Origin of the sequence: Arthrobacter sp. MYb227 (assembly GCF_002975435.1) — a bacterium.
In the GTDB taxonomy this organism is placed as follows: Bacteria; Actinomycetota; Actinomycetes; order Actinomycetales; family Micrococcaceae; genus Paeniglutamicibacter.
This window is the reverse complement of record NZ_PCPT01000001.1, coordinates 229,903-287,573: the sequence shown is the minus strand read 5'-3', so window position 1 is coordinate 287,573 and position 57,671 is coordinate 229,903. Positions and strand designations below refer to the sequence as shown.

Annotated in this window: 42 protein-coding genes and 2 tRNA genes (2 of these 44 only partly in view); 27 read left to right on the top strand and 17 right to left on the bottom strand. The window is 59.4% G+C overall.

The features are described from left to right. The 3 genes from CQ018_RS01290 to CQ018_RS01280 all read right to left on the bottom strand — a co-directional run. Window positions 1–443, bottom strand: partial view of a site-specific DNA-methyltransferase gene (locus tag CQ018_RS01290; RefSeq protein ID WP_105548660.1) — the 5' portion only. It extends 451 nt beyond the left edge of the window; only the first 443 of its 894 coding nucleotides appear in the window; it begins with the start codon at window positions 441–443; its stop codon lies off the left edge, out of view. 76 nt (window positions 444–519) lie between these two features. Continuing rightward, window positions 520–2,184, bottom strand: a complete 1,665-nt coding sequence (locus CQ018_RS01285) for a DEAD/DEAH box helicase (protein WP_105548164.1) — start codon at window positions 2,182–2,184, stop codon at window positions 520–522. Between the two features lie 337 nt (window positions 2,185–2,521). After that, a complete protein-coding gene (locus CQ018_RS01280; protein WP_105548163.1) occupies window positions 2,522–4,102 on the bottom strand; it encodes an RNB domain-containing ribonuclease in 1,581 nt (526 codons plus the stop codon). Between CQ018_RS01280 and CQ018_RS01275 the strand changes: the two genes are divergently transcribed. Both CQ018_RS01275 and CQ018_RS01270 read left to right on the top strand, forming a co-directional pair. Then, window positions 4,101–4,841 (top strand): ferritin-like domain-containing protein, encoded by a 741-nt coding sequence (locus CQ018_RS01275; RefSeq protein ID WP_258142359.1) that lies wholly within the window; start codon window positions 4,101–4,103, stop codon window positions 4,839–4,841. The two genes, CQ018_RS01280 and CQ018_RS01275, sit on opposite strands and share 2 nt — an antisense overlap. 158 nt (window positions 4,842–4,999) lie before the next feature. Then, window positions 5,000–5,674: a 4a-hydroxytetrahydrobiopterin dehydratase gene (locus CQ018_RS01270; protein ID WP_105548161.1), complete on the top strand. Its 675-nt coding sequence runs from the start codon at window positions 5,000–5,002 to the stop codon at window positions 5,672–5,674. Window positions 5,675–5,803: 129 nt separating this feature from the next. Here the strand turns inward: CQ018_RS01270 and CQ018_RS01265 are convergent, their stop codons facing one another. Continuing rightward, window positions 5,804–6,025, bottom strand: a complete 222-nt coding sequence (locus CQ018_RS01265) for a DUF3107 domain-containing protein (protein WP_068736550.1) — start codon at window positions 6,023–6,025, stop codon at window positions 5,804–5,806. A gap of 71 nt (window positions 6,026–6,096) precedes the next feature. Further along, complete coding sequence (locus CQ018_RS01260; protein WP_105548659.1) at window positions 6,097–6,678, bottom strand: TetR/AcrR family transcriptional regulator; 582 nt, start codon at window positions 6,676–6,678, stop codon at window positions 6,097–6,099. Between the two features lie 185 nt (window positions 6,679–6,863). Here CQ018_RS01260 and moeB point away from each other — a divergent pair, with 185 nt between their 5' ends. Further along, a complete protein-coding gene (gene moeB / locus CQ018_RS01255) occupies window positions 6,864–8,129 on the top strand; it encodes a molybdopterin-synthase adenylyltransferase MoeB (RefSeq protein WP_105548160.1) in 1,266 nt (421 codons plus the stop codon). Window positions 8,130–8,269: 140 nt separating this feature from the next. Here the strand turns inward: moeB and CQ018_RS01250 are convergent, their stop codons facing one another. After that, window positions 8,270–9,628 carry a glutamyl-tRNA reductase gene (locus CQ018_RS01250; protein WP_105548658.1) on the bottom strand — a complete coding sequence of 453 codons (1,359 nt, stop codon included), beginning with the start codon at window positions 9,626–9,628 and terminating at the stop codon, window positions 8,270–8,272. A gap of 124 nt (window positions 9,629–9,752) precedes the next feature. Between CQ018_RS01250 and hemE the strand changes: the two genes are divergently transcribed. From hemE to CQ018_RS01205, 9 genes are all read left to right on the top strand, one after another. Then, on the top strand, window positions 9,753–10,823 hold the full coding sequence (gene hemE, locus CQ018_RS01245) for a uroporphyrinogen decarboxylase (protein ID WP_105548159.1): 1,071 nt from the start codon (window positions 9,753–9,755) through the stop codon (window positions 10,821–10,823). 145 nt (window positions 10,824–10,968) lie between these two features. Then, the gene (locus CQ018_RS01240) at window positions 10,969–12,741 is read left to right on the top strand and encodes an NAD(P)/FAD-dependent oxidoreductase (protein WP_258142358.1); all 1,773 of its coding nucleotides are present in this window, start codon (window positions 10,969–10,971) and stop codon (window positions 12,739–12,741) included. Window positions 12,742–12,852: 111 nt separating this feature from the next. Continuing rightward, a complete protein-coding gene (hemQ, locus tag CQ018_RS01235; RefSeq protein ID WP_374954170.1) occupies window positions 12,853–13,566 on the top strand; it encodes a hydrogen peroxide-dependent heme synthase in 714 nt (237 codons plus the stop codon). Beyond that, complete coding sequence (locus CQ018_RS01230) at window positions 13,563–14,768, top strand: ferrochelatase (protein ID WP_105548158.1); 1,206 nt, start codon at window positions 13,563–13,565, stop codon at window positions 14,766–14,768. Before hemQ ends, CQ018_RS01230 begins: the two co-directional genes overlap by 4 nt. After that, window positions 14,765–15,748, top strand: coding sequence for a hydroxymethylbilane synthase (hemC, locus tag CQ018_RS01225; protein WP_105548157.1), 984 nt, complete (start codon window positions 14,765–14,767; stop codon window positions 15,746–15,748). The genes CQ018_RS01230 and hemC overlap by 4 nt, the downstream gene beginning before the upstream one ends. Before the next feature lie 4 nt (window positions 15,749–15,752). Continuing rightward, window positions 15,753–16,703: a uroporphyrinogen-III synthase gene (locus CQ018_RS01220; protein WP_105548156.1), complete on the top strand. Its 951-nt coding sequence runs from the start codon at window positions 15,753–15,755 to the stop codon at window positions 16,701–16,703. A 41-nt stretch (window positions 16,704–16,744) separates the two neighbouring features. Next, on the top strand, window positions 16,745–17,728 hold the full coding sequence (gene hemB, locus CQ018_RS01215; RefSeq protein WP_105548155.1) for a porphobilinogen synthase: 984 nt from the start codon (window positions 16,745–16,747) through the stop codon (window positions 17,726–17,728). Next, complete coding sequence (gene hemL, locus CQ018_RS01210; protein WP_105548154.1) at window positions 17,728–19,041, top strand: glutamate-1-semialdehyde 2,1-aminomutase; 1,314 nt, start codon at window positions 17,728–17,730, stop codon at window positions 19,039–19,041. Before hemB ends, hemL begins: the two co-directional genes overlap by 1 nt. A 411-nt stretch (window positions 19,042–19,452) precedes the next feature. Beyond that, entirely contained in the window at window positions 19,453–21,018 is a 1,566-nt protein-coding gene (locus tag CQ018_RS01205; protein WP_105548153.1) for an amino acid permease, read from the top strand. 322 nt (window positions 21,019–21,340) lie between these two features. On the opposite strand, the gene CQ018_RS01200 is transcribed toward CQ018_RS01205, so the two are convergent. From CQ018_RS01200 to CQ018_RS01175, 6 genes are all read right to left on the bottom strand, one after another. Then, complete coding sequence (locus CQ018_RS01200; RefSeq protein ID WP_105548152.1) at window positions 21,341–23,263, bottom strand: HNH endonuclease signature motif containing protein; 1,923 nt, start codon at window positions 23,261–23,263, stop codon at window positions 21,341–21,343. A gap of 252 nt (window positions 23,264–23,515) precedes the next feature. Next, entirely contained in the window at window positions 23,516–24,367 is an 852-nt protein-coding gene (locus tag CQ018_RS01195) for a MetQ/NlpA family ABC transporter substrate-binding protein (protein WP_105548151.1), read from the bottom strand. A 282-nt stretch (window positions 24,368–24,649) separates the two neighbouring features. Next, a complete protein-coding gene (locus CQ018_RS01190) occupies window positions 24,650–25,501 on the bottom strand; it encodes a MetQ/NlpA family ABC transporter substrate-binding protein (RefSeq protein WP_105548150.1) in 852 nt (283 codons plus the stop codon). 158 nt (window positions 25,502–25,659) lie between these two features. Then, complete coding sequence (locus CQ018_RS01185) at window positions 25,660–26,340, bottom strand: methionine ABC transporter permease (RefSeq protein ID WP_105548149.1); 681 nt, start codon at window positions 26,338–26,340, stop codon at window positions 25,660–25,662. A gap of 3 nt (window positions 26,341–26,343) precedes the next feature. Beyond that, window positions 26,344–27,336 (bottom strand): methionine ABC transporter ATP-binding protein, encoded by a 993-nt coding sequence (locus CQ018_RS01180; protein ID WP_105548148.1) that lies wholly within the window; start codon window positions 27,334–27,336, stop codon window positions 26,344–26,346. A 308-nt stretch (window positions 27,337–27,644) separates the two neighbouring features. Then, window positions 27,645–28,325, bottom strand: coding sequence for a 3'-5' exonuclease (locus tag CQ018_RS01175; RefSeq protein ID WP_105548147.1), 681 nt, complete (start codon window positions 28,323–28,325; stop codon window positions 27,645–27,647). Between the two features lie 140 nt (window positions 28,326–28,465). Between CQ018_RS01175 and CQ018_RS01170 the strand changes: the two genes are divergently transcribed. Genes CQ018_RS01170 through CQ018_RS01160 form a run of 3 tightly spaced genes read left to right on the top strand, consistent with a single transcriptional unit; the run spans window position 28,466 to window position 35,930 of the window. Continuing rightward, window positions 28,466–28,978, top strand: a complete 513-nt coding sequence (locus CQ018_RS01170) for an MGMT family protein (protein WP_258142357.1) — start codon at window positions 28,466–28,468, stop codon at window positions 28,976–28,978. Between the two features lie 32 nt (window positions 28,979–29,010). Further along, window positions 29,011–32,343 carry an ATP-dependent DNA helicase gene (locus CQ018_RS01165; protein WP_258142356.1) on the top strand — a complete coding sequence of 1,111 codons (3,333 nt, stop codon included), beginning with the start codon at window positions 29,011–29,013 and terminating at the stop codon, window positions 32,341–32,343. Continuing rightward, window positions 32,340–35,930 (top strand): ATP-dependent DNA helicase, encoded by a 3,591-nt coding sequence (locus CQ018_RS01160; protein ID WP_258142355.1) that lies wholly within the window; start codon window positions 32,340–32,342, stop codon window positions 35,928–35,930. Before CQ018_RS01165 ends, CQ018_RS01160 begins: the two co-directional genes overlap by 4 nt. 123 nt (window positions 35,931–36,053) lie before the next feature. Here CQ018_RS01160 and CQ018_RS01150 read toward each other — a convergent pair whose 3' ends face one another. After that, a complete protein-coding gene (locus CQ018_RS01150) occupies window positions 36,054–37,421 on the bottom strand; it encodes a macrolide 2'-phosphotransferase (protein WP_258142354.1) in 1,368 nt (455 codons plus the stop codon). 271 nt (window positions 37,422–37,692) lie between these two features. Here CQ018_RS01150 and nudC point away from each other — a divergent pair, with 271 nt between their 5' ends. Together nudC and CQ018_RS01140 are read left to right on the top strand one after the other, a co-directional pair. After that, complete coding sequence (gene nudC / locus CQ018_RS01145) at window positions 37,693–38,652, top strand: NAD(+) diphosphatase (RefSeq protein WP_105548144.1); 960 nt, start codon at window positions 37,693–37,695, stop codon at window positions 38,650–38,652. A 2-nt stretch (window positions 38,653–38,654) separates the two neighbouring features. After that, on the top strand, window positions 38,655–40,763 hold the full coding sequence (locus CQ018_RS01140) for an ATP-dependent DNA helicase UvrD2 (RefSeq protein ID WP_105548143.1): 2,109 nt from the start codon (window positions 38,655–38,657) through the stop codon (window positions 40,761–40,763). Between the two features lie 17 nt (window positions 40,764–40,780). On the opposite strand, the gene CQ018_RS01135 is transcribed toward CQ018_RS01140, so the two are convergent. Continuing rightward, window positions 40,781–42,124: a hypothetical protein gene (locus CQ018_RS01135; RefSeq protein ID WP_105548142.1), complete on the bottom strand. Its 1,344-nt coding sequence runs from the start codon at window positions 42,122–42,124 to the stop codon at window positions 40,781–40,783. A 122-nt stretch (window positions 42,125–42,246) separates the two neighbouring features. On the opposite strand from CQ018_RS01135, the gene CQ018_RS01130 reads away from it, so the two are divergent. Beyond that, entirely contained in the window at window positions 42,247–42,897 is a 651-nt protein-coding gene (locus tag CQ018_RS01130) for a M48 family metallopeptidase (protein ID WP_181149679.1), read from the top strand. A gap of 172 nt (window positions 42,898–43,069) precedes the next feature. Here the strand turns inward: CQ018_RS01130 and CQ018_RS01125 are convergent, their stop codons facing one another. Then, window positions 43,070–44,503, bottom strand: coding sequence for a zinc-dependent metalloprotease (locus CQ018_RS01125; RefSeq protein WP_105548140.1), 1,434 nt, complete (start codon window positions 44,501–44,503; stop codon window positions 43,070–43,072). Between the two features lie 234 nt (window positions 44,504–44,737). On the opposite strand from CQ018_RS01125, the gene CQ018_RS01120 reads away from it, so the two are divergent. The 5 genes from CQ018_RS01120 to CQ018_RS01100 all read left to right on the top strand — a co-directional run bounded on the left by CQ018_RS01120 (window position 44,738) and on the right by CQ018_RS01100 (window position 50,269). After that, window positions 44,738–45,892, top strand: coding sequence for a PDZ domain-containing protein (locus tag CQ018_RS01120; protein ID WP_146111786.1), 1,155 nt, complete (start codon window positions 44,738–44,740; stop codon window positions 45,890–45,892). Window positions 45,893–46,187: 295 nt separating this feature from the next. Next, window positions 46,188–49,139, top strand: coding sequence for a UPF0182 family protein (locus CQ018_RS01115; protein ID WP_105548138.1), 2,952 nt, complete (start codon window positions 46,188–46,190; stop codon window positions 49,137–49,139). 87 nt (window positions 49,140–49,226) lie between these two features. Then, window positions 49,227–49,300, top strand: a tRNA-Met gene (locus CQ018_RS01110). Window positions 49,301–49,674: 374 nt separating this feature from the next. Beyond that, window positions 49,675–49,748 (top strand) — tRNA-Met (locus tag CQ018_RS01105). A gap of 89 nt (window positions 49,749–49,837) precedes the next feature. Then, the gene (locus CQ018_RS01100) at window positions 49,838–50,269 is read left to right on the top strand and encodes a DUF3995 domain-containing protein (RefSeq protein ID WP_105548137.1); all 432 of its coding nucleotides are present in this window, start codon (window positions 49,838–49,840) and stop codon (window positions 50,267–50,269) included. A gap of 127 nt (window positions 50,270–50,396) precedes the next feature. Here CQ018_RS01100 and CQ018_RS01095 read toward each other — a convergent pair whose 3' ends face one another. Next, window positions 50,397–51,143, bottom strand: a complete 747-nt coding sequence (locus CQ018_RS01095) for a PspA/IM30 family protein (protein ID WP_105548136.1) — start codon at window positions 51,141–51,143, stop codon at window positions 50,397–50,399. Window positions 51,144–51,260: 117 nt separating this feature from the next. Further along, window positions 51,261–53,282, bottom strand: a complete 2,022-nt coding sequence (locus CQ018_RS01090; protein ID WP_105548135.1) for a TPM domain-containing protein — start codon at window positions 53,280–53,282, stop codon at window positions 51,261–51,263. A gap of 274 nt (window positions 53,283–53,556) precedes the next feature. Here CQ018_RS01090 and CQ018_RS01085 point away from each other — a divergent pair, with 274 nt between their 5' ends. The 4 genes from CQ018_RS01085 to CQ018_RS01070 all read left to right on the top strand — a co-directional run. Next, on the top strand, window positions 53,557–55,152 hold the full coding sequence (locus CQ018_RS01085) for a S1C family serine protease (RefSeq protein WP_105548134.1): 1,596 nt from the start codon (window positions 53,557–53,559) through the stop codon (window positions 55,150–55,152). Window positions 55,153–55,347: 195 nt separating this feature from the next. Next, window positions 55,348–56,169 carry an electron transfer flavoprotein subunit beta/FixA family protein gene (locus CQ018_RS01080; protein WP_181149678.1) on the top strand — a complete coding sequence of 274 codons (822 nt, stop codon included), beginning with the start codon at window positions 55,348–55,350 and terminating at the stop codon, window positions 56,167–56,169. 19 nt (window positions 56,170–56,188) lie between these two features. Further along, window positions 56,189–57,133 carry an electron transfer flavoprotein subunit alpha/FixB family protein gene (locus CQ018_RS01075; RefSeq protein ID WP_105548133.1) on the top strand — a complete coding sequence of 315 codons (945 nt, stop codon included), beginning with the start codon at window positions 56,189–56,191 and terminating at the stop codon, window positions 57,131–57,133. A 3-nt stretch (window positions 57,134–57,136) separates the two neighbouring features. After that, on the top strand, window positions 57,137–57,671 hold the 5' portion of the coding sequence (locus CQ018_RS01070) for a PIG-L deacetylase family protein (protein WP_105548132.1). Its footprint extends 221 nt past the window's final position; only the first 535 of its 756 coding nucleotides appear in the window; its start codon is at window positions 57,137–57,139; its stop codon lies beyond the right edge, outside the window.

Genomic DNA, 57,671 nt, shown 5'->3' with positions numbered 1-57,671 from the left:
GATTTGGCCCGAGCGCCGTAGTCGTACGCCCAAATGATCTCGTTGAGGAAGGACTCGCGGCCGAAGATCGCATCGAGCATCACCTTTGCATAGTGCACCTCACGGTAATCGAGATGCACATATAAGGTTCCGTCTTCTGCAAGCAGACGCCAGGCCTCACGCAATCGGGGTTCCAAGAATGACCAGTAGTCATCGAACGCGTCATCGTAACTATGCAGATCCCCACGCAGCGTTGAATAGCTGCGGCCCTGGAATCCCACCCGGTCGCCTTCACCCTCGGCGGCTCGCACCGCCGTGGTGACCTGTCGTTTTTGGGTCCGTCCCGTATTAAACGGTGGATCCACGTAGATCAGCGTGAAAGATTCATCGGGAAGTGATGGCAAAAATGTTGCGTTCTCCGCATGGACCAGCAGGTTGGGTCCGTCCGGATCCCAGCCGGTCACCGGAGGAACTGTTACGGGTTCACTATCAGCCTGTGCGGTGAGATCGGCGGGCACGGTATTGGTACTTGTCAACGATCTACTCGGTGTCGGTCTTGTTCACAACTTCGCCATTGCGACGACGTGTGCGGGTGCGATTGTTGCGTGCGCGTGCAGGACGCTCGATGCGCTCGGTTGGTGCCGTGGCCTCGGCCTCGGTACCCGCAACCTTGGTCTCGCGGTGACGCTCACCCTCGCGTGCCGGACGATCTGCACGGCCCTGCGAGTGACCGTGACGCGTACCGCGGCCAGCGCGCTCGGAGCTTCGTCCACCGCGCTCAGCACCCGAACGTGGGGCGCGCGAAGAGCTGTTCTTCTTGCCGGTCTCGCCCAGATCCTCGAGCTTTTCACCCGCCAAGCCCTCAAGCTTGCGTGCATGACGTGGCAGGCGGCCCTTGGTGCCAGCGGGAATGTTCAAATCCGCAAACAGGTGTGGGGAGGAAGAATAGGTTTCTACCGGGTCGGTAACATCCAGGCCCAGCGCCTTGTTGATCAAGCCCCAGCGCGGCACATCTTCCCAGTCAACGAAGGTCACCGCGGTGCCCTTGTTGCCGGCGCGGCCGGTACGACCCACACGGTGAAGGTAAGTCTTCTCGTCTTCCGGGCACTGCAGGTTGATCACGTGGGTGACATCGTCAACGTCGATGCCGCGGGCAGCAACATCGGTGGCAACCAGCACGTCGACCTTGTTATTGCGGAAGGCACGCAGTGCCTGCTCACGGGCACCCTGACCCAAATCGCCGTGCATGGCGCCGGCTGCGAAGCCACGATCGATCAGCTCATCGGTCAACTTGGCAGCAGAGCGCTTGGTCTTGGTGAAGATGATCGTCCGTCCGCGGCCCTCGGCCTGCAGGATGCGGGCGACGACCTCGTCCTTATCCAGCTGGTGGGCGCGGTAAACGACCTGACGAATGTCCTTCTTGGTGATTGAATCATCATCATTATCAGCGGCACGGATATGCGTTGGCTTGGTCATGTAGCGACGCGCCATGGCAATCACGGCACCGGGCATGGTAGCGGAGAAGAGCATGGTCTGGCGTACCGCCGGGGTGGCGGCAAGCAGCGTTTCAACATCCGGCAGGAAGCCGAGATCAAGCATTTCATCGGCCTCATCGAGGATCACGATGCGCACGTTTTTCAGGCTCAGGTGCTTCTGCTTGAACAGGTCGATCAGGCGCCCGGGGGTACCCACGACGATTTCCACGCCGTTGTTGAGCTGTTCGATCTGTGGCTCGTAGGCACGGCCACCGTAAATGGTGGCGATGCGGGCATTACGGAATTTTGAGGCCTTCTCCATATCGCCGGCGACCTGGACCGCAAGCTCGCGGGTTGGGGCGATGATCAGGGCCTGCGGGGCACCGGGGACCGGAAGCTTGTCAAAGCCCTCATCGTCGCGGCCGATGACGCGCTGCAATGCCGGAATGCCAAAGCCGAAGGTCTTACCGGTACCGGTCTTGGCCTGGCCGATGATGTCGTGACCGCCCAGAGCAACCGGAAGGGTCATGGCCTGGATCGGGAATGGGTGGGTGATGCCGGCGGCGGTCAGCGATTCGACGATGTCGTCGCGCACGCCAAAGTCGGCAAAGGAAAGCTGCGGAATTTCGTGAGGTGCTTCATTGGTGGACAGCGCATCTTCGATGTCCACGGCTTCTGACGCCGAATCGGCGGTGAGCAGGTGTTCAGTGTTCAAGACTGGGGTTCTCATTCGGTTAGGCACCGGGACTTGGGGTGTGCTCAACGGCCCCAATGTACAGAAAAATGTTTCTGTTCAGGGGGGTCGGAGTCCACCACATGGCGGTGCTTCCAGCGGAGCCGATCGCAGGCTATGCATCGCAGCTAAAATAGGTACTTGCTGCGTGGGCGCGGGAGTCGCTGGGTAATCCCGCAAAAAACTTTTTCACGATTCGCGACCGGGCATCCTTGGTATACCGCTCAAGCATATCCCGCAGCCGGGGCGAAACGGGTATTGAGTGTTGCGCCGCACGCCAAAAATTTCGCTGTTTTCTAGCCCACCAGGGACCACAAGGATCAGACGATACCGGCTATTGGACGATGCGGAAGAGGACCATGCGAGTCAGTAAATCGGCGCTCACTAGTTCAACTTCAACATCTTGACCGGCTCGAGCGGCACCTTCGAATGGAGCACTGACCGCCGGGGAGAGCAATTGTAGGGTTCCTCGGGGGTTCTTGCCATTTGAGGGGCCAGTCTGGGTGCCGGTTGCATCATGGTCAGCCTTGCTGCCTGGCTTAATGGTCCCGGTGAGTGTGACAGCCGCGAAGCGTTCGCCTATACGGTGCGCAAGTGTTGCTGCCTCAACGGTATCGATGGCGGCGCGCTCAACCTTATTCGCCAGTTGATTTGAGGAGCCCATCAGCTTGGGCAACAAGGGTAGAACTTCTTGGATAGCGTCGGGTACGTGGCGTCCGGAGACCAAAAATGAGCAGACGATCAACGAAAACCTATCGATCAGACGACGCAACGGGGCAGTGGTGTGTGCATAGGGGGCACCGATGGCGGCCTGCTCCAACTCTTGAGGATCCTGGCCATTGAGCACGGTATAAGTCGCTCCACGAAAGAGGCTTGTCGCCTGATGCATTAACGCCAAAGACCCGGCCTTGGAGAGATCCAGCGAACGTAAAAACTCTCCGTAGGGTTGCTCGCGTGCCCACTCGGCCCCGAGGGTTTTGGCCTGCAACCTGAAAATTTCCAGATCCTTGGGCAACGGTGCCGGCATGGTGCGCAAGATTCCCACACCACCGGCGAGCATGATGCGCGCCGCTTCCATCCCGGTGAGCAAGGAAATCTGTGCGTTCCAGTCCTCTACCGGAAGCGGGGCCGTGGCAAGTAGCTGGTACTGCCCCTGCACACATTCAACTTCCTGGGCAGGAATGCGCAGGCTGGCCCCACCACGTAAACGTTCTAACTCGATGCGCTTGAGTCCCACTTCACGCAATAAGACAAGCAAATCCGAGGCGGTTCCGGCATCCAGATCCGCCTGGACCCCTATGTAGCTAAGTTTTTGGCGGCTGCGCACGATGGCTCGCTCCAGCGCCGTGTCAATGACTTCGCCTGCTTCATCGAGGGTGAAAGTCCATAGGTAGGCGCTGCGGTCCTGATCTGGAAGCAGCGAGCCGGCGTCCTCGGCAATGGCTTCGGGATGTAGCGAAAGCCGGCGATGTGGCAGATAGAGGGTCTGCCCGCGCAAACGTGTCTCATCGTCAAGCGCACCGCCCAGCGCCACAAAACCCGGCACATCGGCAATTGCGTAATGCACCACATAGCCATTGGTACCACGTTGTAGGTGTACGGCCTGATCAAGATCCGTGGATTCGGCCGGATCAATGGTCACAAATTCGATGTCTGTGCGATCTGCGGGCGGCAATTCAAAGTCGGTGATGGCCCGCTGTGTTTCGGCGAGCACTTCCGCGGGGAATTGCACCCGCAACTCAAATTCACTTTCCAGGGCGCGTAACGCCGCGGCGAGATCGGTCTGGTGCGCTGTGGGCGTTAGCCCGAGGTTGTTGTGGCTCACACGCACAGCATAACCATCAATCGCGGTACAGACCGGGTATGACACCGCAACTATTACGCCACCGATGCCGAGCAGTAGGCTAATGTCCATGAGCACTCAAGGAACAAACTCTGCACCGCGTCATGCTGAGGATGACGAAATGGCGCTGCTAGGCCTGATCGCCTACCAAGAACTTACGGCCTTTGAACATCTTTCCTCCGACGCGCGGCTCTCACCAACTCTCGTTGACCGCGAAACCCTAGCCCGACTAGCGGTGACCGAGTTCGCGCATTATGAGTTGATCCGGGAAATTATTGCTGCCCGCGGGATGGATGCACAAGAAGTTATTGCACCGTTCATCTCCGCCATCGACCAAATGCATCAGCGCACCAAGCCGGGGGACTGGTACGAGTCGTTGACCAAGGCGTACGTGATTGATGGAGTTGCCGCAGATTTTTACATGTACATAGCTTCGGCGCTCACCGATGAGGCCCGCACCCTGGTGCGTGATGTGAAAACCTCCGACGCCAACACCGAATGGTTGCGTGAGAGACTGCAGCTGGCCATCGCCGATCGGCCAGATCGTGCCTCACGTCTGGCCCTGTGGGGTCGCCGTTTGTTAGGGGAAGCGCTGACCCAGGCACGCGAGATCGGTGAACAATACGATTATTGGGGAGCACTGGAACGCGAAAGCGTGAGCCCTGCAGGCCCAGCAATCGACGCGAGCGCCGCGGCTTCAGCGCGCGGCGAACGCTCACACCATGATCGCGGACAAACTATGACCGCGCTCTTTGCCAAGCTGGTGGAGAACCATTCACGGCGCATGAGCAAACTCGGCATGACCGCCTGAGCCCCAAAGTTCCCGTTCGGCTTCAGCCAGCTACTCCGAATGGGAACGAATTCCACGGCTCAGGGCCGCAGCGGCCCTCAGCACGACCCCCCTTTAGCGAGCACAGATGCTGCGCGCCGATCGTTGTATGCTGCACCCCCAGATTTTAAGGAATAACGATGGACTCAAATAACCGCGTCTTAGATAACTACGAGATCTCTCGAGCACTAAAAAATATGCCCTCCTGGCACCAACGTCACGGCTCACTAATCTGCGCCTGGTCATTTGCTACTTCCCGTGAGGCGGTGGATTTTCTGGGTATTATTGCCGAGGCCGCGGAGCTGCATGCGCATCATCCCGATGTTGATTGGCGCTATAACACCATCTTCCTGACGTTGTCATCGCACGATGCCGGCTCGGAGATCACGGCCCGCGATTTGTATTTGGCGGCATTGCTGGAAGTTGCGGCAGCGGATTCCGGGGCACTTGCGGTGCCGCATCGTCACCAAGATCTAAACCTGTGCCTCGAGACACAAGACCCGGAGGCGTTGGCGGGTTTTTGGGTGCAGAGCCTTGGCTACCGGCAGGGGCGGGACGGTGATTTGGTTGATCCGGAACGTCGTAACCCCAGCCTGTGGTTCGCGCAGGTGCCCGACGCTACGGCAGGCCGGATCGGTGTTGAACGGTTGGTGGCACGTTCGGAATTTGCCGCTGCGCACAGCAAACTGGAACAGGTCATTGGTGCCGGGGATGACTCCTATGCGCAGGACGCCGTGGCGTATCTCGATGGTCAGGGCAACCGCGTCCTGCTCAGTGCCGAACCGGAGCTTCCCGGGCAGCCACAAGAATTCTAGATCCGCAGGCTTTCTCACGTTGAGGTGCAGTGTTTAAGCAGCGTGGTTAAAGCATCGGAGCGGTTGAGCCATACCAGCAAAGGTGTGATTCAACCGCCCCGATGAGCGTGCAACGTTAGTCGCTATCGACTAGTGCGCGAAGCCCACGCGGCGGGCTTCTTCAACGCCGATTTCGACGTAGGCGATACCCGCAACAGGAACCAGCATGAGGCGGCCCTTGGAGTCGGTGAGGCGCAATTCGCCGCCGGCGCTCAGCGCGTCGGAAACACGCTTGGCCAGCTCCTCGGCGTTCTCGGCGGACTCGATTACGATCTCGCGGGCAACATTCTGAATTCCAATGCGAACGTCCATGGTGGCCTTCCTGGTTTTTTACGTACTGCGATGCCGTACGACATCGAGAAACTTCTAGTTCTGAATTTACGTCAGGATTCTTTGGGGAAGCGACCGATTCCGCGCCAAGCTAAACGTGAGACCAGTTCGCTGGCCTCCTCGATGGGTACCTCATCGGCCATATCTACCCAATAACGGGCAGAAACCTGCGCCATGCCTGCCAGTGCCCGGCCCATGAGCAGTGCCTGGGCGGAGGGCAGATTCGTGTCATCGGCGATCACCTGGGCAATGCCGCGGGCAAATTTGGCATTGAACGCCTCGATGCGAGCGCTGATGTGTTCGTCGTTGAGCAAATCGGATTCGAAGATGAGCCTGAAGGCCTGCGAATCGCGGGCGATGAACTCGTAGTACGCATGAATTGTTGCGTGTACGCGCAGCTTATTATCGCTCGTTGAGGCAATGGCAGCGGAGAGCAGCGTGCTGAATTCATCCATATGCTCGTCGAGCAGCGCGATGTAGAGCTCGCGTTTGCCGGGGAAATGCTGATAGAGCACCGGTTTTGAAACTTCTGCAACATCGGCGATCTCATCCATTGAGGCGCCGTGGAAGCCGTGGGCGACGAACACCTGATGAGCCGCGGCTAGCAGCTGGCGGCGGCGGGCCTCACGTGGCATGCGTTGGGTGCGAACCACACGGTTGGGGGAAGTGCTCACGTCGACCCACTTTCATTCTCCACTTTGCCGGTCCCGGTGACCTAGGCAAACCACCTTCTGCGAGGTGGCACGTGCCATAAGTCTACTCTCGAGTAACGACGGGCAGAATGTGCCGCGCTCAAAGGTTCCGGCGCTATGGTAATTCTATGGGTTCAGAAAAGTCAGTATTCCTTATACCCGGTGTCGCGGATACCCGCGGTCCAAATACCGCCGCCGAATCAGAAGCCGGTGCCGTGCCAGGCCCGCTGGTGCAACCTGCCGCAGAGCTGAGCCAGGAGGAACTGCTGCGTTATTCGCGGCAGATTATCATTCCGGAGATCGGCATGATCGGCCAACTCCGGCTCAAAAACGCGCGCGTGCTGGTCATTGGTGCCGGCGGGCTGGGCTCCCCGGCACTGCTTTATCTTGCGGCCGCGGGGATTGGCAGCATCGGCATTATTGATGCAGATGTCGTTGACACCTCAAATTTACAGCGCCAGGTCATCCACTCCATGGCCAGCATCGGGCAACTAAAAACCGAATCGGCCGCCGCGCGCATCAAGGAACTGAATCCGCTGGTTGACGTGCATGTGCACTCCTATGCGCTCGACGTGGGCAATGCGCGCGAAATTTTTTCCGCCTACGACGTGATCCTCGACGGCACAGACAACTTTGCCACGCGTTATTTGGTCAACGATGCCGCAGCCCTCTGCGGCAAACCTTATGTGTGGGGATCGATCCTGCGCTTTGATGGGCAGGTCAGCGTCTTCTGGGATGCCCACGGACCGAACTACCGCGATCTGTATCCAACCCCACCACCGGCAGGCAGCGTTCCCTCCTGCTCCGAGGGTGGGGTCTTTGGGGTGTTGTGCGCACAGATCGGCTCCGTCATGGTCGCAGAAACCATCAAGTTGATTACCGGGGTAGGCCAGAGCCTGCTGGGTCGGGTGCTGATCCTTGACTCACTCGATATGCGCTGGCGCGAGGTGAAACTACAAGCCGATCCCCAAGCCGCACAAATTACCGAACTACTGCGAAACTATGAGGCTTTCTGTGCCGGACCGGTTTCCACTAGCGCCAGTGCGGGACTCAGTGATGAACAATTGCCGCAACTTAGCGCGCCGCAGCTGGCCCGGCGGCTTGCCGAGCGTGCCGCCGGGAAACATGAGTTCCTGCTGGTCGATGTGCGCGAGGCAGGCGAACACGAGATTGTTGCGATCCCTGGGGCACTGCTGGCTCCCAAGGGTGCGATTCTTTCGGGCGAAATCACCCTGCCGCGTGACACCGAATTGATTGTGCATTGCAAATCGGGGGTGCGCTCTGCGGCCGTGCTGCGCTTCTTGCAGGATCAGGGCTACAACTCGGTAGAAAATCTGCGCGGCGGCATTCTTGCCTGGATCGCCGAGGTAGATCCGTCGCTACACACTTACTAAGCATGAACACCTCCTAGACTCGCCTAGATTCTTCCATCGGCGGTGTGTATGGGAAGGTGATGCAGCATCGGGCACAGCACAAAGCTGCGGCCCCCTCGGGGGTCCGCAGCTTAGTGTTGGAGAAAATGGGTGTTCGGGTCCTAGCCAGCCCGCGCCACGAGGGTAGCATCGTGCGATACTCCGGAAGTACTAGCATCCCCGGTGGCTCCGGTCACCGGGCAGGCGGTCTTGGCCGCCGGCGCCACCGGAAGCTCAATCTCCAACCCGTAGAGGGTTTCCAGCGCCTGAATGTAATCTCCGGCTCGACCCTCGGCGGCAAGCTCACGTGCCCGCACCGTTGGCACATGCAGCAGCTGACGCATCATCCGGCGCATCGCAAATTCAACTTCTTCGGCCGCGGCGGAACATCCGTGCTGGGCACGGACCTTTTCAACCTCGGTCTCAAGTACCTGCTGGGTGTGCTTGCGCAGCGCAATGATCGCAGCATCGGCGGCGCGCTCGCGCTGTTCAAGTGCGAATGCCTGCGCGGCGTTCTGCACAATCCCACGCGCCTGGGCCAGCGCCTGGGCCTGCTCATCGGGTGCCGCCATGCGCACCGATTCCAAATTGATTAGTTCAACCCCGGGCAATTGGCCCATGGTCGGGTCAAAATCGTTGGTCAGGGCCAGATCGATGGCGATCAGCTGGCGGTTCTCACGATTCAGATTTTCGATGTCTTGGCTCATCAGCCGGTGATCGGAGCCGCTGCAACCAATGAGCACATCGGCGCCGGCCAACGCATCTTCTAGTGAGGATTCATCAACCGCTACTCCGCCGCGGGTGGCGACGAAGGCATCCGCGCGGCCGGAGGCGGAGAAGACGGAAATATTACTTGCCTTGCGGTCGCGCAGCAACGACATGGTGGCCCCGGCGTAGGCACCTGTGCCAAAAATGACGATGTTCTTGTGCTCCCAGGACGGGTCGGCGCTCAGATCGGTTGCCAGATCCAGTGCCACGGAAACCACCGAGAGGCCACGTGAACCAAGTTCGGTGCGCGATCCGACTTCCTTGGCGGTGCGCGAGGCACTCTGGAAGAGCCGAACGAGGGAACCGGTGGCGGTGCCCGAGGCCTGCGCCTCGTTCAATGCACGGCGGACCTGACCGGCAATTTCACGCTCGCCAATGACCGCGGAGTCTAATCCCGCACCCACGGAAAACAGGTGTGAGACAACCTCATGATCGGTCTTCGAGACCAACGCGGTGGAGACCGTCTCCTCGCTCAGCCCGGTGCTGGCGGAGATCTGGGAGATCAGTGAGGCGCGAGCCGCTGGCAAGTCATCGGCGTGCGGAACCTCACAGTAAATTTCATAACGGTTGCAGGTGGCCAGCGTGATGGCTCCGGCAACGGGGCTTGCCGAAGCGAGCACGACGGAAGCGACCTGGGACGCGTCGGCGCTGATCTTTGCCACGGTCTGCAGGTCGATATCTGAATGGGATGCGACAAGAGATAGTAAAACCACAATGTTCCCCATAGTATCCCTTCTACCAAATGTAGAAAACTGCATGTCGCTCGGTATTTGATCCGTTGTTCACCGGTGGCGAGCGGATTACGCATCGGGGCCACAAGTTGGCACAATCATGACTATGACGTTGAGCCAGAACCACCCGATGATGGACGGACGAACCGCCGATTCGCCGTTGATTTCCGCCTACCGTGGCAAGACCCCCAGCCGTAGACCAGTGTGGTTTATGCGCCAGGCCGGCCGCTCGCTACCCGAATACCGCAAGCTGCGCGTCGGCACCGAAATGCTCGAATCGTGCTTGCGCCCGGAGATGGCCTCGGAGATCACCCTGCAGCCGGTGCGCCGCCACGATGTTGATGCGGGGATCTTCTTCTCCGACATCGTCATTCCACTCAAACTTGCCGGCATCGACGTGGAGATCGTTCCCGGTGTTGGCCCGGTACTGGGCACTCCGGTGCGCACCGCCGCTGATGTGCGCGCGCTGCCCAAGATGACCGATGCGGCACTTGATCCGATCCGCGAGGCTGTCGCCATGACCGTCGAGCAGCTGGGCAAGAAGCCACTGATCGGCTTTGCCGGCGCCCCATTCACGGTTGCCGCCTACATGGTTGAGGGGCGTCCATCCCGCGACCACCTGGGCCCGCGCACCATGATGCACGCCGAGCCCGGTGTCTGGGAAGAGCTTGCCAACTGGGCTGCCGATGCCTCCGGCGCGTTCCTGCGCGCCCAGATCGAGGCCGGTGCCTCCGCTGGGCAACTCTTTGACTCCTGGGCCGGCTCGCTCTCGCTGGCCGACTACACCAACCATGTCGCACCATCCTCGGCACGCGCACTTGATCACGTCCGTGACCTTCAGGTGCCGTTGATTCACTTTGGTACCGGCACCGGTGAATTGCTCGGTGAAATGCGCAAGGTCGGCGTCGATGTCATGGGTGTTGACTACCGCATCCCACTCGATGAGGCCAACCGTCGCCTCGGTGGGGACATCCCGCTGCAGGGCAATATTGATCCAGCCTTGCTCGAGGCACCCTGGGAGGTGCTCGAAGCCCACGTGCGTGCCGTGCTTGCCGCGGGAGACAGCGCACCGGGCCACGTGGCAAACCTGGGTCATGGGGTACCGCCGGAGACTAACCCGGAAACCCTGACGCGTGTGGTTGAACTCATCCATTCGATAGCCCCGAAAGCGCGTTAAACTAGAAGTACACCCCACGGCCGCCACTTCAGGTGATCTTTCCAAACGTGTGCTTGACCCTCGTTTTTGTGACAGAGGGCTCGCGCACCGAATGTGAAGGATGCTTGGGCGGTGGCCGTGGTGCCCCCATCTCCAGGAAGAGATCATGCAGTCAAACGCACCAGAGCACCCCGAATCCACGCCAGCATCCGCGGCCGCGGAACCGGGCGGCGCTCCCAAGGCCAAGCGTGCACCTGTGGCCTCCAACGCCGCTGCCCACGCCATGCGCTTGCTGCAACGTGCCCGAACCGGAGAAACACGAGCCACCGACGCCAAAAGGGCCGAGGCTCGGAAAGCTGCCGGACCGCGTGCTGCGGTCATCGGCGGCGGAATCTCAGGTCTTATTGCGGCTCGTGAGCTAGCGATCAGCGGCCACGTCGTGACCTTATATGAGGCTTCCGACGAATGTGGTGGGTGCGTGCGTGCCCACGAGGTCGCCGGGCTGGTGCTCGATGCCGGCGCCGAATCCTATGCCACCCGCTCCAGCGCGGTTGCCGATCTACTGACCGAGCTGGGGCTCGGAGACACCATTGTCACCCCGGAGCCCGGGGGCGCCTGGCTGTATCTGAAGCGCGGCACCCAATCGGTGGCCCAACCGCTTCCCGCCACCGGCATCTTGGGGATCCCCGGGGATCCGTGGGCGGAGGAGGTCCGCGGTGCAGTGGGCCGTACCGGAGCCCTACGTGCCGCCGCGGACCTCATCACCCCGGTGTCAAAAAAACTTCTTGAGGGCCAACTGTCCTTGGGCGCCCTGGTGCGTTCTCGGATGGGCGCTGCGGTGCTGGAAAACCTTGTTACTCCGGTGGTTTCCGGGGTGCACTCGGCGGACCCGGACACCTTGGATGTCGATGCGGTTGCTCCGGGCCTGCGCGGCGCGGTGCTCAAACACGGCTCGCTGGCCAGGGCCGTCTCGGCAATGCGTGCCGCGGCCCCGGCAGGTTCCGCCGTGGCCTCCATCGAAGGCGGAATGAATCGGCTCACCGCGGCGCTGCTTGACGATTTGCGTGCCGCGGGTGTGCAGCTGGTCTTAGGCGCCACCGTGGAATCGGTAACGCACCACGGCGCCCCGGCGGAGGAAGCCCAAGCCTTTGAACTTCGCGTTGAATACACGGTGAACGAGGCTGCCCTCGGCACTACTAAACCCTTATCCAAACGTGCAGCTGCCAAAGCCGCCGAGGCCAGGGCCGCCGAAAATAGCGACCCCGAGGCACACACCGCGCAGCACACCGAGGGTCCAATCGTTGCCGGGACCACCGAGCACTCGTCCCCGAGTGGCGAGTACTTTGCCCGCGTGGTCATTGCCACCGGCGGAGAAATTGCCACAGACCTGCTGGCAGGCATCGACCCAGAATTTGCGTCCTACCGTCCGCCAGCCGGTGCCGCGATCTCCCTAGTCACGCTGGTGATTGACAAGCCAGAACTTGACGATGCGCCACGTGGCACCGGCCTGCTGGTGGCCCCCACGGTTGACGATGTGGGAGCCAAGGCACTGACCCACGGAACGGCAAAATGGCAGTGGCTGGGTAATGAATCCGGGCCCGGATCCCATGTATTGCGTCTTTCCTACGGTCGGCTCAACGATGTTGTAGGGTCGCTGGCCTATGCCGATGATGCATCGCTGAAGGCCGCGGCGCTCACCGATGCCTCAACACTGCTAGGCATCGAAATCACCGCCGGCGACGTGCTGGGGTTCGATGTCATCCGCTACGCCGGGGCATTACCGTTTGCCAGCACCGGACACGCGGCACGAGTTGCAACAATCCGCGAACGTGCCGCAGCGACCCCCGGATTAGAAGTTGTTGGCGCGTGGCTTTCGGGCACCGGGCTGGCAGCGGTGGTTGCCGATACCCGCAAACGCTTACGCATTAGCGCCAGCTAGCTCGTCGTACCACGTGTCAAAACACTAAAAAATTTCACCAACGCTTGATACCAAACCTCCTCCGTGAGCAGAACCGCGGGGGACAGCTACAGAAAGCAGAAGGACTCATCCATGAGTGCTGTTCAGAGCAATTCACCAGTCATCCGCGACCGCGAAGCCGCCGGCGCCGACGCGACCATGTACTACACGCTATGGACCGTCTTCAAACGTGATTCGGACCTCGACCGCACCGAGGGCGTCGAGGCATTCGACGCACTGGTGGCCGAGCTGGCCGCCGAGGGAGTGACCCTGCGTGGTACCTACGATGTTTCGGCCATGCGCGAAGACGCCGACGTGATGACCTGGGTCCACGGCCCCACCGCCGAGTCCTTGCAGGCAGCGGTGCGCAAGATCCGCCGCTCCTTCCTCTTCGCCGAGACCTCCATTGTGTACTCGACCATGGCGGTGCACCGCGAGGCGGAATTCTCCAAGGACCACTCACCTGCCTTCGCCCGCGGCGTGGCACCGGAGGCCTGGATGACCGTCTACCCGTTCGTCCGCTCCACCGATTGGTATCTGTTGGATCCGGCAGAGCGCGGCAAGATGCTGCGCGACCACGGCATCCTGGGCCGTGACTTCCCGGGCGTGCTGGCCAATACCGTTGCGGCCTTTGCCTTTGGCGACTACGAATGGCAGATCTGTCTGGAAGCCCCGGACATGATTGACCTCGTCGATATGATGCGCCACCTGCGCTACACCGAGGCCCGCAACCACGTACGCGAGGAAATTCCGTTCTACACCGGACGCCGCATCTCCACCGCCGAGGTCGCCGAGGTCCTGCGATGAGCCAGAGATTCGATCCGCGCGAGGGCTACGACGCCAACGGCGTGATGGCCCCCAAGGCCTACGACGCGATCCTGCTGGCATCCTTCGGCGGGCCCGAGGGGCAGGACGACGTGATCCCGTTCCTGCGCAACGTGGTGGCCGGACGGGGCATCCCCGATGAGCGGCTCGAAGAGGTTGCGGTGCATTACCGTACCAACGGTGGTGTGTCGCCGATCAACGCGCAGAATCGCGCGCTGAAGGCAGCTCTCGAGGCCGAGCTGGCCGCGCGCGGTATCGAGATCCCGGTCTACTGGGGAAACCGCAACTGGGCGCCCTATATCCCCGAGACCATCGAACAGATGTACGCCCAGGGGCACCGCAAGGTACTCATGCTTTCCACCAGCGCTTACTCCGGCTATTCCAGCTGTCGGCAATACCGTGAAGACCTGGGCGAGGCCTTGCGCGGCACCGGGCTTGAGGGCAAGCTCGAAGTGGACAAGGTCCGCCAGTACTTCGACACCCCCGCGTTCGTTACCCCGTTCATGGAGGGCCTGGCCGATTCGCTGGCCAACGTGCGTAAGCAGCTGGCGGAAGCCGGAAACCCGGACGGCGAGATCAAGATCGTCTTCGTCACCCACTCCATCCCGACTTCCGACGCGCAGGCAGCTGGTCCGCGCGACCTCGTCGCCACCCTGGACACCGACCTGTACACGGCCCAGCACTTAGCCGTCGCCGACGCAATCCTCGCCGGGGTGCCCACAGCTGCCGGACTGGAACACACGCTGGTCTTCCAGTCACGTTCCGGTGCCCCGCACATCCCGTGGCTCGAGCCGGACATCAACGATGCCTTGGAAGAGTACAAGAAAACCGGTGTTGCCGGCGTCGTGGTGGTTCCCATCGGCTTCGTCTCGGACCACATGGAGGTCCTCTGGGACCTAGACACCGAAGCCAAGGACAGCTGCTCCGAGCTCGGCTTGGCCTTCCACCGCGTGCCAACCCCCGGCACCCATGCCACGTTTGTCTCCGGCATGATCGATCTGGTCAGCGAGCGGATTGCGGGTCCTGACGGTACCGCGCTCAAGCCCGGCCGTGCTTCGGTTGCGGCCCTGGGTCCGTGGTTCGATGTGTGTCGCCCCAACTGCTGTGCCAAGGTGATGCGCGACGGCACCATCAAGCCAACCATCGCTGCTGTTGACTCTGAGATTGGGGTGCCTACACCGTGAGCCTGCAAAAATTCACCATCGGTACCCGTGGTTCGGCGTTGGCCACCACGCAAACCGGGCACGTGGCCGCCGACCTTGCCGCGCTGACCGCCGGCTCCGGCATCGAATATGAAACAGTACTGGTCAAAACCGAGGGCGATGTGACAACCGGTCCGCTCTCACAGCTCGGCGGAACCGGCGTATTTGCCGCGGCGTTGCGCCAATCGTTGCTCAATGGCGAATGCGATCTGGCGGTGCACTCCCTCAAGGACCTGCCCACCACGCAGCCCGCGGGGTTGGTGATTGCCGCAACTCCCAAGCGTGCCGATGTGCGCGATGCACTGTGTGCCCGCGACGGACTGTTCTTGGCGGAACTGCCCGAGGGCGCATCGGTGGGCACCGGATCCCCGCGCCGTGCAGCCCAGCTGCTGGCCTTCCGCCCGGATCTGAAAATTGTGGATATTCGCGGCAACGTTGGAACCCGGTTGGGCCGTGTCAAGGGTTCCCCGATCCAGAAGGACGATGGCGGAGTCGGCCGTACCGCGCAGGGTGACCTCGATGCGGTGATCCTTGCCGCCGCAGGGCTAGAACGTCTGGGCTTCGAATCACATATCACGGAGTACCTGGATCCGGAGATCATGCTCCCGGCCCCCGGTCAGGGTTCGCTGGCCGTGGAGATCCGTGCCACGGGTAGCTCGCGGGCTCGGGTCGATGCGGCGCTGGCACAGCTCGATGATCATGGCACGCGGCTTGCCATTACCGCGGAACGTTCGCTGCTGGCCCGCCTTGAGGCGGGCTGCGCCGCACCCATCGGTGCGCTGGCCCACGTTTTCGAGGACACCCTGGTGCTTGAATCGGTGGCTTGTGCACCGGATGGTTCGGATACCATGAGGCGCACCGCTTCCACGCGGGAGCTGACGGTAGACGGTGCCCAGGCACTGGGCGTCGCGCTGGCCGAACAGCTGATCCGTGAGGGTGCCGCGGATTTGGCGGGACTCTAAAAAGATGCTGCATCCTGAGGTAGTCGGGGGAGGGGCCGCGTCTGTCGGCAAAACCATTTTGTCCGCCAGCGGCCCCCTGCGCGGGCGCACCGCACTGCTTTTGCGCAGCGCCGATCGTGCCGCAGCAACCATTGAGCTGTTTGAATCTCGTGGCGCACGCACCGCGGTATGCCAGCTCATCGATTTCCAGTTGCCCGCCGACACCACTGAGCTCGATGCCGGCCTGCACAGGCTGCTGGCCGGGCGGTATGACTGGTGTGTGCTCACCTCGGTGAATACGCTCAGCGCGCTGAGCATTCGGGCCACCGCGTTGGGGCTTGAACTGAAGATCCCCGAGGCCACCCGGGTGGCCGTGGTGGGTGAAGCCACCGCGCGGGCTGTGCAGGCCCTGGGAACGCGGATTGACTTCATGCCCGCTACCGACCACTCTGCACGTGGCATGCTCGCTGACTGGGCCGCGCTACGTGAGGGGCCAGCCAGCGTGTTTGCCCCGCAGGCGGATATCGCCTCTTCCGCGTTGCGCGACGGTTTCGTTGCCCACGGATGGGTTGCAGACATCGTGGTTGCTTACAATACGGTGACCGCGCCGGCGGACCCCACCCGGGCGCTGAATGCCTCAGGTTCCCCAGTGCCGCTTGAGTTGCCCGCGGGTGGGTATTTGCTCACCGTCGCTGACCTGCCAGCCGCTCTACCGGGGGGTGATGCCATCATGTTCTCCTCACCAAGCACCGTCGATAAGTTCCTGGCGCTGCTTCCTGATCTCGCGACGCGCCTGAGTCGGGATCAGAAGTTGATCGCCATAGGAGACAGCACCGCCGCCCGGCTGCGCAAGCATGGGCTGGAGCCGCATGGCATCGCCGCGCTGCCCACCCCAGAGGGGCTTGCCGATGCCTGGGCGGTTGCCCTCGCTGCCCCCGAGGCGGCCACCGATTCACACCCGCATCCCACCACCTAAGACTTAGCTACCCCAACACCCAGCTTCACAAGGAGCGAAGAATGTCATTCCCCGCCCGCAGGCCCCGCCGCCTGCGCACCACCCCGGCCATGCGCCGGCTCACCGCAGAGCTGACCTTGGCCCCCCAGCAACTGATCCTGCCCGCTTTCGTGCGCGATGGACTTTCCGCTCCCAACCCGATCACCTCCATGCCCGGAGTTATGCAGCACACCATGGATTCCCTTAAAGCCGCAGCGACCGAGGCCGTCGAGCTGGGTCTGGGTGGCATCATGCTCTTCGGCATCCCGGAAACCCGCGACGCCAGCGGTAGCGCTGGGCATGACCCGAAGGGCATCCTGAACCTTGGCATCGAGGCGGTGCGCGCCGAGGTCGGCGACGAGTTGGTCATCATGTCGGATGTCTGCCTCGATGAATTCACCGACCACGGCCACTGCGGCGTGCTTGACGCGCACGGCAACGTGGATAACGACGCGACGCTGGAAATCTACGGACAGCTGGCAGTTGCGCAAGCCAATGCCGGTGCGCACATCGTCGCCCCCTCGGGCATGATGGACGGCCAAGTCGGGATCATCCGCCAGGCCCTGGATGAGGCGGGCCACCAGGACGTCTCCATCCTCGCGTACGCCGCCAAGTACGCCTCGGCGTTCTACGGCCCGTTCCGCGAGGCAGTTGATTCCCAGCTCACCGGGGATCGGCGCACCTATCAGATGGATGCGGCAAACCGCCGCGAGGCGCTGATCGAGGTCGAGCTCGATTTGGCCGAGGGCGCGGACATGGTCATGGTGAAGCCGGCCATGAGCTACCTGGACGTGTTGGCCGATGTTGCAGCGATGTCCCCGGTGCCGGTTTCCGCCTACCAGATCAGCGGTGAGTACGCGATGATCGAGGCCGCCGCCGCCAACGGCTGGATCGACCGCCGCGCCGCCATCCTCGAATCCGTGCTGGGCATCCGCCGCGCCGGCGCCGACACCGTATTGACCTACTGGGCTTCGGAAATCGCCCAGTGGCTGAAAGAAGGAAAATAATGACCAGCTCCGCTGAACTCTTCGCCACCGCCCAGAAGCTGATGCCCGGCGGGGTGAACTCCCCGGTGCGCGCCTTCGGCTCGGTCGGGGGTGTGCCCCCGTTCATGGTCGGTGCCAAGGGTGCGTATTTGACCGATGCCGACGGCAACTCCTACGTGGACCTGGTCTGTTCCTGGGGCCCGGCCCTGCTGGGCCACGCGCACCCGGCCATCCAGGATGCCGTCCACGCGGCGGTTGACCGCGGCCTGTCCTTCGGCGCCTCGACGCCCGACGAAGGTGGACTTGCCGCCCTGGTGAAGGCCCGTTTCGGCGGTGTTGAGCGGGTGCGCATGGTCTCCACCGGCACCGAGGCCACCATGACAGCGGTACGTTTGGCCCGCGGCTACACCGGTCGCGATCTGATCATCAAGTTCGCTGGCTGCTACCACGGCCACCTCGATGGACTGCTTGCAGCCGCCGGCTCCGGTCTGGCCACCCTCGCGCTACCCGGCTCGGCCGGTGTCACCGCGGCCACTGCCGCCGAGACGCTGGTACTGCCGTACAACGACCGCGCGGCCATCACCGCCGCGTTCGCCGAGCACGGCGCCAATATCGCCGCGGTCATCACCGAGTCCGCACCCTGCAATATGGGTGTGGTGACCCCGGAGGCCGGCTTCAACAAGTTCCTGTCCGAGACCACCACCGCCAACGGTGCGCTGCTAATCCTCGATGAGGTACTCACCGGCTTCCGCGCCTCCGATGCCGGCTACTGGGGATTGAGTGGCCGTGTTGAAGGATGGAGACCGGATCTTTACACCTTTGGCAAGGTCATTGGTGGCGGCCTGCCCGCCGCGGCGCTCGGTGGCCGTGCCGAGGTCATGGACTACCTGGCCCCGCTGGGTCCGGTCTACCAGGCAGGCACGCTCTCGGGCAACCCTGTGGCCATGGCCGCCGGCATCGCCCAGCTGACCCATGCAACACCGGAGGTCTACGCGCACATCGACGCCAAATCCCTGGAGTTGCAAGCCGCGCTGACCGGCGCGCTGTCCGAGGCGGGGGTTGATCACTCGATCCAGGTCGCCGGCAATCTGTTCTCCGTTGCCTTCGGCACCTCGGAGCAGGGTGTGCATAACTACGCTCAGGCTCAGGCGCAGGAAGCCTACCGCTACGCACCGTTCTTCCACTCGATGCTTGATTCGGGAATCTACCTGCCGCCGAGCGTGTTCGAGGCTTGGTTCCTCTCCTCGGCGCACGACGATGCTGCCATGGAGAAGATCTTCGCAGCTCTTCCTGCTGCGGCCCGTGCCGCTGCCGCGGCAACCCCGCAGGCCTAGCAACCTTATCGATCGATGAGTTTCAATACCGCGGTCGCTAACCATTAAAGCTCCCCGCTTTGGGTGCACAACACATTGATGTTGAGCGCCAAAGCGGGGAGCTTTCCGGGTTCAAACACGCGCCAGAAGGTTTGCCGCGTGAGGTCTGACTCACAGGGTCGTTGGTCGGTTGCGCGAAGATGCAAAGTGTTAACCGGTGCAGCGCAGAGGTGGCGCGAATGAGTCCCTAAGAGTAAACGACCACGTCAGCATGGGATTGTAGAACAATCTGTCGGGCTTGTGGTGATGAAGAATGGACGATATGTAAGCCGAAATGCCCTCCGTTATCAATATTGGTCAAAAAACAGCGCTAAGGCTGCACGGCTAGGCTTGTGCGGTTAGTTTTCGCGTTTCATTGCCCAGGGGATCATAGTGAGCCTATTTCGTACTAAACCCGTCGAGAGTTTCTTGGCGGATGCCGCAGAGCCTGGTCGCCAGCTCAAGCGGACCCTGAACACCTGGGATCTGATGATCATGGGTGTTGCAGTATCGGTGGGCGCCGGAATCTTCTCCGTGGGTGCACGGGCCGCAGCAAACTTCTCCGGTCCAGCAGTCACGCTGTCATTTGTGATCGCCGCGCTTACCTGCGCCATGGCGATCATGTGTTACGCAGAATTTGCGACGGCGATCCCCGTCGCAGGTTCGGCGTATGTATTTTCCTACGCCACCATGGGCGAGTTCATTGCGTGGATCATCGGGTGGAACCTGATCCTCGAACTTTTCACCGCCGCCGCGGTGATCGCCAAATATTGGGGTATCTACCTCACCGAAGTTTTCCAGCTCGTGGGAGTACACCTCTCACCCACCATTGACTTAGGCATCGTCACCATGAGCTGGGGACCATTGCTGATCGTTGCGCTGTTCACGCTGCTGCTCGTTATGGGCACCAAACTGTCAGCCACGGTCGGGAATGTGTTTACCATTATCAAAATCGCCGTCGTGCTCTTTGTGATCGTCGCCGGCCTGTTCTACCTCAAGGTTGAGAACCTCATACCGTTTATCCCCGACGCCGTTCCGGTCAGTGGAGATGGAACCACCGAGGTACTCAAACAGTCACTCTTCGCCTTTGCGACCGGTGCCGCTCCGGCGCAATACGGTATCTCCGGCGTGCTGGCCGGAGCAGCACTTGTCTTCTTCGCCTTCGTCGGATTTGATGTTGTTGCCACCAGCGCCGAAGAGGTCAAAAACCCCAGCAAGACGCTGCCACGCGGTATCTTTGCCGGGCTGGCGCTGACCACCTTGCTCTACATCGGGGTGTCCTTCGCATTGACCGGCATGGTTTCCTACAAGGATCTTGCCGCGGTGGAAACCCCGACGTTGGCCACGGCGTTCTCGCTGGTGGGTAACGATGGGGCAGCCTCGGTCATCGCCGTGGGCTCGCTCATCGGGCTCACCACGGTGGTCATGGTGCTGCTGATGGGTCTGTCCCGCGTGGTGCTTGCCATCAGCCGTGACGGACTACTGCCGCATTCGCTGTCCAAGACCAGCGCCAAGCGTGGCACCCCGGTGCGCATTACGGTCATCTGCGGAACCTTGGTGGCGTTGGTTGCCGGATTCACCCGCGTGGATGTGCTCGAAGAAATGATCAACATCGGCACGCTGTCCGCCTTTGTGATGGTCAGCCTTGGCATCATCGTGCTGCGGCGTAAGCGTCCGGACCTCAAGCCGTCCTTCCGTGTTCCATTTGGACCGGTCATCCCGATTGTTTCTGCCTTGTTGTGCACCTACCTGATGCTCAACCTGGCCGTAGAAACGTGGCTGTACTTTGTCGTGTGGCTGGCGGTGGGCGTGATCATCTACTTCGCTTATGGTCGTGGACACTCACGTCTGAACACCAAATACGCAGATCAGTTTGCCGCAATGGCACCTGGAGCTATGGCTGCGACGGCCAAGGACGACAGCGCAAAGCCCGAGGATTCTGAGCTTGTAGCAAAATAGTTGAAATACGTAAATACGTAAATACGTAAATACGTAAATACGTAAATACGTAAATACGTAAATACGTAAGTGCGCCGGTACCCACGATGACTCTGTGATCCAGAGCCGGGTACCGGCGCTTTTTCATTCCACAAACACCAAGAAATGTCATCGCACATATGCCTCGAAAGGCTTGTCTTCCCAATACAGAGATTGACCAGGACCGAGGCAAGGGACGCGCCACAACCGAGGAGTATCGTATGAAATGTGGCATGCCTCGACACCACGGGGGTTTGAAGCAGGCGTGCTACACGCTACCGCGCAAGTGGTGCGGGTGGAACGTTTACGCGGCTGCGGCCTCGGGATGAAAGACCCAGTTCCGCCTAGGTAATCGCAGCGGGTCACGAGAAGCCGGCAGCACCACATGTGGGATTTGACTGATCACCACTACCTCGAAGTGTCCGGCGTGGTAGGCAGTATGGCACCGAATACAGAGCAAGAGTCCATTTGACACGTCGGTTTTGCCATTCTCGGAGAACGGCTTAATATGGTGGACCTCGGTGCGATGTACCGGCATCGAACATCCCGGATTTGCGCACCCGCGATCCCGGGCGGCAATCGCTCGCTTTTGCGCCTTGGTGAAGTAGCGAACCTTTCGGCCCAGATCCAATGGTTGGCTCTTGCTACCCATGACCAGCGGAAGGATCCCAGCATTGCAGGCCATCCTGCGTGCCGTAGCCGCGGAGATGAATTCACCATGCTGGGTGTAGCCCGCTTCCTCGGTGAAACCTGCAAGCGCATCATAGGTAATGGTGACCAATAGATCGATGCGAGAGTTCATCGGCATCCACACATCGACAGGAGCCTGCGGGTCAAGGGTGGTCATGATGGCGTCGAATACGAATTGGTAGAGTCGACGGGCACGTAATCTGGCGTTGGTTTGCTTAGCGTTTTCACCCGGCAGAGGGTCTTCCTCCGAAGAATGCGGAAGAGCATGGCCCACGTCGTTGAATGCTGCACGTGGACGATCCTTTTCGGGGGTGCTGGGGTTTGCCGCCCACTCGGGAATGGGAAGAAACTCATCATCGAAGGGTGCCACCGTTGAGCCGACGAATTCGTCAGGCTCATCCGTGGTGGTGAATCGAATGCTGGACTCGGACGGATCACGGGGGAGAGTTGCGTCAGCGTCAGCGTCAGCGTCGTCGTCGATGTCTGGGCAGTCGTTTTCGTTTCCGCATACGGTCTCGATGGCTGGCGTTGAAGCTTTGGGAATCGAGATCTTGGGGGATCCTGCGGTGATCTCGGTGTTTGCTTCCGGACCAAATCCTGGATCATGCCGAACCCGTAGTTTGCCCGAAGATGTACGGGGATTATTTAGCTCATCGGCAAGGCTCATCAGAGTTTCGTGGCCGATGGCATCGGTGGTCAACTCCCACACATAGCCCTGACGTCGCTTGCCCTTGAACGCTATGGCCAAATGATGCTCGATGGCATCTTCTTCACGCTCAAGTGCGCTGCGATCAAGATCTGTGGCGGCACGTCTGATCAAGGCATCGAGAGTTTTGGGCCCCGCATTGAGCAGTGTGCCGACAACTAAGGACTCGAGCTTGGTGCGGACAGCGGAGGGATCCTCCTGGGCCTCGATAGCCGGATCCAGGGCCTTGAGTTTGGCAGCGGCGCTGGCGATGGCCCGAGGGTCGGCCTGTTCCTCGGTCAATAATGTGCCCAGCTGTGGATACATGGCTGGGAGGTGGGTGCCATCGTCACTGACCTGAGGTACGAGCCGCTCATGAGTGTTGACCCGATGACCCGCTTGGAAAAAATCGATCCTGAACTGGGATGCTAAGAATTCGGCGGTACCGGCATAGAGTGGCTTGCGATCAGCAGCGCTGACGGCATCGATGGGCAATTGACGCTGACCGTTTGCGAAGGACAGAAGATCGGAAAGTGTCTGGTTCACTCCGCTTAGAGCTGTCTCGGTGAGCGTATTGACCTGAGTTTTGTCACATGCGCCGGCGGCAATGATTTGGGAGTGGCTCCCGGCATGGGCTAGCTGCTCGGAAAGCCGGGCGAATGCCGCGGCACGCACCGGAGAATTACCGATGGAGCCTTCCGCACAAGCGATGACGTTGCGAATCAGAAGATTCAGCGTGGCAAGGGCTCGCAACGGGTCGATCGGCGCGGTGCCGTCCGGGGTTGGAGATGTGTCCAATGCCCCGTTCAGCGCGGCCAACGCCGCATCGATCATGCTTGCCGAAGTCGTCATGAATCAATGATGCTCCCGGGCGGGATACCGTGGGGCGGAACCGGCGGGGTTGTGGACAAGAAACGTCTTGGTGGTTCGTGCTGGCGGGGCATCGAGAACGCCGTCAAGAAAATTCGAGCCACAACGGATCCCATAAAACAACAATGCGCTGCCCACTTCTCGGCCGGTTGGCCAGGGATGGGCAGCGCATTAACGTGTGCAGCGTTCGGTTGGTGTTGCGTAGTTGCCGAAGCTAGAAGCACAGCGGGGGGATTAGAAGGCGGGAAGTACGCTGCCATCGGTCCAGGTGCTCTTGATGTAGTCGCGAACCTCATCGGAGTGTAAGAGTTCTTCGAGCTTGGTGATGCCCTCGGTCTTCTCGCCTGCACGCCAGGTCAGGAAGTTGGCGTTCGGGTTATTGACCGCCGCTTCCTGGGCGATGATTTCCTCGGGGTTCAGCTTGGCGGCAACGATGTAGTTACCGTTGATGATGGCCAGACCGATCTTCGGGTCTTCCTGGTAGAACTTGGGCACCTGCTCCGAGTTCACTTCCTGGAAGGTGAGCTTCTTGGGGTTCTTGGTGGCGTTATCCGTCAGGGTCAACGCCGAATCGCCTTCTTCAAGACCGGTCAGCAGGCCAGCGGTTTCCAATACGCGTAGACCACGCAGCTGGTTGACCGGGTCATTGTTCAGCAGCACCGTGGTGCCCTCGGTCACCGAGGCAACGTCCTTGAACTGTTTGGAGAACGCGGTCAGCGGTTCCACATGTACGCCGGCACCCGGCTCAAACTTGTAGCCCTTGGTCTTCATCTGATCATCGAGGTAGGCCTGGGTCTGGAAGAAGTTGGCATCCAGGGTCTTATCGGCCAGGGCGATGTTTGGGGTCTGGTAGTCGTCGATTTCGGTGATGTCCAGATCGATGCCGGCCTTGGCTGCCAGGTTCTCATCGATGTACTCGAGGATCTGGGCGTGCGGGATTGGGCTGGCGCCAACCTTGACGACGATCGGTGCTGCCGCATCGCCGCTCTGTGATGCGCTGGGGGCAGCGGCATTGCCGCCACCACAAGCCGTCAGCGCGAACAAAGTGGCAACGCCGGTGAGGGCAAGTGCGAGTTTCTTACGCATAGTGATGCGTTTCCTTTTCATCAAGACCCCCGGTGCGAGTGGACACTGGGGGCAACTAACGCAGCTAGCGGCTACTGACTGCGTGCCGGCGGGGGTGAGCCGCCGAAAAATCACGAAAAAACACATTCTGTGTTTCAAGGGGATACTGCGATGGAAAAGCTGGGGGTGATAGACAATCCGCGGAACTATGCATCGGGATCATGCACCCCCAGGGGGATGAAGATGGTGTGGCGGCCGGAACCGCCGCACCATCTTCATGGGTCTTAACTGATCAATACCGAGCTAGAAGGCCGGAATGACGTCGCCCTTGGGCCAATTGGTCTTAATGTAGTTGCGGACCTCGTCGGAGTGCAGCAACTCATCGAGCTTAGTGATGGCGGTGGTCTTTTCATCGGTGCGCCAGGCCAGGATATTGGCGTTCGGGTTGTTGTCGGTCGGTTCCACGGCGATGACCTCATCCATGTTCAGCTTCGCCTGCTTGATGTAGTTGCCATTGACAACGGCAACTCCCACCGAGGGGTCTTCTTGGTAGAACTTAGGAACCTGCTCCGCGTTTACTTCCTGGAACTTCAGCTGCTTAGGGTTCTTGGCTGCGTCGGTTTCGACGCTGAGCACCGAGTCATTGTCTTCGATACCGCTGAGCAGCCCGGCACCCTCGAGCACGCGCAGACCGCGAACCTGGTTGGTTGGATCGTTCATCAATACCACGGTGGAACCGTTGGTGACCGCGGCGGCATCGGCAAATTTCTTGGAGAACGCGGTTAGCGGTTCAAGCAAGATACCCGCGCCGTGCTCCAGCTTGTAGCCCTTGGTCTTGACCTGATCCTCGAAGAACGGCACGTGCTGGAAGAAGTTAGCGTCGATCGAGCCATCGCTCAACGCGGTGTTTGGCAGCTGGTAGTCATCGAATTCGGTGATGACCAGGTCGATGCCGGCGGCTTTGGCAAGGTTTTCGTCAATGAACTCAAGGACCTGTGCCTGTGGAACCGGGCTGGCTCCGACCTTCACGATGGTCGGGGTGGCCGGGTCAAGCGTGGCGTTCAAATCGACGCTGGGAGCGGTGCCGCCGCCGCACGCGGACAGCGCAAACAAGATTGCGACGCCGCTGATGGAGAGTGCGAGTTTCTTACGCATGGAATGCGTTTCCTTTTCAGTCATTACCGGTGTACTTGGCACCGGGGATTGCTAACGCGGCTAGCGGCTACTGGCTGCGCGCCGGAGGACGAGGCCTTCCGGAAGTTTGGGTGGGGAGCACCGGAGGGTACTGCCCGTTGGTGTTCTGCCGGCTGGGCCTAGCGGTGATCGACCAGGCGGGCGATGCGATCGCCGATGATCTGTACGATCTGCACCATCAGCACCATGATCACGATGGTGACCACCATGATTGCCGGTTCGTAACGCTGGAAGCCGTAGTTGTAGGCCAGACGGCCTAAACCGCCGCCGCCAACCAGACCGGCCATGGCCGAGTATCCGATGAGCGTGACAAGCGTGGTGGTGGATGCGGCGATAATGCCCGGCATGGCTTCAGGAACCAGTACCTTGCGGATGATCTGCATCTTTGTCGAACCCATGACCAGTGCTGCATCGATCTTGCCGGTAGACACTTCACGTAGCGCGGTTTCTACCAGTCGGGCAAAGAACGGGATGGTGCCAATGGTCAGCGAGACCGAGGCAGCGACCGGACCCAACGAGACACCGACGATGAATTTAGCAAAGGGGATCAGTGAAACCATCAGGATCGCGAACGGGATGGAACGGGTGATGTTCACGATGATGCCCGAAAGCACGAAGTTCAGCGTCTTGTTGGGGGTCAGCCCATCTTTGGCAGTGTTCAGCAGCAAGATGCCCAGCGGCAGGCCAATTAGCGCGGTGAAGATACCGGAGATGGCAACCATCTGCAGGGTTTCGAGGGTTGCTGGCCACATGGCCTTGGTGATGCCGGGGTTGGTCATCAAATCATTGAGGAAGTCCATGGCTTACTTGGCCTCCTTGGCGGTAACTGCAACGCCATTGGCGATTAGATGTGCGGTGATGGCGGGGATATCCGCGCCAAGCGGAAGGGCAATGCGTAGGTGCGCAAATTGGTGAATGCCCAGGTGCTCTACCGAGCCTGCCAGCACATTCACGTCCACGTCGAAGGTGCGGGCGATCGAGGAGATCACCGGTTCGCTGGCCTGGGAGCCGGAGTAGAGCAAATCTAGAACCGTGCCGGCGGGCAGATCGTTGGGTAGTTCGCCGGGCATCGGCAATAGTGCCTTGGATAGGCGGCCGGTCGGGTCGGCCACGACCTCTGCAATATCGCCGTGTTCGACGATGCGTCCTGCCTCCAGCAGGGACACCGAGTCACAGGCTTGCTTCACGACGTTCATCTCGTGGGTAATGATCAGCACCGTGAGGTTCAACCGGTCACGCACCGACTTGATCAGATCAAGGATCTCGTCGGTGGTCTTCGGGTCAAGTGCGCTTGTCGGTTCATCGCAGAGCAGCACATCGGGATCCGAGCACAGGGCACGGGCAATGCCCACGCGCTGGCGTTGGCCACCGGAAAGCTGGGAAGGGTAGGCATCGGCAAAATTACTCAGGCCCACAAGTTCAAGAAGTTCGGCGACCTTGGCCTTGATCTGGGCCTTGGGGGTACCGATGAGTTCTAGCGGGAAGGCAACATTCTGCGCGGTGGTGCGCGAATCCAGCAGGTTTGCATGCTGGAACACCATGCCGATGCGCCGACGCGCGGTGCGCAGATCGGCATCGGAAACGTTGGCAAGTTCCTTGTTGTTCACTGCCACCGACCCGGAAGTGGGACGGTCCAGCAGGGTTAGGCAACGCACGAGCGTTGATTTTCCGGCGCCGGAATGGCCAATGATGCCGTGAATGCGGCCGGCATCAACGTGCAGGGAAACACCGTCGAGGGCAACGACTGTGCGGTCGCCTTGCCGGTATTCCTTGCGCAGGTCTGTAACTGTGATCAAAAGGGGGGTGTCCTTGGGAATCAAAAAAGAAATGGGGTACTACACATTGAAGCATCATCGAACGATTACGGCGCAATCGTGGTAATTTGGCGAAATATCGCGCGCGTGGGCCCCGTTTACGCACCCGCGGTCGATGAATGTATGTGATGAGCGCAAAATTATCGAAGAATACGCCGATATGATGCTGATTTTGCTGGTGATTGGGGGCACAGAAATACCCGGTGACCTCACTCACGTTGGTGGGCAGGTCACCGGGTATTTATGAATCCGACCAGGGGGGTAGCTATGCGCTTCTAGTTGCGTGGTAGCTAGTTACGCACCGGCCACTGGCCATCGACAACTGCATCCGGGTTCTTGCGGCGGAAGAATTCCTGTAGGCCCGCTGCTTGTTGCGCGGCCCACGTTACCTGGGAACCGTGCAGTTCCAGTGGGTCAATCTGCAGCTGCGGGTACTTGGTGGCAAGCACATCAGCAATGCCAATAGTTGCTGCGGCATCGGCGGCCGAGGTGTGCGCATTGAGCAGCGGCACGCCGTAGAACTCGCTCATGACCGAGAGGTTGCGCTTGCCACGGCGGTACTTATCGACCTGCTTGTCAATGATGTAGGGGTCAATGACCGGGGTTGGAGTCAGCGGGGTGATCCCGTAGCGCTTGGCTTCGCGGTCCATCACCGTGAAATCGTAGGCGGCGTTGAAGGCCATGACCGGCATGGTCTGGAACAGATCTGCAAGGAAGGCGGAGATTTCTGCCACGGCGGTTGCCGCATCCATGCCCTCGGCCTGGGCCTTGGCGGTTGAAATGCCGTGGATTTCGCTGGCCTCCTCGGGGATTGATACCCCTGGGTTCACCAACCATTCCTTGGACTGCAGGATATCGGAGCGGCCATTGACCACGACGATGGAAGCCGTGACGATGCGTGCGTCCAGCGGATCGCGACCGGTTGTCTCTAGGTCGAACGCGGCGCGGGGGAGAGTATGCCAAGAAGTCATATATCAACGCTACCGGGGATTAGCGACACTTTGGCTTATCGCACCACCGCTGAAGCGAAAATCGGCGTTGGTGTGGGGCACGAGCCGAGGGATCTGTGTCGGCCGGCTCCGCAAGGAATAAACACGGCTAGATTTGAAGCATGGTTCATGATGCATCAGTTTCCACTTCCGCACAGGATAACCGGGTCGGAGACGGCTTTACCTCCGATCCGGATATATCAGCGGACCCGAGCACTGATGCCGATGCGGGAACCGAAACAAGAATGGCACAGGAATTTGCTGGAGGGCTTGAATACGCTGAGGCCGTCTTTGCCGTTGCCGCACTGATCCCGCCGGGCAAGGTGCTTTCCTATGGGGATATTGCTGAGTTGCTGGGCAGCGGTGGTCCGCGGCAGGTAGGTGCGGCCATGGCAGGATCCGGACATAGCGTGTGTTGGTGGCGAGTTTTGCGAGCCGACGGAACACTGCGCGCGGATCTGCAAGCCATGGCGCTGTTGCAGTGGGATGCCGAGGACACGGTGCTGCGTCATGGCAAGGTCGTCATGGCCCAGGCTCGCTGGCAGCCCGATGAAGGTGCACATCAGCGCATTGACGCGATTAGTGCCTCGTTGCCCATCCCTTCAATGGCAAAACGTCGCCGCCGGCTGATCTAGTAGAGAGTATGAGTTCGACAATGGAGAATTCCATGACGCCCGATCATGCGCCCAGCAGTTCCAAAACCTTCACGCTCGTTCCCGAATTCGCGGATGATGCCGCCCAGCGTCAGGTAATTGATGCCGCGGCGGGTCACGGCCCGTTATTGGTCCTTGGTGCGCCGGGAACCGGAAAAACTACCACCTTATTGCGCGCGCTGACCTCACGGCTGGATCGGGGGCTAGACCCAGGCAACCTCTTAGTGCTGGCTCCCACGCGTCTTGGTGCCGCTCAGTTGCGTGATGATCTCTCGGCAAGTACTGATCAGACCTTTTCCGAACCGGCGGTGCGTACCTGGTCCGCGTACGCCTTTGACTTGATTCGTCGAGCACGACTTGATGGACTCCTGCCACAACTACAACGGCCCCCGCGTCTGCTTTCCGGACCGGAACAAGACACGCTCATCGGTCATCTGCTCGAAGGACATGCCCAGGGGTTCACGCCTGGGCCAGCGTGGCCTTCATCGTTGGGTGAAGCCGTGGGAACTCGGGGTTTCCGCAAGGAATTGCGCGAACTTTTTGACAGGGTCTCCGAGCATGGGCTGGACGCCGGTTCGCTGCAGGATCTGGGCGAATCATTGGGGCGTGGCGAATGGGTGGCCGCGGCCCAGTTTTATCAGGAGTATCAGGATCTGCTGGACTTGGGCAGCGCCGAGGCCTTTGACCCGGCCGGGTTGATTGCCCAGGCCGCCTACCTGTTGGAGGCGAACCCCGAATTTTTGGCTACCGAACATCGGCGATTGCACTTGGTGATGGTCGATGACCTGCAAGAGGCAAACCCGGCGCAGCAACGATTGCTTGCCATGCTGGCGCGTGGGCGGGACCTTGTGGCGTTTGCCGTGCCCGATAACGTGGTGCAGGGATTCCGTGGGGCACGCCCGGACTTACTCAATGATTTTTCCGTGCTTCATGGCAGCGATGCCGCGCCTGCGAAGATCATCGAACTTGCCACTAGTTATCGGCTCAATGCCGGGTTGGGCAAGGCCTGGGGGCGGGTTGCCCGGCGCATTCCGCTTTCCGCGGGTGCCGCGGGTCGCACGCTGAACATCGTCGAAGAAATGGTCGATGCGAATCTTGCTGTCACGGGTTCCGCCGATGTTCATGAAGCAACTGGCCTCATGGAGGCCCAAGAGCTAAGCGCAGCACAAGGTGCGGGCCAACTAGACGTGGCAGTTCCGAGCACCGAAGCACTTGAGGTGCTGGTCGTAGATTCGCCCATCCATGAACAACGACTCGTGGCCCAACGCATTCTAGAAGAGCACTTGATGGGGGACCGTCCGCTTGACAGCATGGCCGTGGTGCTACGCAACGGTGGACAAGTGCGTGCCATGGCCAAGTATCTTGCCGGCAACGGAATCGCGGTGAATACGCCACCGGCCGAGACGCCCCTGCGTGAAGAACCAGTGGTGCGCCCGTTGCTGGATTTAATGAGTTTGGCGCTGGATCCGGATGCTGTGCCGGACCCGCTATTGCTCACCGAGCTTTTGATGTCCCGCTATGCAAATGCCACAGCCCTAGATATCCGACGCTTGCGACAGGGGCTACGCAGGCATGAGGTGGCACAGCGCGGGAACCGTTCGAGTGCGGAGCTTTTGACCGGGATGCTCGATGAGCTGGAATTGCTCGAAACCATGGGACGCGAGGCCGCAGGTGCCAGGCGCCTGGCCCGCATGTACCAGGCGCTGAAGGCGGAGCTGGCCTCGGCAAGCGTGAATGCAGAAACCGCTTTGTGGTCCCTGTGGGCGGCAAGTGGCATGAGCGAAAAATGGTCAGCGGCGGCTCTTGAGGGCGGGGTGCTGGGGGAGCGTGCCGATCATGATCTTGATGCGATGCTCGCAATCTTCCAAAGTGCCGAACGCTTTGTTGACCAGCTACCCGGATCCAGTGTGCAACAATTCGTTGACCACGTGTTGGGTCAAGAATTACCCATGGATACGCTCGCTAATCGCGGCGGGTCAGCCGCCTCGGTGCAGGTGCTCACTACCGCCGCGGCGGCGGGACGGCAATGGGATCTGGTGCTGATCCCCGGCATGCAGGAGGGCATCTGGCCCAACACCAAGCTGCGTGGCGAATTACTCGGCGGTGGTGCACTCAGCGATGTCATCGAACACGGGCCACAGATCCTCCCGACGCGAAATATTGCCGCGCGTTTGCGTGAAACGCGCGCCGATGAGCTGCGCACCTTTGCCAACGCGATCTCTCGGGCACGCCAGAAGGTCGTGTGTATTGCGGTGGCCTCCGAGGAGAGTCAACCATCATCATTTTTGGACATTGTGGATCCGGCCGGAGCGGTGGAAAGCCGGCGGCCCATCTTTGTGCCGCGCCCCCGTACGCTCGGCGCGCTGGTTGCCGAGTTACGGCAGGCGGCCGAGGCCACCGCGCTGGATCCGGGACGAGCCCCCTTGCATCACGATGCAGCAAGCGCCCTTGGACTATTGCTCACTGCGCGTCATCGCGTCCGTGGAGTGCACCCGGCAAACTGGTGGGGGTTGGCCCGCGCCACAAGCCAGGGACCTGTCACTGCGCTTGATGCCCCGGCAAAAGTCTCCCCATCAAAGGTCGAATCGGTGATGAATTCGCCGTTGAACTGGTTTGTGCAGGCTGCAGGGGGCGAAGCGGCAACGGACTTTGCCCGCTCCCTGGGCACCCTGGTGCACTCGATTGCCGAAGAACATCCCGAGGCAAGTGGCGGGGAATATCTTGCGGTGCTTGAAACTCGGTGGCCGGAGTTGGAAATGCCGGATAACTGGGAAGGTGCACGGGATAAGGAACGTGCCGAGGCCATGCTGAAAAAACTTGCCCAGTATTCGATCCTCATGAGAGGCGAAAACCGCCGGCTGATTGGTCGCGAGATTGCTTTCGAAGTGGAACTTCACGGGCAGGCGCGCGACGCCTTGCTGCGTGGGGTCGTGGACAGGGTAGAAGTCGATGAGTCGGGCAACCCGTGGGTAGTTGACCTCAAAACAGGTAAATCTCAGCCCAGTGGCAAGGACGTCGCCCGCCACCCACAGCTTGGTGCTTATCAGGCGGCAATCATCAATGGTGCCTTGAGTGGGAAAACGTCCGAGGAACTTTCTACAACACCGGCAGGTGCCTCCCTGGTACAACTAGGAACCAATACCAAGTCCCCGCGGGAGCAGGCACAGCCCGCAATTACCGACGAAGATTGGGCGACTCCGATGGTGCTTGAGGCAGCACGGTTGATGGGAGAGGCCGATTTCCTCTCCCGCCATGACCCGGCACGCGGAGGGCGCAGCGGTAGCAGCTGCCGGCTACCGAGTATTTGCCCGTTGTGCAGCGAAGGAAAACAGGTGACCGAGCCGTGAGCCAGGAACATTCAATGAGCTATGTCGATACAGAGACCATGAACGACGATGCCGCACCGCGCCGAAGTTATACACCGGAGGAGCTATCCGAGCTGCTGGGCCAGCACCAGCCAACGCCCGAACAATCGGCGATTATTTCCTCCCCGCTCGAACCCCTGTTGGTGATTGCCGGTGCCGGGTCGGGCAAGACCGCGACCATGGCCGATCGAGTGATCTGGTTGGTCGCCAACGGGCATGTGCGCCCCGAAGAGATTCTCGGGGTCACCTTCACCCGCAAGGCCGCAGGTGAGTTGGCCCAGCGTATTCGTGGGCAGTTAGAGAAACTTGCCCGCTCCGGGTTGCTGGAACTCGACGAGGGTGAGGGACTGCTCGATCCGTCCGTTTCTACCTATCACTCCTACGCGAACACTATCGTGAAGGAACACGGGCTGCGCATTGGTGTTGAGGCAGATACCGCGCTGCTGGGCACCGCTCAGGCCTGGCAGGTGGCCGCTGGTGTTGTTGAAGCCTATGCGGGGGACTATGAGCACCTGTCATCGAGTAAAAATACGTTGATCGATGCGGTTGTCACCTTTGCCGGGGAATGCGCCGAACACCTGGTAGACCCCGTCTACGCCAAAGATTGGGTTGATCGGCTGGTGGGCGGGCTTGAGGCGTTGCCCTACCGGGTGGATAAGCAGGCGGCACCTTCGGTGGAGGCCCGCAAGTTGTTGGACAAGCTACGCACCCGCTCCACCATTGCCGAACTTGCCGTTGATTATGCCCGGGCCAAGGCCGCACGTGGGGCGCTTGACTATGGGGATCTGGTGGCGCTCGCCGCCCGCATCGCCCGGGATATTCCCGAAGCTTCCGAAGGGGAGCGTGCCAAATTCAAGGTGGTGTTGCTCGATGAATTCCAGGACACTTCGCACGCCCAAATGGTGCTGTTCTCCTGCATCTTTGGTGGCGGGCATGCGTTGACCGCGGTGGGGGATCCTAACCAATCGATCTATGGATTCCGGGGTGCCAGCGCCGGGCAGCTTTTTCGATTCCCCACCGAATTTCCTGCCCGGGATGAAAATGTTGCTGTGGGTGATGCAGATGGGGGAGTTGCTGGCATGCGCCCGGCATCGGTCGCCTACCTGAGTACCGCATGGCGCAACTCCATCAACGTGCTTGAAGGGGCCAACGCGGTCTCCGCGCGGCTGAATGCGGCAAGTGCCACCGGCATTGCCGTGCCCTCGCTGAAACCCAGTGCCTTTGCGCCCGTCGGGATCGTTGAACTTGCCCGCTACGCAACCGGTGCCCAGGAGGCAGCGGCGCTGGCCCAGCGTTTCATGGCCGAGCGGGCCTCATTTATGCGCGAGCACGGCAAGGCTCCATCCATGGCGGTGCTTTGTCGCACCCGTTCGCAGTTGACCCCCATGGCACGCGGACTGGAAGATGCAGGGATCCCGTACGAAATCTTGGGTCTTGGCGGGTTATTGAGCATGCCCGAGGTGACCGATCTGGTAGCAACATTGAACGTGCTGGTAGATCCCAACCGCTCCGATCACTTGCTGCGTTTGATTTCCGGGGCGCGCTGGCGTTTGGGGCCAGCGGATTTGATGGCATTTGCCGACTGGTCACGCTTCCTAGCCAGACGGCGAGAATTTGCGCTCAAGGATGGTGGGGTAGAGAACCTTGAACAGCCCGAGGGCACCGAGGAAGTGATTCGTGGCGAAGCCCGCGCCGAACTCAACGATGCGGCAAGTCTAGTTGAGGCGCTGGATTATTTGCCGCATGCCGATTGGGTTTCCGGGGACGGCCGGGCACTATCGGCCGAAGCCTTGACCCGACTGACCAGGTTGCGCGATGAGCTGCGCTACCTGCGTGGCTTCATCGATGATGACCTTGAAACGCTGCTGCGCGAGACCGAACGCACCATGGGGCTTGACCTTGAGGTGGCGGCGAAGCCGGGGGTCGGTATTCATGAGGCGCGTCGTCACCTTGATGCGTTTGCCGATATTGCCCAGGATTATGCACGTTCCTCATTGCGCGTTGACCTTGCCGGGTTTTTGACCTGGTTGGAGGCAGCCGCGGAGAAGGAGGGCGGGCTTGCCATCGTGCCGGGGGAATCAAACCCCGAGGCCGTGCAATTACTGACCATCCACGCCTCCAAGGGCCTTGAATGGGATGTTGTGGCGGTCACCGGAATGAACGATGGGGTGTTCCCCAGCGCGAACGATTCGCGCTGGACCAGTGGGGATGCGGCGCTGCCGTGGCCGTTGCGCGGAGATAAGCATGATCTTCCGCAATGGGACACCGACCAGGAGTCGCTCTTTGACGCGGTGAAAGCCGAGGGCGCCTTCAAATCCGAGGTCTTGGCACATGCCGAAATGGAGGAACGTCGCCTGGCCTACGTGGCGCTAACCCGCGCCAAGAGCCTGTTGATTTGTTCGGCGACAGTATGGACCGGAACCCGAACCAAGATGACTGCACCTTCCGGGTTCCTGAGGGATATGTTGCCGCTGGCCGAAGGTCCGACCCCGGCAGCCAAGATGACCACCTGGGTCGAGGATGAGGATGCACCGGAGGCCAATCCGTTCCGTGAGGAACCCCTGGAAGCGCGGTGGCCTTATGACCCGTTGGAAGGTCCAGAGGTTGTGGGTGGCGGGGTAGTGCGTCCACGCGCCCCCGGACGGCGTGCGGCACTCGAGGCTGCGGCGCGCTCGGTATTTATTGCTGCAGGATTTTCGGTTCCCGAATATTTGCAGGTTCCTGAGAGTGAACCGCAGAATGGGGTCCTTGGAGACAGCGTTGCCGAGCTTGAAGAGAATCCTGAGCATGATGATGTTGCGATTGAGCCTGCCCCGGTCCAAGAAAGCGAAGCCCAAGATGCAACAGATCAAGAGCTAGCCTCCCAGACCTGGCAGACACCTATTGGTCAGGGGTGGTTGAAGGAAACCACGATGTTGTTGGCCAGAATGGAAAAAGAAGCCAAGGAGGTGCGAGTCACCAGCGTGCCTCAGCACGTGCGTGCCTCGGTTTTCGTTGAGCTTGCCACGGATGCGCAGTCAGTCCTCGATGAGTTGCGCCGCCCGGTGCCGCGTCGCCCCGGTACCGCAGCACGTCGAGGCACAGCGTTCCACGCCTGGCTCGAAGAGTACTTCGATTCCACCGGAATGCTAGATCTTGGTGAATATATGGGTGCCGCCGATGCGTATATTGATGACGCACTGGATCTTGAAGAGATGAAGGAAGCCTTCCTGAAATCCGAGTGGGCAGACCGCCAACCGGCCCACGTTGAGGCCGCCATCGAAACCAGGATTGGTCCGGTGAGCGTGCGCGGGCGCATCGATGCCGTGTTCAAGGAGGCCGATGGCTCCTGGTTGCTAGTCGACTGGAAAACCGGGCGGGTGCCGCGCGGGGATGATCTGCGCAGTAAATCTCTGCAGCTTGCCGTGTACAGGTTGGGCTGGGCGCGCCTGCTGGGAGTCGACGTGGCACAGGTGCGCGCGGCATTCTACTATGTGGGTTCGGGTATCACCATTAGGCCGCATGATTTGGCCGAGGAAACAGAGCTCGAGGCACTGATCACCGAATCGATGAGCCAACTCAACGGATAAATTAACCGGTGCCTGAGAATAATGATGAATGGGGGCGGCGCTGAACTTTTACAGTTCTCCATCGCCCCCATTGCGCGTGGCACCACCATTGGCTATGATTGGCCGCGCATACGGAATCGAGCGTTACTTCGAATCATCCGGCTGGATGGGAATCGCTGTGGTATCCGGATCCACTTCGGTGCTTGTGGGATTTTCGGTTGGGCTGGAGGGCACCGCTGGGGTCGTGGTGGGCTTGGCCGGAATCGCAGATGACGCAGCAACAGGTTTAGGAGCCTGAACCGGCGGAGCCGGGGTGCCTGGCACGGCGGTAACCGGAGCCGGAACGATGCGCATGGCATTGGTTGCCGGTTCCGATTCTTCCGCAGCAGATACCTGGTTGTTTGACGGGATCTGGGTAACTGGAACCGCAGACCGCGCGGCAGCAACCGGGGATGGCGCAGAAGGCGCACTGGCCGCGGATGGCCCACTGGCCGGTGAAGATCCCGAACGCGCGGAGGCCGTCACGGGAGCGGGGGCAACAACGGAAGGCGCAGGCCGCGTCATCCGTGGTGGCTCAACAACGCTAATGGGCTGCCCACCGTATTCGGCAATATCGGTATCGAGCTCTTCGAGCATGGTTTTGGCCTCGCTCACGCGTTGGCTATCGCCACCGGAGATGGCCTTGACCAGCCACTGGGCCAACGCAAACTCGGCGGCAAGCGCGGCGCGACGCATAATATGTGGATCGGCACGATCCCCACGCACGGCAACATAGCTTTCGAATGCCGCATCGGCAAATGATTGCTCATGCACCGCGGCAAGCCAAGCAAAATCATCGGCCGGGTCACCTACCTGCAGGTCGGTCCACCCGGTGACGGCAACAACTTTTGAGTCTTCAACGAGCAGCTGATCCTCATGCAAATCCCCGTGAATGACCGTTGCATTGAAACGCCACAGCGCGACATCCTCAAGTGCGTGCTCCCAACGACGCAGCAACCTCGCGGGAATCATCCCGGTGGTGGCCGCGGCATCAAGTTCATTGAGCCGACGTTGGCGTACCTGCTCCGAGCTGTAGGAAGGCAGATCCGCACGGTCAATCGCTGATTCGGGCATTGAATGGATAGCTGCCATCACCGCACCGAGGTCCTTGGCACAGCGTGAACCGAGACCTACCAGGTCTTCGAGCGAATACTGTTTGCCCGGCAGATGGTTATAGACGAAGGTGCGCAGCGAGCCCTGACGGACCGTGCCGGCTACCGAAGGCAATTGAAAAGGTAATGAGGCGCGGATGCCAGCGGAAAAAGCACGCAGGGCTGCAAGCTCGGATTCCAAACGGATGGAAGCCTCTTCATGGCGCGGTGAACGCACACGCCAACGATTTTTTGCGGCGTCAACAATGAGCACCGAATCAAAATCGTCGGCATCATCCGGTAGCGAGGCGACGCCTGTGGGCGCCAAACCGGGCACCGCAGCTGTTGCGATGGCAGCGAGTTCCATGGGAGAGCGTTTCACATCCTCCACCGTAGACCGCCGCCGCCGTTGATGCGCTACGGTGTGGCGGCGAGTCGTACGTTTTGAGCATAATGCCAGGTTTTTTCTTGATACGAAGGCGCTGCCGGCAACGATTTTCCACTCTCCTGAGACCCAACTCGCAGCTACCGAGCAAGAAACATATTTCGGGGGGTGCGCAACACTATGCCGGTACCCCGGGTGAATGCGCGAGTGGTGAACAGTACTGCGTGAAACTAGGTAATGCGGGGCGAGGATCAGTACGGTTAGAAGTATGAATGAAAAAGCGTTGAGCACCGCCACCAGCTACCCGGCACTAGGTGCCCTGCCGCTATCGCGTGAAAGCGTGGATCGGCGCTGTGAACAACGTACCGATCCCCAATGGCTGCAGTCCTTAGCAGATGACCCGAGCACCGGGTACCTGATTCTTATCGGTGGTCGAGCGCTGATCCGTGAAGGGGCCCTGGAATTGGTCTCCCGTGCCCAGCTTCCGGATGGCGGCATCGAAATATATTTGGGTTTCGATGGGGAACGCGAAATTGTGCTTCATAGTTTCCGGGAAGACCCGGCGGAACTGACCGTTGCGCACGAGGGGCATGACCCGGGGGAATGGTTGGGTCTGCGCGATGTTGCGGCAGGGCTTTCGGCACGCGATGCGGGACTCTTCGTTGAGGCCGTAGCCATTGCCAACTGGAATCACTCGATGCTTTTTTGCCCACGCTGCGGCCACGGACTTGTTTCAAGCGTCTCGGGCTGGGTGAAGGTGTGCAGCAATGACGGATCGGAACATTTCCCACGCACCGACCCGGCAATCATCGTGGCAATTACCGATGCCCAGGACAGGCTGCTGCTGGGGGCCAACGCGCAATGGGGCAACAAACGATTCTCCACCCTCGCCGGATTTGTTGAACCGGGCGAATCCCTTGAAGCGGCGGTGATCCGAGAAGTTGCCGAAGAATCTGGGGTACAGGTGAGCAACCCGCGTTACATGGGTTCCCAGCCTTGGCCCTTCCCGTGTTCGCTAATGCTTGGCTTTAGGGCCACTGCCACCGGCACCGAGCTGCGCCCCGATGGGGTGGAGATCATTGATCTGCGCTGGTTTACCCGTGAAGAGCTGGCCGCTGATGTTCGTTCCGGTGCCATTGGGGTGCCCGCTGGGGTCTCGATTGCCAGTGCGCTGATTGAAGACTGGTACGGCGGCGCGTTGCCCGAGCCAGAACATTTGGAGAACTAAGCATCGTGAGTTCCCTTGAAGAGCGCATCCTTGCAGGTCTTGATGCCGAGCAACGTCAGGTGGCCACCACACTGACCGGGCCGCTGTGTGTGCTTGCCGGTGCAGGAACCGGTAAGACAAGGGCCATCACCCACCGCATCGCCTACGGTGTGCACTCCGGGGTGTACAAGCCAAGTTCGCTTCTTGCGGTGACCTTCACGGCGCGTGCCGCGGCAGAAATGCGGTCCCGGCTACGCGAGTTGGGGGCTGGAGCAGTTCAGACCCGCACCTTCCACGCCGCTGCATTGCGCCAATTACAATACTTTTGGCCCCAGGCCATCGGCGGCCAGCTTCCTGGACTAGTCGATTACAAGGCACCACTGATTACCGAGGCCGCCCGCCGCCTGCGCACTAACGCGGACCGGGCAACGGTGCGGGATTTGGCAAGTGAAATTGAATGGGCCAAGGTCTCAATGCTCACTCCGGAAAGCTATGTTGCTGCAGCAACCGACCGGGGGCAGCCCGGCGGGCTGGACACCACCACCGTGGCACGGATCTTCCAGTCCTATGAGGATGTGAAAACCGATAGGCAATTCATCGACTTTGAGGATGTGTTGCTGCTAACCGTTGCCATTCTCGAGGACGATGAGCGGGTTGCCGCATCGGTGCGTGAACAATACAGGCATTTCGTCGTCGATGAGTATCAGGACGTTTCCCCGCTCCAACAACGACTGCTGGATCTGTGGCTTGGCGGGCGCGATGAGCTGTGCGTGGTGGGGGACGCAAGCCAGACCATTTATTCATTCACCGGTGCTACCCCACGACACCTGCTGGATTTCCCGTCCAAATACGAGCAAGCGCCGGTGGTGAAGCTCGTGCGTGATTATCGTTCCACCCCGCAGGTGGTGCACCTTGCCAACCAGGTCTTAGCCGCCCGATTCCCGGAACCCGGAGTTCCGGATCGAAACATCCATTGGCCCGAGCCACTAGAACTGATTGCCCAACGTGATCCGGGCCCGCCCCCGGCCTTTATTGAGGCCAAGGACGATGAAGCGGAGGCAGCAGAGGTCGCTGCGCGGATTAAGAAACTCTTGGCATCAGGCACTCCGGCTTCCGAAATTGCCATCCTGTACCGCACCAATGGTCAGTCTGAAGCCTACGAACAGGCACTGACCTCCGCCGGCATCGGCTACCTGCTCCGAGGCGGGGAACGATTTTTTGCCCGCCGTGAGGTACGCGATGCGATGCTGCAATTACGTTCGGCATCCCGCGCCGCATCTACAGATCCGGTTCCGCAACTGACCCGCGACATTCTGATCTCGCTGGGATACAGCAATATCGCCCCCACCGGTGGGGGAGCGGTGCGTGAAAAATGGGAATCGCTCTCCGCTCTTGTGGGTCTGGCCGATGAAATGGCAGAGGCTCGTAAGGACGCCGAGACCCCCTTCACGCTTCACGCCTTTGTTAGCGAACTTGAAGAACGTGCGGCAAGCCAGCACGCACCAACCATCCAGGGCGTCACCCTGGCCTCGCTCCACGCGGCAAAGGGCCTTGAATGGGATGCGGTCTTCCTGGTGGGGATCTCCGAGGGTCTGATGCCGATCTCCTTTGCCGAAGATCAGGCCGGGTACGACGAAGAACGTCGACTTCTCTATGTGGGGATCACCCGTGCCCGCATTCACCTCACCCTTTCCTGGTCGCTGGCCCGTACCCCTGGGGGGCGTGCACATCGACGCCCCTCACGCTTCCTTGATGGGCTACGTCCGGCCGGAAGTTCACGGGCCCAAAGCGCCGCACGCCCCGTCAAACGTCGTGTGTTGGCCGGCCCACCAACCTGCAGGAACTGTGGGGCACTGCTCAGCAGCGCCACCGAACGCAAGCTCAGGCGTTGCGGTAATTGCCCGGCCGGGTATGACGAAGCGGTATTCGAAAACTTGCGAACCTGGCGCTTACAGGTGGCGCAGGCAAATTCCTTGCCAGCCTTTGTCATTTTTACCGATGCCACACTGATGGCCATCGCCGAAGAGAACCCAACAGATCTTCCCGGTTTGGGGATGGTCTCCGGAGTTGGCGCAAACAAACTTGAGCGTTATGGCGATGCGGTGCTTAAGATCCTGGGCGAAGGAACCTAAATAGTTCTTTTACCGTTTCAGGCCGCCTGCTGACCCAAGCACGTACACCCGGTACGTACCCGGGCTGGCACCTGGCTTGTAGCCCCGGTGGCCAGATCGATGATCAACATGTTTTCTGCTGCTGCAGGAATATTGATCTGATCCAACGCCATCAATACTTGTGTAGCAACGCTCCCAGCAGTTGTTGCTGCCAACGATGACTCGGGCTTCACCGCATCATGATGCCCAAAGTGTTCACCGGGAGGAACAATGCGCAGCGTTGGATCACATTGTTCCCACGCGCATCCAGCGCAGATTGTCAGTCCGGGTATCACCAGCGGGCCAATCCGCACCCCGGCATCGGTGAATAGTACGGGAATGAGCCGATCGTCTTCTGGGAGATCTGACAGGCGTGGGAGCATGGTCCCGGCGATGACTACCGCCAAATCGACAGCCGGGGCAAGCGGCTCGCGCATGCTCGTCTCGGCAACTATCAGACGTGGATGATTGCGTTGAAGCGACTGAGCAAGTGCACGTACTCGTCGTTGTCCAACCGATCCAATACCCGTGGTGCCAGCCCCTACATCCTGGGCGGACATCAAGAACGGATCACACAGTAGCAGCGATCCAATACCCGAGGCGGCAAGGATGCCAGCCAGCAGCTGACCGGTACGTCCCAGCCCATGAATTGCTATACGTGCAACTAAACGGTTTGCTAAGACGGGAGCCGCATCAAGTTCATATGCGGCAGACCATTGCAATACATCCGGGTTGAGCCGTGAATCGCTAGGCGTCAGTGGTTTAGTAGTATTCCTGCCCCCACGCTTGCTGTTCCTCAGCCTTAGAGCCGGGTCAATGGAGCTACTGTGGGAGCCTGCCGACGCAGCAGAGGTATCGTGGCGGTGCTGGAGCTGGGTCTGGGCCAACGGTTCAGATGAGTTTGCAGCACTGCTCGATGCCAACGCCGTTCCAACAGCGGGTAAGGCACGTGAATTGGTGGGCCCTTGCCCCGGCGCTAAAGAAATCTGGCTACCTGTGTGGCCATGCTTCTTTGCCTGTGCGTAGCTGGTATCTATCTCGTGATCAGCTGTTGCTTGAGTGATGCTGGCGCTCGATGGAGGAATCGGCACCGAAGGTTGTGGCCCGCTAATTTGTTCTTCAATAAGTACAGGACCAAGAGCCGAAAGAATTGCGTGTTGGCGTTCGGAACTAAGCGCCGAGGGCATGTGGGCGGAAGTGGGTGGTTCTGTCCCGCACAGGGAAAGCACGAATTCTTGTTCGTCAACGTTTAGTCCAGTTATCCACCGGGCCCGATGCCCGGTGCCAATCTGGATGGTGCCCTGAACTAAGCTGAGTACCTGTAAACCCGGGTTGATTCTCATAGTGGCCGTTTCCCCTTTCATACCGCGAATGCGAATTTGATTTCACAGTTATCGTGACACCACGGTGCCCCGGTTCTACAGCTATCCACAGCCCCGGGCGGGCAAGTGTGAAAGGAATGAACATGCCAACTCACCCATCGGTCATTGAGTTCGTCAATGATGCTGGAACACCCATCCGTGTGCGACGTTCGGTCAAACGCCAGAAGACCATCTCCGCTGCGTGGAAAGATGGAACCATGGTGGTTTCCGTTCCAGCAGCCTTGACCCACGATGCCGAGCGGACCCTGGTGCTGGACATGGTTAAGAAATTAGAGAAGAAAATGGCACGGGTATCCATGCCCGATGCTGATGCGGTGCTGTTCAAACGGGCTAGGGCGATGGACGAAGCGCTTTTTGACGGCGTTGCTGCGCCAACATCGGTACGCTGGGTGACCAATCAAAACACTCGGTGGGGATCGGCATCGCTGCGTAGCCGGCGAATTCGGCTTTCCGTTAGGTTGCGCACCATGCCCCAATATGTTCAGGACTACGTCCTTGCACATGAACTTGCACACCTGGTAGAACCTCGGGACGGCCATGGGGCACGGTTTAAAGCGGTCCTAGCGCGTTACCCAAGGGTGCATGATGCAAACATTTTTCTCTCCGGCGTTAGCCACGGCTATGCGACAAGGAGTGGTCATGGAGAGCCGGGGGCAACACCGGGGTATGGATTGCCTTTGGGCGAAGATGAAGATTTTGATGATGTCGATGAATTTTCGTTCGATCACTCCTAGCGGTGGGACCTCAAAGGAGTATTCTTAGGGCTTTCGAAGGAAGCAAGTCCAATCGTCAATGGCCGAGAGCCGAGCGGTTTCTGCTATAGAAAGGTGCTCGGCTCCCGGCCATGTATTTAGCGTCTAGGTGATGCCCAAGCGCCAATTATGGCGTAGGGCTACGCGACGGGTACTACTTGGAATCTGGATCCTGCGGGGCATCGGGGTTGGTAACATCGTCGCCGGTGTCTTCAGGGGTATCGAATCCGCCGTCGAGTAGTTTGCTTAGCGCAGCATCGATGTCATCCATGCTGGCCTCGGCAAGCTCACGTCGTGAGGTGAACCCACTAGGATCTTGCAAATCCTCGCTGGTGGGCATCAGATCTGGGTGAGCCCAAATGGCATCTCTGCCTTCCTGACCGCGTTCTTCAAGCAGGTGCGCCCACAGCGCTGCGGCCTCGCGCAAACGGCGTGGGCGCAACTCCAACCCAACAAGGGAAGCGAAAGCATTTTCCGCCGGGCCGCCACTTGCGCGCCGGCGACGAATTGTTTCACGTAACTTACCGGCACTGGGGAGGTTGATGGCAGCGGCTGCCACCACCTCATCGACCCAGCCTTCAATCAGGGCGAGCACCAGTTCAAGTTTTTGTAGAGCGGCATCCTGAGCGGGGGTTCGCTGCGGCATGAATAGCCCCTCACCCATCAGCGATTGCATTGATTCGGGGTTCATCGGATCAATATCACGGACAGCTTCTTCAATACGAGACATATCGATATGGATGCCGCGGGCGTATGCCTCGACCGAGGAGATCACCGTGGAACGTAGCCATGGCACACGGGTGAAGAGCCGTGAGTGCGCGCATTCGCGTAGCGCAGCAAAGAGCAGGATTTCCTGCTCTTCGACCTCAAGACCCTCACCAAACTTGGCAAGGTTCGTTGGTACGAGTGCCGGTGTTGAGCCAGCTAGCGGCAGACCGATGTCGGTTGCGCCAAGCACGTCCTTGGCCAGGCCGCCAACTGCTGTGCCAAGCTGCATTCCAAACATGGTTCCGCCCAGGGACTGCAACATTCCTTGGGCACCGCCAAGCATTGAACGCATTTCTTCGGGCACCTGCTCGGTGAGCGTGGTGGTGATTGCCTTACCCACGGATTCGGCAACTGGCTCGGTCAGCGCTTTCCAGACCGGCATTGTCTTTTCCACCCATTCGGCCCTTGAAAGTGCTCGGCAGGTACTGCCGTCTCCTTCAAAGGTGGTGGCAGCATCAAGCCATAGATTGGCAAGCTGTGCAGCATTAGCAATTGCGGAGGCACGAGTCGCGGAGATTGATGGATCATCGCCGGCGATTGCCTGCCGCGCAGTGTCGGTGGCCATCTTCCAGTTCACCGGGCCAGTGCCACCTTGTTGCATGGCGGCCATCATGGCCTGCGCCTGCTTCATCATGTGTGCCATGGCGTCGGGGTTGTTGCCCAGACCCATGGCTTCGCCAAAGCCGGCGGGAAGATTTTTGGGGTCGAATCCTCCGGCGCCGCCAAAGAGCGAGCCGAACATCTCGGAGAACGGATCCTTGGGGTTCTCCTCTTCGTTGCCGGAGTCATCTGGTCGGTTTGATGGGGGATTCTCAGCCATGCTTAAACGGTACCCCGGCGAAGGGGTTTCCCCGCAGGAACAGTGAAGTCAGTTCGCTGTGGGCACATCGGAGAATGCTGTGAACCAAGGCGCCAGATACGCAATCTCGTGGAAGCAGTGTTCCGGGGCTTGTAGGCTTGAGTGCGTGCCGGGCAGCTAGCTTCCACGGCGCTAAACCCTAATATTGTGCTGGGTGACCCCCTGGTGCATAGCGAAAGAGGAAAAGTGCCGGCAGTGCAAGAACCATTAGAACCGTTGGAGCACGGTACTGCTGCATCCCCGGCACACAAGCAAACAGGGGAGCCGTCGGCACATCCATCGATGCGTGAACGGTTGAGCAGCGTGAGGCATCTTGGCCAGCACCAGGGCAAAAGTATTGCCGGATGGCTGGTGATCGGGATTCTCGTGATCAGTCTGGTGATCCCCACGCACTTTGTTGTTGAATCCGCAGGACCAACGCTAAATACGTTGGGCAAAGTTGATAACACTCAATTAGTGAGCATTACCGGTAAACCCACGTTTCCCACTAGCGGCGAACTGGATATGACCACCGTGTACGTTCAGGGCGGTGGGCAGCGACGGCTTCCCTTCCTGAGCGTGCTGGCAGGCTGGATCAGCCCCAAAGAAGATGTCATTCCCGAAGAAATGGTGTTGCCACGCGGAATCACAACGGAGCAGCAAACCGAACAAAATACCGTGCTGATGGACGACTCCCAGCAGCTGTCCACCGCCGCTGCCTTGCATGAACTGAAAATTCCGTTTACTTCCACGCTCAGTGTTGCCGGGTTCGCCACCGACCTGAACGCCCACCAGCTCAAAGTTGGAGATAAGCTCCAGCGCATCAACGGGAAACAGATCAAAGATCTCGAGATGCTCAAGGGCGCATTGCAGGGCGCGGGGGACCAGCCAAGCACGTTAGACATTTTGCGCGATGACAAACCCCTGAGCGTCACGGTAACGACCACTGCAGGTGAGGAGGGCCAACGCCAATTGGGAATCTTGTTGGGAAATGGTTTTGATTTTCCGGTGGACGTGAAGTTTGGATTGGAAAACGTTGGTGGTCCAAGCGCCGGAATGATGTTCGCTCTTGCCATCGTTGACCAGCTGACCGAGGGAAAACTGACCGGCGGAAAACACTTTGCCGGGACCGGGGCTATTACAGCCGATGGAAAAGTGCAACCCATTGGTGGCATTGCGCAGAAAATGATTGGTGCCAAACAAAATGGTGCCCGAGTCTTCCTAGCACCGGCGGATAACTGTGCCGATGTTGCCGGTCGTGTACCGGAAGGCCTGAAAGTGGTGAAGGTTGCGACCTTGGCCGAGGCACGTAAAGCAGTTGAAGGAATCGGAACGGGCCAAGATCCTGCATCGTTCCCAACCTGCACGTGAGACTTGCCAGTAAACACTCAGCTTTGGGGTATTTCGGCGTGTTTTAGCGCCAAAGCATCACAATTTGTTCACTATTGACGATTATTAGCCCATAGCATTCCGCGCTTACGCTCCTAGCAAGGCAGAATGGGAGACAAAGTCATGTTTCCAGGTGCGACAAGTGCGCGCTGAAATCGTTTCAACGGTGAGGTAAAAATTGAGTTTTGGTACCGGTAGTCCCTTCGGAGGCCCCCCGAGGGGTCCCGAGGAACAGCCCAGCCCGCAACAACATCCCGAGCGGCGTTCTTCTCCGCTCATGCCAACGATCGTCATTATTGGCGTACTCGTTGCGGTGTTTGTGTTCTTTGCAAGCATTTATGCAGATGTCCTGTGGTTCACCCAGTTGGGCTTCTCCTCGGTGTTCTGGACCGAGACCCTGTCAAAGGCCGCAATTTTTGTTGTGGCCTTCCTGATCATGGGCTTCGTTATCTGGATTTCGATGCGTTTGGCTTACAAGTCCCGCCCGGTCTACGCACCGGATGGTCAGCATCATGACAATATGTCGCGCTACCAATCGCAGCTGGAGCCCATGCGCCGGCTGCTGATGATCGGTGTTCCTGTGGTCATCGGCGTTTTCGCGGCAACCGCCGTGACCTCGCAGTGGAAAGAAGTACTGCTCTTCTTCAACCAGGTTCCCTTCGGTGAAACAGATCCACAGTTCGGTATGGACCTTGGCTTCTACATCTTCACCCTGCCCTTCCTGGGGCTGCTACTTGGCTACCTCGTTTCGGTGGTTCTCATCGGTGGTATTGCCGGGCTGCTGACCCACTACCTGTACGGTGGAATTCGCGTTGAGGAACGTGGCGGCATCGTCGTGGGTAAGGCAGCACGCCTGCACATTGCTATCTTCGCAGTTGCCTTCCTCTTGCTGCAGGCGGGTAATTTCTGGCTTGATCGTTACTCGACATTGCTCTCCCAGAACGGCCGTGTTGCGGGTGCTCTATACACCGATGTGCATGCGGTGATCCCCACCAAGACGATCTTGGCTATTGCCGCGGTTCTTGTTGCAATCACCTTCATCATTACCGCGATCATTGGGCGCTGGCGCCTGCCGATCATCGGTACCGCAATGCTGTTGGTAACCGTTGTTGTTGCCGGTGGGATTTACCCCTTCATCGTTCAGCAGTATCAGGTCAAGCCGTCGGAAAAGACCATGGAACGCGAGTACATCCAAAAAAATATTGAGATGACACGCAAGGCCTACGGACTTAACAACGTTGAGGCAACTGCTTACGACGCAGAGGTTAACCCGAAGAAGGATGCGTTGGCCAAGGACAGCGCCACCACCACAAACATTCGTTTGTTGGACCCTAACCTTGTCTCAAGCGCATTCGCTCAGCTGCAACAGTTCCGTACGTACTACAAATTCGCACCAACGCTGAACGTTGACCGTTACGAAATTGACGGCAAGAGTGAAGACACCGTCATCGCGGTGCGTGAACTCAACGTTGATACAACCGATTCCTGGGTCAACCAGCACATTACCTACACCCACGGCTACGGCTTAGTTGCCGCATACGGCAACCGTGTTGCCTCCGGTGGACGCCCGGACTTCATGCTCAGCGGTATTCCAACCGATGGCGTGTTGGGCAACGATAAGACCTACGAGCCACGCATCTACTTTGGTGAGTCATCCCCGGATTACTCAATCGTTGGCGGCCCCGAGGGTTGGGAAGCTCGCGAGCTTGACCGTCCGGCCTCCGGCTCGGGCAGCCAGGATACGCGTAGCACCTTCTCCGGTGACGGTGGCCCGTCGGTTGGTAACTTCTTCAACCGTTTGGTCTACTCGCTGAAGTTTGCCTCCACGGACCTGCTGCTCTCGGATGCTATTAACGCTGAGTCGCAGATCCTTTACGATCGCAACCCCAAGCAGCGTGTACAGAAGGTTGCCCCGTACCTGACCGTTGACTCAAATGCCTACCCGGCCATTGTCGATGGGAGGGTGAAGTGGATTGTAGATGCCTACACCACCTCGAAGAACTACCCATACTCCAAACAGCAGGCATTGGAATCGGCCGTTACCGATTCACTGACCGGTGGTACCCGTGTTGCATCGTTGACCGGACAGGTCAACTACATTCGCAACTCGGTCAAGGCAACAGTTGATGCCTACGACGGTTCGGTGACCCTGTATGCCTGGGAACCGGAAGAACCACTGTTGCAGGCCTGGCAGAAGGTCTTCCCGTCAAACGTGAAGCCACTGTCGGAGATGTCTGGCGAGCTGATCAGTCACGTCCGTTACCCGGAGGACTTGTTCAAGGTTCAGCGTGAACTTTTGACCACCTACCACGTGACAAACCCGGATGGGTTCTATGACTCCAACGATGCCTGGTCGGTTCCGACTGATCCAACTCAGGCCAGCGCCAACGTCAAGCAGCCGCCGTACTACCTCTCGTTGAAGATGCCAACCCAGGACACCGAGACGTTCTCGCTGACTTCTACCTTCATTCCGCAAACAGCGGCCGGAGCCCAGCAACGAAACGTGCTCTTCGGGTTCCTTTCCGCCGAAGCTGATGCGGGTAAGGAAGCAGGCAAGAAGGCCGAAGGCTATGGCACGCTGCGCTTGCTTGAACTGCCGCGTGAAACAAGCGTTCCGGGCCCGGGTCAGGCACAGCAGAACTTTGACTCGAACACCACAGTTTCAACGACGTTGAACCTGTTGCGTCAGGGTGCCTCGCAGATCAAGAACGGCAACCTGCTCTCGCTGCCGGTAGGTGGCGGTATCCTCTACGTGCAGCCGGTATATGTCCAGTCCTCGGGCCAGACCTCTTACCCGACGCTGCGTAAGGTGCTTGTTGCCTTCGGTGACCAGGTCGGCTTTGCCGATACGCTCTCCGAGGCCCTGGACCAAGTGTTCAAGGGCTCCTCGGGTGCTGTTACCGGTGAAACTAACACCGGTGGCTCAACAGGCAGCGGCACCGATGAAGGTACCAAGCCTCCGACCTCGCAGACTGAAGAGCAAAAGCTTACCCAGGCACTGAATGATGCGAATGCAGCAATCAAGGCCGGACAGGCGGCGCTTGCCGCTGGTGACTTTGCCAAGTACGGAGCAGAGCAGGACAAGCTGCAGAAGGCGCTGGAAGCAGCAACCGATGCACAGACTGCTCTGACCGGTGAGCCAGTGGCTCCATCTGAGACGCCTGCGCCAACCGATGGCACGCAGGCACCTGCCTCCGGTGAACCAACCGAAGGTACCACTGCTCCATAGCTCCATGTGAGCAACGGCAGTGTGAGCGTTAATACAGCGTGAGGATTTGCCTATTGCTACCCCCGTCGGCGATGATTGATATATCGCCGCGGGGTGGAGCAGTTCGGTAGCTCGCCGGGCTCATAACCCGGAGGTCATAGGTTCAAATCCTATCCCCGCCACGAACGACCGGTGTCTAACCAAGAGAAATCTTGGGTAGGCACCGGTTTTTTCATGCCCAAAATTCCGGCCGCTCGTTCTGTGGTTCGGACTTTTTTATCGGCAATGGCCGGTTCCCGAATTCGTGGTGCGGTTCGACTGGATGCAGTGGATGGTGGAAGAAGATTTCTGTAGGGCCTTCATTAGTTTTCGTCAGAGGCTCGTGATGCCGCAGGGGAGTCCGTGGAATATTCTGTACTTTGCCCCCTTTTGAAGGAAAAAGATCATTTGGAGCCATGTGAGCGAGTGTCTTGGCGTGATTTTTGTGATCTGCCTATCAAAAGTGCACTTCGATTAGGTGTGCTGGCAATCCGCTGTTAGGGTTAGTACATACCGACGCGGGGTGGAGCAGTTCGGTAGCTCGCCGGGCTCATAACCCGGAGGTCACAGGTTCAAATCCTGTCCCCGCCACTAAAGAAAATACCTCTTGATTCTGAATCAGAATCAAGAGGTATTTTGTTTCAGTCGAAAGCCTCTGCCTCGGTAGCTACCCTGAAGGTATGATTCGATTTGGCCAACACGGCGCAATCCTTGGCACATTCGCGGGAGTGGGTCTTTCCGGTGTTGCGGTGCTACACGCAATATGGGCCACTGGATGCAGCTGGCCTGCAAAAGACGCACGTGAGCTCGCTCAGCACGTTACTGGGTCATACTCCATGCCATCCTCTGAGGCATCGGCTATCGTCGCCGTGGGCTCCTCCGTAGGGGCGCTGATCATGTATGGCGCCGGAGGGCAGCAGTCTTGGGCCATTAAAATGCGCAGAACCATTGGTGCTGGTTTCATGGCACGTGGAATTTGTGGGGGAGTGCTGGCAACAAAGGCCCTCAAATTGCCCGGCCCTGGCCCTCGATTCCGCGAACTAGACACAAAATTCTATAGGCCGTTGTGTCTAATGCTGGGGACAGCGGCATTAGGTGCCACACGAAAGTAGAGGGCTGTTTACGCCGTCGAGAGCAAAGCCGGGCCGGCACACCGAATCCGAGACCCTAAATTGGATCTAGGATCCGGCGTACCGGCCCCTGTCTTGCTATGAATTTATCTATAAATCAGAAGATCGCTTAGAGGCCTTCGCCGGTGGTCAGCGAGGGAGTAGCCTTGCCAGCCTTGAGTGCCGCTAGGCGTGCCTCAATCTCGGTCTGCTCACCCAGATCCTCAAGGGAGTTAAACTGGGCGTCCAGCGACGAAGAGGCAAGCTCTGCGGCACCACGGACACGGGCTTCTTCTCGACGGATCTTTTCTTCGAAGCGTCCAACCTCGCTGGAAGGATCCATGATGTCAATGCTCTTGACGGCTTCCTGAACCTGGCTCTGAGCCTGGGCGGACTTGGCACGTGCAATGAGCTCATCACGCTTGGAGACAAGTTCCTGACGCTTGGACTTCATGGCGTCCAGGCCGGTCTTGAGCTTCTCCACAATTTCACGCTGTGAGGTGATAGTTGGCTCGGAGGTCTTGGCTTCGCCTTCGGACTGCATCTGACGCTGAATGGCGACCTTGGCCAGCGAATCGAACTTGTCTGCGCTTGCTGTATCTCCGGAGCTCCGGAATTCATCGGCCTTGGATGAAGCGGCAATAGCCTTGTTGCCCCAGTCCGAGGCTGCCTTAACATCCTCGTTGTAGTCCTCTTCGATCATGCGAAGATTGCCGATGGTCTGGGCGACTGCGGTTTCAGCTTCGGCGATGTTATCCGTGTAGTCACGAACCATCTGGTCAAGCATTTTCTGCGGATCCTCTGCGGAATCCAGCATTGCATTGATGTTTGCCTTGGCTAGCTGAGCGATACGGCCGAAAATTGACTGCTTTGCCACGATGAGACCTTTCGTTGGACATTAGATGAGGTACTGCGTGTAATGCTCCAGAATTCCCACTACCGGGAATCTGGGTACTGCAATTTATGGGGGGACCGTAGAGTCCCGTTGAGTGAGCTAGAAGCTACCGCCTCCGCCACCCCCGTCGAAGCCGCCACCACCGCCAAATCCTCCGCCGTCGCCGCCTCCAAATCCACCGAAGCCGCCACCACCAAAGATGCCGCCACCACCACCGCCTCCGTGGCTACCACCACGCAAGATCGAATCGATGAGGATGCCGCCGAGGATGGCGCCGCCCAGACCGTTGTTGCCGCCTCCGCCGCCAAAACCGCCTCCGCCGCCAAAACCATTAACATCGGATTCGGCCTGGCGCGCTGCCTGATCGGCAAGTGAAGAAGCCTGTTCGGCATATGCAAGAGCTGTTGCAGGATCGGAAGAAGCGACACGAAGCGCTTCGTCGAGGTTGCGCTGGGCCTCGGCCAAACGTGTGCGAGCCGTGGCTCCAACTCCACCGCGGCGTGCGCGAATGAACTCGTCGGTGCCCTTGATCTTCATCTGGGCGGTGCGCACCGCTGCCTGCAGTTGTTCGGCAGCACGTCGGGCCCGCTCTTGCTGGTCACGGATCTGGTTCAGTTGTTCGTTGAGTGGGCCACGACCTTCGGTAACTTCTGAGATCAAAGCCCCGGGATCAATGCGCCCGGTTGCTACCTGTGCCTGGACCGCGCTGAGTGCTGATTCAAGTGCGGCAGCAGAACCTGCGAGCTCTGGGTTACTGCCGTTGGCTAGCAGTGCTCGAGCTTGGGCAAGGTCCTGCGCCGAGGAAGCAACAAGAGATTCAAGATCGGCACGCGCATTTTCAAGGTCGGTGTCGGCATGAGCCACAGCGTCCAACAAGACAGTTGCCTGGTGAAGTGAATCTTCACCGGCCCGGATTGCCACCGCTGCTTCGGAAAGTGATGCCTCGGCGATCTTGGCCTGCGCAGTATTTACGGCGGTTTGCGCAAAATCGAGTCGATCGGTGGCATCGGAGATATTTGTGGCGATCTGGTGCACGGCACCATCCGCGTAGCGGGCCGCGAGATCATTGAGCTGTGTTGTGGCGCTGCCCAAGCGTTCGCGTAGGGGGTTAATGCCCGCCGCAAGTTTGGCTACTGCCTCCGGTGCATGAGCTTCGAGTTCGCGTAACGAAGCAAACTCGGCGCTGTGTTGCTCGAGTGTTTCGCTCACGGCTTCACAACGGCGAATGATTTCGCCAAGCCAAGAGCGCTGCTCTGCCTCGGTGTCTGGAATCTCATCGTCAAGCTGCTGCTGCAACTTGAAAGAGGCCGACATATGTTCCTTGGCGGCCTCAATGTCCTGCGCGAAAGGCTTGATTGCCTCATCGCCGAATTGAGCCTGAGCAAATCCGAGTTCTTGTTCGCTAGAACGAATCGCATCATCGGCGGCAATGAGCAGACCCCCGGATTTGGTGCGAAGTTCGGGGATACTCAGCGAAGCCAACGGGTCGAGGGGTTTACCATCCGGGCCCATGGCAACCTGCGGGGTGCCACCGGCGAGCTTCTTACGTCGGGTCAGGGCCCACGCCGTTGCGCCGCCGGCTGCGACAACGCCACCGACTACCCACCAACCGACACCGGAGCCACCAGCGTCTGGTGCCTTGCCATTAGCGACATTCTGGATACCTGCCACGGCACCGAGGGCAGCACCGGACCAGTCTTTTTGGCTGAGCCGTGGGCTAATCAGCTTATTGTAGATATCAAGATCTTTGGCAACTATTTTTCCTGCATTATCTGACTTGAATCGTGCCTGACGAGTCTCGACTGCCACCGCAAGGATCGAATCGCTTGGTCCCATGCCTTTGGTGCTGCTAACTTGAGACACCCACTCATTTGCGGTGTCAGGGTTGGTGAACGTGTCAACATAAATCACGAACAGATTCTGTCCGGTTTCGGCGCGCAGCTTATTGACCGCATCGGTAACTTCCGATTTCGAACCGCCAAGCACATTTGCTTCGTCAATCACGAAGGTGCCTGGCGGAATTGTTACCGGATCGGTGGCTGAGGCCGATGGGGCAAAGATGAGTACGGACAAGATTCCTGCGGCGGCCGCCTGGGCCAACCTGCGGGGTAACAACTTCATGGCTTTCTTCACCCTTGCTCGAGTTTCGCAGAATCGGTTGACAAAGCATCAAGTGAAACCACCATCAGCGCTGTTTTCTGCTAACGGTTTTGATTCTATGGTGGTGTTGGGTGCGAGTCCACGGAAAACGCCGATCTTCGACGAATATGGCACAGAAGTGGAGACTTCTCACAGCTTTTACTCAGGTGCTGCTTTTCGCTGACACAGAAGCACCCTGCATAGTTGATACCAAGAACAGCACACCAAGCACGAACCACCCTATGGAGGGTTAGCGATGAGCGAGAACCAGTTTGAGCAGCCAGAGTCACCTCAAAACAATGAACCGGAGACAACGCCGGTACCACCGCGCCCGCTGACCCCACCGGCAGCGCAGCAAGAGAGCGAACCGGTATCCAAGGTTGATGGCGCGGTAGACCCTACTCAGGCTTTCCCACGTCATAGCAGTGTTGGGCCACAGAACACACAACTCCCGGCAGAGCCAGCTGAACAAACAATGTCAGCAACACCGCCGACGGGGACTCCATACGCAAGCGCCCCGAACGCTTACCAGCAGCCCGCTGCACATGCACCCTATGGAACCCCAACGCCCCAAGAGCATGCTTCGGCCTTCGGAGTTCCATCACCGATTGCCCCAGCGAAGCGCACGGCACCCAAGAAGTTCACCTCGGGAGTGCTGATTTTGGGTATGGTAGCCGCGGCCCTCGTTGGTGGAGCCAGCGCCGTTGCCACTACAGCAATCATGAATCCAGCCGCATCCTCGACTAATAACTCGGGTAATGGCCCGCAAAATGGCGTCGTCATCAACAACCCGAAGAATGTCACAGCAGTTACCGCAGCTGCCGCCAAGGCGAGCCCCAGCGTTGTGACAATCGATGTCAGTGGCAGTGGGCAAGCGGGCTCCGGCTCCGGAATCATTCTCGATGATCAGGGACACATCCTGACAAATACCCACGTGGTAACCCTAGGTGGAGCAACGGCAAGTCCAAAGATTGCTGTGCAGACTTCCGACGGCAAGGTTTATGACGCAACGTTGGTGGGAACCGATCCACTTTCGGATCTGGCGATCATCAAGATTGAAGCCCAAGGATTGACTCCGGCCACCCTGGGTACCTCCGGCGACCTCAACGTTGGCGACACAGCAATTGCCATTGGTGCCCCACTGGGCCTGAGTGGGACCGTCACAGACGGCATTATTTCCACAATGAACCGCACCATCTCGGTGGCTTCCTCGGCTGCTCCACAGCAGAACGATGGAACGAGTCAGGACGATAATGGAAACCAGTTCAACTTCCAGTTCCCAGGAGCCCCGCAACAGCAACCGCAGCAGTCTGCCTCGCAGGGATCGATCTACATCAACGTCATTCAAACCGATGCCGCGATCAATCACGGCAACTCCGGTGGCGCATTGGTTGATGTGAACGGCAATATTATTGGCGTGAATGTGGCCATCGCTTCCTCCGGTTCAAGTGCAAGTTCCTCGGGCGACAGCGGTTCGATTGGCGTGGGCTTCGCTATCCCGATTGACTACGCAAAGCGTATTGCTAACGACATCATTACCAATGGCTCAGCAACCCACGGAATGCTGGGAGTCACCGTCTCTGCCAAGGCGGCAAGCGTGAAAGACGGAAACTCTTCCTTCAGCGTTGGTGCACAGATCCAGTCCGTTGAACCCAAGAGCGCAGGTGAAGCTGCGGGCCTAGCCAAGGGCGATATCATCACGGGCGTTGGTGACCGCGCGATCTCCGATTCCAGCTCGTTGACTGCGGCTATCCGCGAAGTACCTGCCGGTGGCAAGATCGTTGTTCACTTCACCCGCAATGGGACTAGCCAAAGCGTTGATGTGACAGTGGGTAAGTCCACGGCCTCCTAGTACCCAAGCTACGCACGCATAAGCGTGCTAGTGACGACTTGCGAATGCGGGTTCTGCCAAGCACAGGACCCGCATTCGTGTGCGCTACGGGCGAACGCCGCTCGCGGCTAACATGTATGGGGGATGTTTTTGCCAGTTTGGTTAGGCGAGATACTTTCCATCCCTACTCCCAGCACATTTCTTGGAAAGGCAATCATGAGCCAGTCGACAGGCACACCATTGAGGATCCTTGTTCTCGTCAAACACGTGCCGGACGTGCAATTTGACCGTCACCTTGCTGGTGAACACTTGCGTATAGACCGCCAAGATTCGGTACTCTCCGAACTTGACGAGTACGCGATTGAAGCCGGACTACAACTTGCCGAATCCCGTGGCGGGGCAGCTGCCGGAAATACTGTAACTGCCCTGAGCATGGGTCCCGAAGCCGCGGTGAATGCGGTGCGCAAGGCCTTGCAGATGGGCGCCACCGAGGGTGTTCACCTCTGTGATGACGCGCTTGCCGGATCCGATGCCGGAGCCACCTCCCTGGCTTTGGCCGCAGCCGTGCGTCACCTTGCGGGCTTTGACCTGATCATCACCGGTATGTCCTCCACGGATGCTGAAACTTCTCTGGTCCCGGCACAGCTTGCCGAACGGTTGTCGCTTGCCCAACTGACCCAGATTTCACGTGTTGAGTTAGCCGCCGATTCAACAACCATCCGCGCAGTGCGCGAAACGGAACATGCCGCGCTGAACCTTGAAGCCGAGCTTCCGGTGTTGCTCTCGGTCACGGATCAGGCAAACGAACCGCGCTACCCGAACTTCAAGGGCATCATGGCTGCCAAGAAGAAAAAAGTAACGGTCTTGAACCTCAGCGATATTGGCGTGGACCCGGCGAGCGTTGGTGGCGCAGGGTCGGCAACTCAGGTGGAAGCAGCCGAGGCACGCGCGGAACGCGAAGCCGGGCGCATCATCACCGATTCGGGCAACGCCGGCATCGAATTGGTTGACTTCCTGGCCGCAGCGAAGCTCATCTAAACTTCTCAAGGGGAAAAACATGCAAAATATTCTTGTTTACATTCAGGCCCCAGGCGCGACCCCCACGAAGTCACAGTGTGAACTGCTGACCTTGGGTGCGTCCTTGGGCGAGGTACGCGTGGTTCTTGGTGCTCACGCAGATGAAGCTACCCGAGCGGTGCTGAGTTCTTGGGGCGCCACTGGTTTTTATGCAGCAGAGGCGTTGGAAGGACACATCGCTCCCGAAGCAGCATTACTGGCCGCAGCCGCCAAAGACTTCAAGGCTGCCGCGGTGCTGTTGCCCAATGATAGTGCCGGGCGTGAAGTCGCTGCTCGTGCCGCCATCAAATTGGATGCCGGTGTAATCACCGATGCCATTGGCGTAGAGCAGGATCTTACTGTCACCAAGAGTGTGCTTGCCGGCAGCTACACCGTACGTGTGAAGGCTACTCGTGGGCCGTTATTGGTTACGGTGAAGCCCAACAGTGTAGAACTACCTTCCGAGGCTCCCGCAACGATCTCCGCTGCTGCTTTGAGCACACTGGACCTGGGAGAAGTAGGACCGATGGCTGTTATTACCGGTGTTTCGGAACGGGCATCTTCTGGCCGACCGGACCTTTCCGAAGCCCGCTTTGTTGTCGCTGGTGGCCGCGGCGTTGATGGTGACTTTGGGCCTGTTGAAGAGCTTGCCGATGCACTGGGCGCTGCAGTTGGTGCCTCGCGTGCAGCAACGGATGCCGGATGGATAGACCACGGTGCACAGATTGGGCAGACCGGTAAGACCGTCTCCCCGCAACTGTATATCTCGGCAGGTATTTCCGGTGCCATCCAGCAAAAGGCTGGCATGCAGACCTCTACTTATATTGTTGCCGTGAACTCTGACCCGGATGCTCCGGTTTTTGAGATTGCTGATCTTGGCATCGTTGGAGATCTCACCCGGGTGCTGCCCCAAGCTGCGGCAGAAATTCGTAGGCGTAAGGGCTAAATCATGGCAATCTTTGATCCGTTGGTGCACAAGGTAGAACGAGTACTTTGTTTTGGAGCGCACCCAGATGACCTAGATTTTGGTGCGTCGGGTACCGTTGCCGCGTGGACAGCCGCCGGGGTTCACGTCGAATATTGCATCATGACCGATGGCGATGCCGGTGGCTTTGATGTACGCAGTACACAGGAAATTACCGAGACTCGGCATGCCGAACAGCGTGCCGCGGCAGCCCTAGTTGGAGTCGAAAACGTCCACTTTATGGGTGAACGTGATGGTTTCTTGGAACCAAGCCATGCGGTAATGAAACAAGTGGTTGAGCTAATCCGCAAGGTTCGCCCCCAGGTGGTACTGGCCATGCACCCGGAACGAAACTGGGAACGCATCCAACGTTCGCATCCGGATCATCTAGCCTGCGGGGAAGCCGTCACGCGTGCGGTCTACCCGGCAGTGGAAAACCCCTTTGCTTATCCAGAGCTTGAGGCCGCCGGATTACCTGCTTATAAGCTTCCGTGGCTTTGGTTGTACGGGGCACCGACCG

Excerpts from the sequence above, each read along its gene's own strand:
- CQ018_RS01285 (WP_105548164.1), bottom strand. The coding sequence starts at position 2,184 with ATGAGAACCCCAGTCTTGAACACTGAACACCTGCTCACCGCCGATTCG.
- CQ018_RS01275 (WP_258142359.1), top strand. The coding sequence starts at position 4,101 with ATGAGCACTCAAGGAACAAACTCTGCACCGCGTCATGCTGAGGATGAC.
- CQ018_RS01280 (WP_105548163.1), bottom strand. The coding sequence starts at position 4,102 with ATGGACATTAGCCTACTGCTCGGCATCGGTGGCGTAATAGTTGCGGTG.
- CQ018_RS01270 (WP_105548161.1), top strand. The coding sequence starts at position 5,000 with ATGGACTCAAATAACCGCGTCTTAGATAACTACGAGATCTCTCGAGCA.
- CQ018_RS01265 (WP_068736550.1), bottom strand. The coding sequence starts at position 6,025 with ATGGACGTTCGCATTGGAATTCAGAATGTTGCCCGCGAGATCGTAATC.
- CQ018_RS01260 (WP_105548659.1), bottom strand. The coding sequence starts at position 6,678 with ATGCCACGTGAGGCCCGCCGCCGCCAGCTGCTAGCCGCGGCTCATCAG.
- moeB (WP_105548160.1), top strand. The coding sequence starts at position 6,864 with ATGGGTTCAGAAAAGTCAGTATTCCTTATACCCGGTGTCGCGGATACC.
- hemE (WP_105548159.1), top strand. The coding sequence starts at position 9,753 with ATGACGTTGAGCCAGAACCACCCGATGATGGACGGACGAACCGCCGAT.
- CQ018_RS01240 (WP_258142358.1), top strand. The coding sequence starts at position 10,969 with ATGCAGTCAAACGCACCAGAGCACCCCGAATCCACGCCAGCATCCGCG.
- hemQ (WP_374954170.1), top strand. The coding sequence starts at position 12,853 with ATGAGTGCTGTTCAGAGCAATTCACCAGTCATCCGCGACCGCGAAGCC.
- CQ018_RS01230 (WP_105548158.1), top strand. The coding sequence starts at position 13,563 with ATGAGCCAGAGATTCGATCCGCGCGAGGGCTACGACGCCAACGGCGTG.
- CQ018_RS01220 (WP_105548156.1), top strand. The coding sequence starts at position 15,753 with ATGCTGCATCCTGAGGTAGTCGGGGGAGGGGCCGCGTCTGTCGGCAAA.
- hemB (WP_105548155.1), top strand. The coding sequence starts at position 16,745 with ATGTCATTCCCCGCCCGCAGGCCCCGCCGCCTGCGCACCACCCCGGCC.
- hemL (WP_105548154.1), top strand. The coding sequence starts at position 17,728 with ATGACCAGCTCCGCTGAACTCTTCGCCACCGCCCAGAAGCTGATGCCC.
- CQ018_RS01200 (WP_105548152.1), bottom strand. The coding sequence starts at position 23,263 with ATGACGACTTCGGCAAGCATGATCGATGCGGCGTTGGCCGCGCTGAAC.
- CQ018_RS01195 (WP_105548151.1), bottom strand. The coding sequence starts at position 24,367 with ATGCGTAAGAAACTCGCACTTGCCCTCACCGGCGTTGCCACTTTGTTC.
- CQ018_RS01190 (WP_105548150.1), bottom strand. The coding sequence starts at position 25,501 with ATGCGTAAGAAACTCGCACTCTCCATCAGCGGCGTCGCAATCTTGTTT.
- CQ018_RS01185 (WP_105548149.1), bottom strand. The coding sequence starts at position 26,340 with ATGGACTTCCTCAATGATTTGATGACCAACCCCGGCATCACCAAGGCC.
- CQ018_RS01175 (WP_105548147.1), bottom strand. The coding sequence starts at position 28,325 with ATGACTTCTTGGCATACTCTCCCCCGCGCCGCGTTCGACCTAGAGACA.
- CQ018_RS01170 (WP_258142357.1), top strand. The coding sequence starts at position 28,466 with ATGGTTCATGATGCATCAGTTTCCACTTCCGCACAGGATAACCGGGTC.
- CQ018_RS01165 (WP_258142356.1), top strand. The coding sequence starts at position 29,011 with ATGACGCCCGATCATGCGCCCAGCAGTTCCAAAACCTTCACGCTCGTT.
- nudC (WP_105548144.1), top strand. The coding sequence starts at position 37,693 with ATGAATGAAAAAGCGTTGAGCACCGCCACCAGCTACCCGGCACTAGGT.
- CQ018_RS01135 (WP_105548142.1), bottom strand. The coding sequence starts at position 42,124 with ATGAGAATCAACCCGGGTTTACAGGTACTCAGCTTAGTTCAGGGCACC.
- CQ018_RS01130 (WP_181149679.1), top strand. The coding sequence starts at position 42,247 with ATGCCAACTCACCCATCGGTCATTGAGTTCGTCAATGATGCTGGAACA.
- CQ018_RS01125 (WP_105548140.1), bottom strand. The coding sequence starts at position 44,503 with ATGGCTGAGAATCCCCCATCAAACCGACCAGATGACTCCGGCAACGAA.
- CQ018_RS01115 (WP_105548138.1), top strand. The coding sequence starts at position 46,188 with ATGCCAACGATCGTCATTATTGGCGTACTCGTTGCGGTGTTTGTGTTC.
- CQ018_RS01100 (WP_105548137.1), top strand. The coding sequence starts at position 49,838 with ATGATTCGATTTGGCCAACACGGCGCAATCCTTGGCACATTCGCGGGA.
- CQ018_RS01090 (WP_105548135.1), bottom strand. The coding sequence starts at position 53,282 with ATGAAGTTGTTACCCCGCAGGTTGGCCCAGGCGGCCGCCGCAGGAATC.
- CQ018_RS01085 (WP_105548134.1), top strand. The coding sequence starts at position 53,557 with ATGAGCGAGAACCAGTTTGAGCAGCCAGAGTCACCTCAAAACAATGAA.
- CQ018_RS01080 (WP_181149678.1), top strand. The coding sequence starts at position 55,348 with ATGAGCCAGTCGACAGGCACACCATTGAGGATCCTTGTTCTCGTCAAA.
- CQ018_RS01075 (WP_105548133.1), top strand. The coding sequence starts at position 56,189 with ATGCAAAATATTCTTGTTTACATTCAGGCCCCAGGCGCGACCCCCACG.